Origin of the sequence: Parvibaculum sp. (genome assembly GCF_049651025.1) — a bacterium.
Lineage (GTDB): Bacteria > Pseudomonadota > Alphaproteobacteria > Parvibaculales > Parvibaculaceae > Parvibaculum.
This window is the reverse complement of the sequence record NZ_JBASBH010000111.1, coordinates 1-41,941: the sequence shown is the minus strand read 5'-3', so window position 1 is coordinate 41,941 and position 41,941 is coordinate 1. Positions and strand designations below refer to the sequence as shown.

General features: G+C 58.6%; 38 protein-coding genes. 21 read left to right on the top strand and 17 right to left on the bottom strand.

Annotation, left to right across the window (positions count from 1 at the left end; translation table 11 throughout):
- Positions 1-357 precede the first annotated feature (357 nt).
- Genes WA943_RS14950 through WA943_RS14940 form a run of 3 tightly spaced genes read left to right on the top strand, consistent with a single transcriptional unit; the run spans position 358 to position 3,372 of the window.
- On the top strand, positions 358-972 hold the full coding sequence (locus tag WA943_RS14950) for a shikimate kinase (protein WP_424470691.1): 615 nt from the start codon (positions 358-360) through the stop codon (positions 970-972).
- Complete coding sequence (gene aroB / locus WA943_RS14945; RefSeq protein ID WP_424470690.1) at positions 965-2,086, top strand: 3-dehydroquinate synthase; 1,122 nt, start codon at positions 965-967, stop codon at positions 2,084-2,086. The genes WA943_RS14950 and aroB overlap by 8 nt, the downstream gene beginning before the upstream one ends.
- Entirely contained in the window at positions 2,086-3,372 is a 1,287-nt protein-coding gene (locus tag WA943_RS14940) for an HlyC/CorC family transporter (protein ID WP_424470689.1), read from the top strand. The genes aroB and WA943_RS14940 overlap by 1 nt, the downstream gene beginning before the upstream one ends.
- A 62-nt stretch (positions 3,373-3,434) precedes the next feature.
- On the opposite strand, the gene WA943_RS14935 is transcribed toward WA943_RS14940, so the two are convergent.
- Positions 3,435-3,716: a BolA family protein gene (locus WA943_RS14935; RefSeq protein ID WP_424470688.1), complete on the bottom strand. Its 282-nt coding sequence runs from the start codon at positions 3,714-3,716 to the stop codon at positions 3,435-3,437.
- A 90-nt stretch (positions 3,717-3,806) separates the two neighbouring features.
- Here WA943_RS14935 and WA943_RS14930 point away from each other — a divergent pair, with 90 nt between their 5' ends.
- The 3 genes from WA943_RS14930 (at position 3,807) to cobT (ending at position 7,546) form a co-directional block, all read left to right on the top strand.
- Positions 3,807-4,481: a J domain-containing protein gene (locus tag WA943_RS14930; protein ID WP_424470687.1), complete on the top strand. Its 675-nt coding sequence runs from the start codon at positions 3,807-3,809 to the stop codon at positions 4,479-4,481.
- A 174-nt stretch (positions 4,482-4,655) separates the two neighbouring features.
- Complete coding sequence (gene cobS, locus WA943_RS14925) at positions 4,656-5,627, top strand: cobaltochelatase subunit CobS (RefSeq protein ID WP_424470693.1); 972 nt, start codon at positions 4,656-4,658, stop codon at positions 5,625-5,627.
- A gap of 11 nt (positions 5,628-5,638) precedes the next feature.
- Entirely contained in the window at positions 5,639-7,546 is a 1,908-nt protein-coding gene (gene cobT / locus WA943_RS14920; RefSeq protein WP_424470686.1) for a cobaltochelatase subunit CobT, read from the top strand.
- A gap of 88 nt (positions 7,547-7,634) precedes the next feature.
- Here cobT and WA943_RS14915 read toward each other — a convergent pair whose 3' ends face one another.
- The gene (locus WA943_RS14915) at positions 7,635-8,357 is read right to left on the bottom strand and encodes a dienelactone hydrolase family protein (RefSeq protein ID WP_424470685.1); all 723 of its coding nucleotides are present in this window, start codon (positions 8,355-8,357) and stop codon (positions 7,635-7,637) included.
- A gap of 229 nt (positions 8,358-8,586) precedes the next feature.
- Between WA943_RS14915 and WA943_RS14910 the strand changes: the two genes are divergently transcribed.
- Positions 8,587-9,684: an esterase-like activity of phytase family protein gene (locus tag WA943_RS14910; RefSeq protein ID WP_424470684.1), complete on the top strand. Its 1,098-nt coding sequence runs from the start codon at positions 8,587-8,589 to the stop codon at positions 9,682-9,684.
- Here WA943_RS14910 and WA943_RS14905 read toward each other — a convergent pair.
- From WA943_RS14905 to WA943_RS14895, 3 genes are all read right to left on the bottom strand, one after another.
- Complete coding sequence (locus WA943_RS14905) at positions 9,650-10,339, bottom strand: hypothetical protein (protein WP_424470683.1); 690 nt, start codon at positions 10,337-10,339, stop codon at positions 9,650-9,652. The genes WA943_RS14910 and WA943_RS14905 overlap by 35 nt on opposite strands.
- 112 nt (positions 10,340-10,451) lie before the next feature.
- Complete coding sequence (locus WA943_RS14900; protein ID WP_424470682.1) at positions 10,452-11,615, bottom strand: acetyl-CoA acetyltransferase; 1,164 nt, start codon at positions 11,613-11,615, stop codon at positions 10,452-10,454.
- A 30-nt stretch (positions 11,616-11,645) separates the two neighbouring features.
- The gene (locus tag WA943_RS14895; protein WP_424470681.1) at positions 11,646-12,044 is read right to left on the bottom strand and encodes a Zn-ribbon domain-containing OB-fold protein; all 399 of its coding nucleotides are present in this window, start codon (positions 12,042-12,044) and stop codon (positions 11,646-11,648) included.
- Positions 12,045-12,191: 147 nt separating this feature from the next.
- On the opposite strand from WA943_RS14895, the gene WA943_RS14890 reads away from it, so the two are divergent.
- From WA943_RS14890 to WA943_RS14875, 4 genes are all read left to right on the top strand, one after another.
- Positions 12,192-13,103, top strand: a complete 912-nt coding sequence (locus tag WA943_RS14890) for a thioesterase family protein (protein ID WP_424470680.1) — start codon at positions 12,192-12,194, stop codon at positions 13,101-13,103.
- Between the two features lie 30 nt (positions 13,104-13,133).
- On the top strand, positions 13,134-14,132 hold the full coding sequence (locus WA943_RS14885; protein WP_424470679.1) for a Gfo/Idh/MocA family protein: 999 nt from the start codon (positions 13,134-13,136) through the stop codon (positions 14,130-14,132).
- 398 nt (positions 14,133-14,530) lie between these two features.
- Complete coding sequence (locus tag WA943_RS14880; protein ID WP_424470678.1) at positions 14,531-16,120, top strand: AMP-binding protein; 1,590 nt, start codon at positions 14,531-14,533, stop codon at positions 16,118-16,120.
- A 60-nt stretch (positions 16,121-16,180) separates the two neighbouring features.
- Entirely contained in the window at positions 16,181-17,512 is a 1,332-nt protein-coding gene (locus WA943_RS14875) for a spinster family MFS transporter (RefSeq protein ID WP_424470677.1), read from the top strand.
- A 133-nt stretch (positions 17,513-17,645) separates the two neighbouring features.
- On the opposite strand, the gene WA943_RS14870 is transcribed toward WA943_RS14875, so the two are convergent.
- The 12 genes from WA943_RS14870 to WA943_RS14815 form a co-directional block, all read right to left on the bottom strand.
- Positions 17,646-18,860 carry an acyl-CoA dehydrogenase family protein gene (locus WA943_RS14870; RefSeq protein ID WP_424470676.1) on the bottom strand — a complete coding sequence of 405 codons (1,215 nt, stop codon included), beginning with the start codon at positions 18,858-18,860 and terminating at the stop codon, positions 17,646-17,648.
- 59 nt (positions 18,861-18,919) lie between these two features.
- A complete protein-coding gene (locus WA943_RS14865; protein WP_424470675.1) occupies positions 18,920-20,020 on the bottom strand; it encodes a phosphotransferase family protein in 1,101 nt (366 codons plus the stop codon).
- A gap of 44 nt (positions 20,021-20,064) precedes the next feature.
- Positions 20,065-22,332 carry a TonB-dependent receptor gene (locus WA943_RS14860; RefSeq protein WP_424470674.1) on the bottom strand — a complete coding sequence of 756 codons (2,268 nt, stop codon included), beginning with the start codon at positions 22,330-22,332 and terminating at the stop codon, positions 20,065-20,067.
- Between the two features lie 518 nt (positions 22,333-22,850).
- Entirely contained in the window at positions 22,851-23,840 is a 990-nt protein-coding gene (locus WA943_RS14855; protein ID WP_424470673.1) for an NAD(P)H-dependent flavin oxidoreductase, read from the bottom strand.
- Between the two features lie 20 nt (positions 23,841-23,860).
- Positions 23,861-24,775: an SDR family oxidoreductase gene (locus tag WA943_RS14850; protein WP_424470672.1), complete on the bottom strand. Its 915-nt coding sequence runs from the start codon at positions 24,773-24,775 to the stop codon at positions 23,861-23,863.
- Between the two features lie 51 nt (positions 24,776-24,826).
- Positions 24,827-26,401 carry an AMP-binding protein gene (locus WA943_RS14845; RefSeq protein WP_424470692.1) on the bottom strand — a complete coding sequence of 525 codons (1,575 nt, stop codon included), beginning with the start codon at positions 26,399-26,401 and terminating at the stop codon, positions 24,827-24,829.
- 96 nt (positions 26,402-26,497) lie between these two features.
- Positions 26,498-27,520, bottom strand: coding sequence for an aldo/keto reductase (locus tag WA943_RS14840; protein WP_424470671.1), 1,023 nt, complete (start codon positions 27,518-27,520; stop codon positions 26,498-26,500).
- Between the two features lie 288 nt (positions 27,521-27,808).
- A complete protein-coding gene (locus WA943_RS14835; protein ID WP_424470670.1) occupies positions 27,809-28,600 on the bottom strand; it encodes an IclR family transcriptional regulator in 792 nt (263 codons plus the stop codon).
- Between the two features lie 73 nt (positions 28,601-28,673).
- On the bottom strand, positions 28,674-29,456 hold the full coding sequence (locus tag WA943_RS14830; protein WP_424470669.1) for an enoyl-CoA hydratase/isomerase family protein: 783 nt from the start codon (positions 29,454-29,456) through the stop codon (positions 28,674-28,676).
- Between the two features lie 25 nt (positions 29,457-29,481).
- Positions 29,482-30,717 (bottom strand): acyl-CoA dehydrogenase family protein, encoded by a 1,236-nt coding sequence (locus WA943_RS14825; protein WP_424470668.1) that lies wholly within the window; start codon positions 30,715-30,717, stop codon positions 29,482-29,484.
- Positions 30,718-30,721: 4 nt separating this feature from the next.
- Positions 30,722-31,627 (bottom strand): NAD(P)-dependent oxidoreductase, encoded by a 906-nt coding sequence (locus tag WA943_RS14820; RefSeq protein WP_424470667.1) that lies wholly within the window; start codon positions 31,625-31,627, stop codon positions 30,722-30,724.
- A gap of 22 nt (positions 31,628-31,649) precedes the next feature.
- Entirely contained in the window at positions 31,650-32,066 is a 417-nt protein-coding gene (locus WA943_RS14815; RefSeq protein WP_424470666.1) for a carboxymuconolactone decarboxylase family protein, read from the bottom strand.
- Between the two features lie 117 nt (positions 32,067-32,183).
- Here WA943_RS14815 and WA943_RS14810 point away from each other — a divergent pair, with 117 nt between their 5' ends.
- From WA943_RS14810 to WA943_RS14765, 10 genes are all read left to right on the top strand, one after another.
- A complete protein-coding gene (locus WA943_RS14810) occupies positions 32,184-32,963 on the top strand; it encodes an SDR family NAD(P)-dependent oxidoreductase (RefSeq protein ID WP_424470665.1) in 780 nt (259 codons plus the stop codon).
- 34 nt (positions 32,964-32,997) lie between these two features.
- Positions 32,998-33,804: an SDR family oxidoreductase gene (locus WA943_RS14805; RefSeq protein WP_424470664.1), complete on the top strand. Its 807-nt coding sequence runs from the start codon at positions 32,998-33,000 to the stop codon at positions 33,802-33,804.
- Positions 33,791-34,543: an SDR family NAD(P)-dependent oxidoreductase gene (locus WA943_RS14800; RefSeq protein WP_424470663.1), complete on the top strand. Its 753-nt coding sequence runs from the start codon at positions 33,791-33,793 to the stop codon at positions 34,541-34,543. The genes WA943_RS14805 and WA943_RS14800 overlap by 14 nt, the downstream gene beginning before the upstream one ends.
- Positions 34,540-35,706 (top strand): acyl-CoA dehydrogenase family protein, encoded by a 1,167-nt coding sequence (locus WA943_RS14795; RefSeq protein ID WP_424470662.1) that lies wholly within the window; start codon positions 34,540-34,542, stop codon positions 35,704-35,706. The genes WA943_RS14800 and WA943_RS14795 overlap by 4 nt, the downstream gene beginning before the upstream one ends.
- Positions 35,707-35,724: 18 nt before the next feature.
- On the top strand, positions 35,725-37,290 hold the full coding sequence (locus tag WA943_RS14790) for a class I adenylate-forming enzyme family protein (protein WP_424470661.1): 1,566 nt from the start codon (positions 35,725-35,727) through the stop codon (positions 37,288-37,290).
- On the top strand, positions 37,220-38,086 hold the full coding sequence (locus tag WA943_RS14785) for an enoyl-CoA hydratase/isomerase family protein (RefSeq protein WP_424470660.1): 867 nt from the start codon (positions 37,220-37,222) through the stop codon (positions 38,084-38,086). Before WA943_RS14790 ends, WA943_RS14785 begins: the two co-directional genes overlap by 71 nt.
- Positions 38,087-38,105: 19 nt before the next feature.
- A complete protein-coding gene (locus WA943_RS14780) occupies positions 38,106-39,470 on the top strand; it encodes an acyclic terpene utilization AtuA family protein (RefSeq protein WP_424470659.1) in 1,365 nt (454 codons plus the stop codon).
- Positions 39,471-39,473: 3 nt separating this feature from the next.
- Positions 39,474-39,797, top strand: a complete 324-nt coding sequence (locus tag WA943_RS14775; RefSeq protein ID WP_424470658.1) for an AtuA-related protein — start codon at positions 39,474-39,476, stop codon at positions 39,795-39,797.
- Entirely contained in the window at positions 39,797-40,987 is a 1,191-nt protein-coding gene (locus WA943_RS14770) for an acyl-CoA dehydrogenase family protein (protein ID WP_424470657.1), read from the top strand. The genes WA943_RS14775 and WA943_RS14770 overlap by 1 nt, the downstream gene beginning before the upstream one ends.
- A gap of 105 nt (positions 40,988-41,092) precedes the next feature.
- Positions 41,093-41,941 (top strand): IclR family transcriptional regulator (locus tag WA943_RS14765; RefSeq protein ID WP_424470656.1); only part of this gene is annotated, 849 nt, incomplete at its 3' end.

Sequence of the window (41,941 nt, the reverse complement as noted above, 5' to 3'; positions counted from 1 at the left end):
CATTCTGAACCGATGGCTGGGTCGATTGACCGAGGTAGATGAGGCCGCCGACGGCGGCCACCGCCAGAATGACGACGACTGCGAGCAGGCGAAATGCGCTATTCATACTCTTGTTGGTCCCTTTGGCTTGCCCCAGCATCTGGCCGAGCGGACGGTTGAATTTCCACTTTATGCCTAGCTTGCGGCGAAATTTGGGCGCAAGCAAAGCTCCGGTGCTATAGGTGAGATGCCCCGTACTGCCCGCGCCCGATGGCTGGAATCGCAGTTTGCCACAGTCTGGCGCTGCTTGAACCAGCGTTCGGTTCGGACCGATAAATATTTGGGCTTGTCTGATTTGTAAAATAGATCGAAGGGACTATGTCGACCGAGACTCAACAAAAGGCGTCCGCCGCGCCGGAGGGCCCCGTGCCACGGCTCGATCCCGCGCCTCTGCCCGAGCGGTCGATCGTGCTTGTCGGCCTGATGGGCGCGGGCAAGACGACCGTTGGCCGCCGCCTCGCCCAAAAGCTCGGCCTGCCCTTCGTCGATGCCGACATCGAAATCGAACGCGCGGCCGGCAAGACCATCCCCGAAATATTCGAGCATCACGGCGAAGCGGCCTTCCGCGACGGCGAGCGCCGCGTCATCGCCCGCCTGCTTGAAGACGGCCAGCGCGTCCTCGCCACCGGCGGCGGCGCGTTCATGGACGAGACGACACGCGCGAATATAGCCGCGCGCGGTATATCGGTCTGGCTGCGCGCCGACCTCGACGTGCTGATGCGCCGCGTCGCCCGACGCGCCAACCGCCCGCTGCTGAAACAAGGCGATCCGCGCAGCGTGATGGAGCGACTGATCGGCGAGCGCTATCCTGTCTATGAAAGCGCGGACATCACTGTCGAAAGCCTTGAAGGCCCGCATGAAGTCGTCGTCGACGACGTGATTTCGAAACTGGAAGAGTTCCGCAAAAGCGCGGAGAAAACGTCGCATGAGTGAAGCACCCGTGAAAACCGTCCGCGTCGAACTGGCTGATCGCGGCTACGATATTCTGGTCGGACCGAAGCTGATCGCGCATGCGGGCGAGCATCTGAAGCCGCTGCTGCGCCGCGCCCGCGTCGCCATCGTCACCGATGAAACCGTGGCGAGCTTTCATCTGAAGACACTTGAAGCGAGCCTCGATACGGCGGGCATTCGCCACGAAGCCATCGTGATGCCGCCCGGCGAGGCGACGAAACGCTTTTCCGAGCTTCAGCGCCTGACCGAATGGCTGCTCGAAACGGGCGTCGAACGCGGCGATCTCGTCATCGCGCTTGGCGGCGGCGTCATAGGCGATCTGACCGGCTTTGCCGCTTCGATCACCCGGCGCGGCGTCGACTTCGCGCAAATTCCGACAACGCTTCTCTCGCAGGTCGACAGCTCGGTCGGCGGCAAGACGGGCATCAATACGCCGCAAGGCAAGAACCTCGTCGGCGCCTTCTATCAGCCGCGCCTCGTGCTCGCCGACACAAGCGCGCTTGAGACGCTGCCCATGCGCGAGCTGATGGCGGGCTATGCCGAAGTGGTCAAATACGGCCTCATCAACGACCGTCCCTTCTTCGACTGGCTCGAAGCAAACCTCGACGCGATCAAGGCGGGCGATGTTGCGGCACGCACCCATGCCATCGTCAAAAGCTGCGAGGCGAAAGCGCATATCGTCGCGATGGACGAGCGCGAGAGCAATGTCCGCGCACTGCTCAATCTCGGCCATACTTTCGGCCACGCGCTTGAAGCGGCGACAGGCTTTTCGGATCGTCTCGTCCATGGCGAAGGCGTCGCAGTCGGCATGGCGCTTGCCTTCGATCTCTCCGTGCGCCTCGGTCTTTGCCCCGGACAGGACGCGCTGCGCCTGCGCCGTCACCTTGAACGCGCCGGATTGCCCAACAAGCTTGCCGATGTACCCGGAACGCTTCCCGACGCAGACGGCCTGATTGCCCTGATGGGTCAGGACAAGAAAGTGGTCGACGGCAAACTCACCTTCATCCTCGCACGCGGCATCGGCGAAGCCTTCATCACCCGCGACGTCGACGCAGCCGAACTTCGTGCCCTGCTGAAGGAGCGAGAGACCGCCTGATGAGCACCCTCGGCCTGGAGCTGACGATCGCCGCGATCATCCTGCTGCTCGCCATGTCGGGATTTTTTTCCGGCTCGGAAACGGCTCTCACCGCCGCATCGCGCGCGCGCATGAACCGGCTCGCCGAAGAGAAAAACAAACGCGCCGCATTGGTGCTGAAACTCACCGACGACCTCGAACGCCTGATCGGCGCGCTGCTGCTCGGCAACAACCTCGTCAATATTCTCGCCTCGGCACTGGCGACCAGCGTCTTCATTGCGGTCTTCGGCGATGCGGGCGTCGTCTATGCGACGCTGCTGATGACAGCCCTCGTCGTGATCTTCGCCGAGGTGATGCCGAAAACCTACGCGATCACCAACACCGACCGCTTCGCGCTGGCCGTCGCGCCGCTGGTGCGCATCGTGCTGCTGCTCTTTGCGCCGGTCACGACCGCCGTACGCTTTATCGTGCGCGGTACGCTCGGCATCTTCGGCATCGACGTCAGCGAGACGGTCAATGTTCTGTCGCCGCATGACGAGCTGCGCGGCGCGATCAACCTGCATCTGCGCGAAGGCGGCGTCGTCAAGCGCGACCGCGACATGCTTGGCGGCATTCTCGACCTGAGCGATCTCGATGTCGGCGACGTCATGGTTCACCGCAAGAACATGACCATGATCGATGCGTCCGCCTCCAACGAGGAGATTGTTACAGAAGTGCTGGCCGCGCCGCATACGCGCATTCCGCTCTGGCTGGACGAGCCTGAAAACATCGTCGGCGTGTTGCATGTGAAGGATCTCCTGCGCGCCATGGCGGGCGCCAACTGGCAGCCCGACGCCATCAGGATTCTCGACGTCGCGGTCGAACCCTGGTTCGTTCCAGACACGACGCCGCTTCCCAAACAGCTCAACGCCTTCCTGCGACGCAAGACCCATTTCGCCCTCGTCGTCGACGAATATGGCGGCCTGATGGGGCTCGTTACGCTTGAAGATATTCTGGAGGAAATCGTCGGCGATATTTCCGACGAGCACGATATCGACCGCGCCCGCATTCGCATCCAGAGCGACGGCTCGGTGATTGTCGCAGGCGCGGTTCCCATCCGCGACCTGAACCGCGCCCTCGACTGGCACCTGCCCGACGAGGAAGCGACAACGGTTGCCGGTCTCGTCATTCACGAAGCCCGCGCCATTCCGCTGGTCGGACAGGCCTTCAACTTTCACGGCTTCAAATTCGAAGTCCTGCGCCGCCAGCGCAACCAGCTCGCGGTTCTCCGCGTGACGCCGCTGTGGGCGAAAGCCGCAGGCGAATAAGCCGGTTTGCATTTCCTGATCGTCATGCCCCCGCTCGACCGGGGCACAACGGAAATAGAAAACTAGTCCAGTTTTGCCATCTCGCCGGGCGTCAGCGTCTTCAGCGCCAGCGCGTGGATCGGATTTCCGATTTCCTCGGCCAGAACCGCCGTCACCATGCGATGGCGGGCAACGCGGGTTGCACCCTCGAAAGCGGCCGAGACAATCACCACATTGAAGTGTGTTTCCACGCCCGGGCGATGCCCCGCATGGCCGCGATGCTTGTGGGATTCGTCTTCGACAACAAGATGCGAAGGCGCAAATGATTTTTCGAGCTTTTCGCGGATGGTTTCAGCAACGGTCACGCAACACCTCTTTAGGTTTTAGTGCTATTGTCCTCGACCCTAAACGTTGCGTGCCCTATTTGCACATTCAGCTAACTTCATAGTCGGGTCGTGAACTTGTCTTCCAAATATTTCGACAGCATCCGCATCGCCCCCCGCAAGCAGCGGGGCCTTGAGGGAACGGCGGAAGCGCGCGAGGCGCAAAAGGCGAAAGCCAATCAGCGGCCCTGCGACTGGGACGGCTGCAAGGGCGTCGGCCAGCACCGGGCACCCGCGCCCGGCATTGCCGGGCAGGAACTCAATGGCCGCGAAAGCAATTATCGCTGGTTTTGTGCCGACCACATCCGCAAGTTCAACCAGAATTACGACTTCTTTCAGGGCATGTCGGACGCCGAAGTCGCGAAATTTCAGCGCGACGGCCTGACCGGACACCGCCCGACATGGGGCCTCGGCGTAAATGCCGCACCCGGCTACAGCCAGGGTTTCGGCCCCAAGGCGAAACGTGGCGGCGCAGCATTTCGCGACGCATTCGAACTTTTCGGCGATGCCGCTGCGTCAGGGCCGGATGCGCCCTCCCCGCGCCGCAAAACCAAGCCATTGCAGCGACAGGCTTTGCAAACTCTGGGGCTTGAGGACACCGCGTCCTTGAACGAAATTAAGTCCCGGTATAAGGAACTTGTGAAACGACACCATCCGGACGCAAATGGCGGCGACCGATCCGCCGAGGATCATTTGCGCAAGGTAATCCAAGCCTATGATTACCTCCGAAAGAGCGGCTTCTGCTAATCTGCTGCGGATTTGAAATCTACGGCGGACTTGGGTCAATCGGAGCACAACTCCGCTGCCCCAAGGCAACGCGACGCAAGCAGAGCCACCCGATCTCGAAACCTGGTCAGTCTTGAAAACAAGACGGCATGACTTTGGAAGCAGGGTACGATGAGCTTAGAAGTGACTGGCAGCATGTCCCAGAACTTGCCGGACAGACAGGTCAACGTCCGCGATGTCTTCAAGATCAATGTGGACATGCAGGTACCGGCGTTCTCGGAAGCGAACGAATATGTGCCGGATCTTGACCCGGACTATCTGTTCGACCGCGACACCACACTCGCCATTCTTGCGGGCTTTGCCTTCAACCGTCGCGTGATGGTTCAGGGCTATCACGGCACCGGCAAATCGACGCATATCGAGCAGGTCGCGGCGCGTCTCAACTGGCCTTGCATCCGCATCAACCTCGACAGCCATATCAGCCGTATCGACCTTGTCGGCAAGGACGCCATCGTGCTGCGCGAAGGCAAGCAGATCACGGAATTCCGTGAAGGCCTGCTCCCCTGGGCACTGCAGCACCCCGTCGCCCTCGTATTCGACGAATATGATGCGGGCCGCCCGGACGTGATGTTCGTGATCCAGCGCATTCTCGAAGTCTCGGGCAAACTGACGCTGCTCGATCAGAACCGCGTCATCCGCCCCCACGCCGCCTTCCGCCTCTTCTCGACGGCAAACACCGTCGGTCTTGGCGACACTTCGGGCCTCTATCACGGCACGCAGCAGATCAACCAGGGTCAGATGGACCGCTGGAACATCGTCACGACCTTGAACTATCTGCCGCATGACGCCGAAGTGAACATCATGCTGGCCAAGACCAAGTCCTATCAGACGGAAGAAGGCCGCAAGAAGATTTCGGCCATGGTCCGCGTCGCCGATCTGACGCGCTCCGCCTTCATCAATGGGGACATCTCGACCGTGATGAGCCCGCGTACTGTGCTCACATGGGCCGAGAACACGGAAATCTTCGGCGGCGATGTCGGCTTTGCCTTCCGTCTCACCTTCCTTAACAAGTGCGACGAGCTTGAGCGCGCGACGGTGGCCGAGTTCTATCAGCGCTGCTTCGGCGAAGACCTGCCGGATAGCGCCGCCCATATTCTGGTCGCCTGAGCAGCAGGACGATGAAGAGCAAAGAAGGCCCAGTCGAACCCTTCAAGCGTGCGCTGACGACAACCATGCGCACGATTGCGGAGAACGCTGAGCTGAATGTCACGTTCGGCACGGAACCTCCGGGCCTGCGCGGCCTTCGCGCCCGCTTGCCGCTGCCAAGCCGCACCCTGCCGCCTGAAGAGGTCGCGCAGGTGCGCGGCGTTTCGGACTCCTATGCGCTCCGCCTCGCCCATCACGACGAGAAGGTGAATGCCCGCCTCCAACCCGAAGGCGGCAATGCGCTTGCCGTGTTCGACGCGGTCGAGCAAGCCCGCTGCGAGGCCATTGGCGCGAACCAGATGAAGGGCATGGGGCAGAATCTCGCCGCCGCCCTTGAGCAGCGTGCGCAGGCGCGCGGCTATAACCGCATCAAGACACGCGACGAGGCACCGCTTGCCGAAGCCGTCGCGATGATCGTGCGCGAGGAATTGACCGGCGAAGCGCCGCCGCCCTCATCGAAGACGCTGGTCGATCTCTGGCGTCCATGGATCGAGGAAAAGGCAGGCAAGGACCTGAAGCGCCTGCACGGGCTTTCTGAAGACCAGACAGCTTTTGCGCGCGTGACGCGCGACATTCTCGTCGACCTCGACATGGGTGCCGAACTCGGCCAGTCGCAAGACGACAATTCGCAGGACAATGACGACGAGGACGGCGATGCCGATCAATCCTCGCAGGAAAGCCAGTCGGGCGAAGCCGAACAGCCAGAAGGCTCCTCCGCCGAAAAGGTCGAGTTTTCCGAAGGCGAAGGCGAGGAGGGCGACGAACAGACGGTCGAAGTCGAAAGCGACGACGTGCCGATGGACGGCGACACCGACGAGGCCAGCGAAGGCAACCAGCCCTGGCGCCCAAACGGTCCCGGCGACGATCGCAATCGCGAACCGATCTACAAGGTCTTCACGGCGCAATATGACGAAGTGATCGCGGCGGAAGACCTCTGCGATGTCGAGGAACTCGCGCGCCTGCGCCAATATCTCGACCAGCAGTTGCAGCAGATGCAGGGCGTCGTCTCGCGCCTCGCCAATCGCCTGCAGCGTCGCCTGCTCGCCAAGCAGAACCGCACCTGGGAATTCGACCTTGAAGAGGGCATTCTCGATGCCGGTCGCCTGACGCGCGTCGTCACCGATCCGATGCATCCCCTGTCGTTCAAGATCGAACACGACATGAATTTCCGCGACACGGTCGTGACGCTGCTGCTCGACAATTCAGGCTCGATGCGCGGCCGCCCGATCACGGTTGCGGCCATGTGCGCCGATATTCTGGCGCGCACGCTGGAACGCTGCGCGGTGAAGGTTGAAATCCTCGGCTTCACGACCCGCGCCTGGAAGGGCGGCCAGGCGCGCGAGCGGTGGCTCGCCGACGGCAAGCCCGCCATGCCCGGTCGCCTCAACGATCTGCGCCACATCATCTACAAGGCTGCCGACAGCCCGTGGCGTCGCGCGCGGCGCAATCTCGGCCTGATGATGCGCGAGGGACTGCTGAAGGAGAATATCGACGGCGAAGCGCTGATCTGGGCGCATAACCGCCTTCTCGCGCGCCCTGAGCAGCGCCGCATACTGATGGTGATTTCCGACGGCGCGCCTGTCGACGACTCGACGCTCTCCGTCAATGCGGGCAATTATCTTGAGCGCCATCTGCGTAGCGTCATCGAACAGATCGAAACGCGCTCGCCTGTGGAACTCATCGCCATCGGCATCGGGCACGACGTCACGCGCTACTATCGCCGCGCCGTCACGATTGTCGATGCCGAGCAGCTTGGCGGCGTGATGACCGAAAAACTCGCCGAGCTTTTCGACGATGAAAGCGGCCCGCGTCGTGGAGGCAGATCGGCCACACGCGTGAAAAAAGGCGTCTCGATGAAGGCCGCGCGCTCGGTGCGCTGAAATTCCTGCCGTCGGCTTCTTTGGTCCTACGCTCTCTATTCGTCATGCGCGGGCTTGATCCGACCATGACGGATAGACAGAGCCTCCCCTACCCCAAATTCTTCTTTAGGAAATCCAGCGTGCGGCTCCATGCGAGTTTCGCGTCGGCCTCGTCGTAACGAGCCGTTGTCGGATTGGCGAAGGCGTGATCGGCCTCGTACCAATAGAGCTGACAAGCCTTGCCCGCTTCCTTCATCGCCGCCTCGAAGCCCGCAACCATCTGGTGATTGATATTGGCATCCCGATTGGCGAAATGGCCGAGTACCGGACCTTTAAGATGCCGCAACTCGTCGGCCGTTCGATCGACCCGCCCATAATAGATGACCGTCGCCTCGACCGGACGCCGGATGCTCGCGGCAAGCGACCAGCCGCCGCCAAAGCACCAGCCAAGCGTAGCGACACCGCCTTCGACTGAAGGCGAAGCGCGCAGCCAGTCGATCCAGGTACTGAGCGTTTCGTCCGCATCTTTATCCTGAACCGAAGACATAAGAGACTTCGCGGTAGCAGCATCGCCATTTGCGGCGACCTTGCCTCCATAGAGGTCGATGGCCAAAGCGCCATAACCAAGCCGCGCACATTCGGCCGCCACCGCCTTGATCTGATCGTTGAGACCCCACCATTCGTGAATGAGCAGGAGAGCGGGTGCTTTCGCGGCGGCAGGTTCTGCCCAGGCTGCGGATATGTCGCGGCCTGACGGAGTTTTGATCCTAACTGTATGAAGCTGGCCTGCCGCATCCGCTGCCAGCGCCGGGTTGCGCAAAATTTTGGCCAAAGGCAATGCGGCGCCTGTCGCCAACAGGGCTCTGCGACTGATCCCGCGCCGCAACGGTGGTAATGCTGCGTTGTTTTTCGTCATCTTCCGCCTCCCACGAACCGGCTGACGCTTGTGAATGGCTTGAGCCCCGATATGATGCCTCGCGCATGCGCTTCGCGTCTATGCGCACGCGATAACGACTCTTTGAAAATCAGGCGTCCGAAATGGCGTCATATGAGGCAAGTTGATGGCGTGGCGTAATGGCAATCGGCATCTGGTGCGCGTGCTTGTCGCAGCCGCGCTTCTATCGGCAGGCAGCATTGCCCCGGTAGCGGCAAAAACTCCCGTCACCGCCGAAACCGTCAAGATCGAGCTTGCAAGCAAGCCCGTCCGCTGGAACCCGACGAACCGCAACGACATGGACGCGGGCGAGCTTGAATGGGCCGGCGGTATCGAGATTACCTCCACGCACAAGAAATTCGGGGGCTGGTCGGGCCTTGCCGTCAGTACTGACGGCTCCACGCTGCTTGCCGTGTCGGATGAAGCGCAATGGCTGACCGCACAAATCCTCTATGACGAAAAGGGCCGCCTGTCGGGCATCGGCGAAGGTCGGATGGCGCCGCTCCTCGGCCTCAATGGCAAGCCGATCGACAGCAAGGCCTATGGCGATGCGGAAGGGCTGACGGCGGCGCGTTCCGATCCGCTCAAAGGCGATGTCTATGTGAGCTTCGAGCGTCATCACCGCATCTGGCGCTATGCGCTCGGAGAGCATGGATTCCAGGCCCGGCCCGAACAGCTCATCACGCAGCGCGAACTCGGCAAACTGCCCGCCAATGAAGGCATCGAGGCGATAACGGCGCTTGCGCCCGCAATCGGCGGCAACAAGCAGCGCCTCCTTGCGATCAGCGAGAATGCGCGCGATCCGCGCGGCAATGTGCGCGCCTTCCTGATCGAAGGAAAATCCGTGAAGCGCCTTTCGGTGCGTCTCAACGATCCCTTCCGGCCAACTGATGTCTCGCCGCTGCCCAATGGCGATTTCCTATTGCTGGAGCGCAGCTTTTCGCTTCTCGCAGGCGTCGGCATGCAATTGCGCCGTGTCCCCGGCTCCGACGTAAAGCCCGGCGCAGTGCTTGATGGCCGCGTGCTGCTCGATGCAGACCGCAAGCGCTCCATCGACAATATGGAAGGCATGTCCATCCGCAAGGACGACAAGGGCGATATCTGGGTCTATCTGATCTCGGACGATAATTTCAATCCACTTCAGCGCACCCTTCTGATGATGTTCCGCCTGAAGCCCGATCCGCAGGTGCTCAGGCTCCCCCGTAGCCCGAAGCCGGGCGAATGACGCGACGGCACATCTGCGTCGGCAAAAGCTGCAACACCGCCCATATGAGCTGAAGCCCTGCAAGCGCGGCAAGGCGCGGCCATGCCTGCTCGCTCCAGTCGCCCCGCATCGCTGCATGAAAAACGACCGTGTAGACAAGCCCGCTCGATAGCGCTGCAATCAGCGGCGCTTCCCACCATGGAATCCCGCGCAGCCAATCGAACATGTAAATGCCGATGATTTGTCCCGCAAACATCGCGACGGCAAAAGCGGCCGCCAGCGCAACAGGTGCTACCTCGCGCTCAAACGAAGCGATGACGCCTTCCGATATCGCCCAATAAATACCGCCACCGACAATCGCCCAGGCCAGCAGGACCGAGTTGAAGGCAACGGAAGGACCATAGCGTCTGCTGGTGAGGTTCAGAACGAAGAAGGAGAGCGGCACGAGCAACACGCCCCAGGTGAGCCAGCCGTCGGCGGCGGGATCGAGCGACGCATCGAAACTCTTCAGAAAACGGAAATCGGTCGCCGGTTCGGCGCGCAGAAGCCAGATCACACCGAACGATGCCAAAAGCCCGAGCGTCGGCAGAACAAGCTCGGCCACCGCCGTCAGCGCCCGCGTAACAGGCCCCGCAGGCTTTGGCGGCCCGCGCCGGTCAACTCCCGTATCCAGCATGGCAACTCCCCCCACTCTACAAGGCCAAGTCTAGCCATGCTTGCCCGGAGCGGAAAGCAAAACGGGCCGTTACGATTAACAGCCTGGCCCACGGACCGACGTGTTAACCAACCTACAGAGCCGCCTCGGTTCCCCAAATTGTGGTGGATTCCGTGGACAAAATACCGCCATTGCCGTGACATAGCGCAACATCGACATCCTTGACCTGACGGGCGCCCGCCGCGCCGCGTAGCTGTTCCACCGCTTCAATCTGGAGGAACATGCCGTACATGCCGGGATGCAGGCACGAAAGTCCCCCGCCATTCGTATTGACGGCCAGCGAGCCCCCCGGCGCGATAGCCCCGGACTCAACAAAGGCACCGCCCTCGCCCTTTTTGCAAAAGCCGAGATCCTCGAGGAACAGGATCGTGTTGATCGTGAAGGCGTCGTAGAGCGCCAGCACGTCAATATCTTTCGGCGCAACCTTCGCCATCTCATAAGCGTCGCGCCCAGAGTTCAGGGCAGGTGTCACGGTCAGGTCCGCCATGCAGGCAATGTTCGAATGGCTGAGCGACGTACCACCGCCCAAAAAGTAAACCGGCTTCTGCGCCAGATTGCGCGCACGATCTGCACGCACCATGACAAGTGCGCCCGCTCCATCCGTCACCAGACAGCAATCGCGTACGGTCAACGGATCGGAGACCATCCGGGAGTTCAGCACATCTTCGATGCTCAATGGATCGCGCGCGAACGCCTGCGGATTGAGTTGCGCCCATTGACGCGCCGCAACAGCAACGGAGGCAAGCTGCCGCCGCGTGGTGCCGTATTCATGCATGTGACGCGCGGCCGCCAAGGCATAGGCGGTAACGGGCAAACGTGGTGAATAGGGATCGACATGCGGATCGGTGCCCGCGGCATTGATTGTCTTGCCGCGCTTGATCGCGCCTGTTCGCTGCGTCGAGGCGTAGCAGATCAGCGCCACATTGCAGAGACCAGCCCGCAGAGCCAGCGCTGCATGAATGCAGTGAGACTCAAAGGCTGAACCTCCGATCATCGTGCCGTCGACAAAGCGCGGCCGAATGCCGAGATATTCCGACAATGATACCGTGTAGAAGGGATTATGCGTCTGCGCACCGAAAATGCCATCCACGTCCTGAATCGTAAGACCGGCATCGGAAACCGCCTTGAACGCCACCTCGGCGCTCAATTCCAGTATCTCGCGATGTGGCTCCGCTTCACCGACCGCCGCAAGCCCCATACCGGCAATTGCGACTCTACCCCTCAATCCGTCAAGCACGTGCTTCTCTCCTGAAAACTTCGTTCGCGACTAGCTTGCCGACGGTGTGAAAACGACGACCGGCACTTCGTCTTGTCGGACAATTTTTGCGGTAACGGCCATGCCGATTTTGACCGCGTCGGGTGCGATATCCTCGACGCGGGTCATCATGCGCGGGCCTTCGGCAAGCGCCACAATGGCGACATTGTAAGGGCCCCCTTCACTGTCCTTGCGCCGCACCACGCTTGTTGAATAGACGGTCGCCTTGCCGCTCGCCTTGACCCAGGCAAGCGCATCGGCGCCGCAATAGGGGCAAATGACGCGCGGATAAAACACATGCGCCGTGCATCCGCCGCATTTCTGAATGTCAAAGCTCCCCCCCGCGAGACGCTCCCGGTATTGGAATTCATGCCCATTGCCCATGAAGCTCGGGCTCTCGGAAACGTTCATCGCAAATCTCCGCTTCATTCGCCTATGGAGGCCGTGACCCAAATAATTTCACTATGCAGATTACAATTTCATATATAAATTCTCGGCCAAGTCAACGTCCGATAGCCCCCGCATGTGGATTTGCTTCGGTTCAAGTGAGAAATGACGATGATTGAGTGCTACCGCGGCACGGCCAATAGCTGGGAATGCGACGAGAACGATCACCTCAATGTCCGCTTTTTCCTCGACAAGGCGGCGCAAGCAAGCGAGCACCTGCTCCATGCGACCGGCTTCGGCCGCGCCCGCCGCGCCGCTTCGGGCCTCGAGGCGCACACAAGCGACAGGCACATTCGCTACCATCAGGAGCAACGGCGCGGCGCAGGCGTCTACATCGTCAGCGGCATTCTTTTCGCAACGCCCGGAAGCCTTCGCATCCTGCACGAGATGAGAAGCATCCGCTCCGACAAGCTCGCGGCAACATTTGTTGAAACAGTGAACTGCGTGATCGCTGCCAACGCACAGCCTGCGGAGTGGCCCAGCGACCTCCTGGAGCGGGCGAGCCGATTTACAGTTGAGATGAGCGCAAACGCGGCCCCGAGAGGCGTCGAACTTGCCCCTCCGCGCGCAATGCCGACGCTTGATGAAGCCACGAGCCTCAATATGCCGCAGATTTACCGCGGGATCGTCGACGAATCCCAATGCGGGCGCAACGGGCTCGCGCCGGCCCGGCTCTATCTCGGCATTATCGCCGACGCGATTCCGCGCTTCGGGCCTGCTGCCGTCGCAAGCAGCGAAAAGCCGAAGGCCAGAATGGGCTCCGCCGTTCTGGAGCAGCGGCTGGTGCATCGCGGAATCTTGCAAGCAAACGATCTCGTCATTTGCCATGCGGGCGTCAAAGCCGTGACGGAAAAAACGATGCGCACAATCATCTGGCTCTTCAATGTCGAAACCGGTGACTGCCTGCTCAGCGTCGACAGTATTGCAATCAATCTCGACCTCGAGCGCAGACGGGCAGTGGCCATGCCCGAAGACAGACTTACCTTCATGAAGTCGATCGCATTGCCTTCACTCGCTGTTTAACCCGGACCGGACAATAAGGAACCGAGCAACATGACCAATCCGCTGCGCATAGGCATTCTGGGTTGCGCGAAGATCAATCAGGTAGCGATTATCGACGCGGCGCGGCAAGTTCCCGAGATTGCACTCGCCGGTATCGCCTCGCGCGATGCGGCGAAGGCAGAGGCCTATGCGCGAGAGCACGGGATCGCGCACGCCTATGAAAGCTATGAGGCCTTGATCGCCGACCCCACCATCGAGGCCATCTACAATCCCCTGCCTAACAGCATGCATCTGGAATGGACGAGCCGCGCCCTTGAGGCTGGCAAGCCCGTGCTTTGTGAAAAGCCGATCGCCGCCAATGCGCTCGAAGCGCTCGAAATGGCCGCCGCCGCAAAAAAAGCCGGATTGCCGCTCGTTGAGGCCTTTCACTATCGCTATCACCCTGTCGCGCAGCGCCTCACCGATATCGTCAGATCCGGTGTGCTCGGCAAGCTCGAGCATATTGAGGCAGGCTTCACTATCCCCGGAGATCGGCTGAAGTCGGACAATATCCGCTTCCAGCGGCGCCTCGGCGGCGGGGCGACGATGGATGTCGGCTCCTACTGCATTAACATCCTGCGCCTGGCCAGCGGAGAAGAGCCGCACGTTGTCAAGGCGAAGGCCGATCTTGTCGCCCCGGATGTAGACCGCGCGATGAACGTGGAATTCGTTTTCCCCGGCGGATATAGCGGCAACCTGCAATGCTCGCTCGCACATGATGAGTACAAAAGCTGGCTGACCGTCAGGGGACAAAAGGGAAAGCTCCACATTGACGGACCATTCATGCCGCAACGCGGCCACTCCCTCGCCTTGACGATCGGTGAGCGGACTTCGGCGGAGATCCTGGACATAACGCCAACCTACGTCTTTCAGGCGCGTGAATTCGTGAAAGTCGTGCGCGAAGGCTTGCCGATCCGCACCACGGTGGAAGATGGCGTCGCCAATATGAGAGTCATAGACGCTGTATATCGTGCCGCGGGCATGTCACCGCGCGGTTCCGAACGCAATTAACCAACCGTTCGACCACGCCGGTTCGTGGTTGAAATAGTCCGCGCTTCATTCGAACATTCTGATCACAGAGATTTGGGGTCGAATTGCCCCTCGCGCAATTCGCGCTTGCGCCACGGGCTCAGCCGGCCGGAAATTTTCGGCTATGAACGCTCGGATTAAAATAAATGGCCTTTTTATTTCTCTCTGCGGAACTATCTTTCATTTATCATTGACTGCAAAAGCGAAAGCGTTTCAGGTAACCGGGCAGATCGCGCGGCCTCTCTGCAATCCTGTTCGACAGGAAGACAGGCGCAATGCCTGAGCACTTCGACATGATTGCATTTCGGGCTCACCCCCCGATGGCCGCTCGCAAAACCGGGTTCAGAAACTCGCGCAAACAAAAATCGAAGAGCGACGTCATGACTACCAGCACATCGAACACCACAGCGCAGCCGACGCTGGACCGCCAAACAGCGGAATCGCAAGGCATGGCGCTTGCCTATTTCGCTCAGCTAGTCCCCGACGGCCCGGCCGTCATTTCGCCAACCGGCAATAGGTCGTTCAAAGAATTGAATGCCCGGGTAAACCAGCTCGCGCATCTTTTCCGGGCGTATGGACTGAAAGCGGGCGACGGCATCGCGATCATCTGTTCAAACCGCACCGAATTCGTCGAAGTCTATTACGCCTCCATGCGTTCAGGCTTGCGCTTCACGCCGATCAACTGGCATCTCACCGCCCATGAAGCTGGCTATATCCTCGACAATTGCGAAGCCAAGCTCGTTTTCGGCGATGTGATATGCGCCGATGTTTGCGCAGGCGCGATCAACGACGCGCCGCGGCTCATATGGAAACTGGCAATCGGCGGCGACATTCCCGGCTTCGAAAGCTACGAAGCGGCAATTGCCGGACAACCAGATCATGACGTAAGCGATCCGTCCCTGGGCAACGACATGCTCTACACATCGGGCACCACAGGAAAACCGAAAGGCGTTTTCCGCCGTAAGCGGCCCGGCCCGTCGAATACCTCAATCGCCTCGAATAAACTCGCGGCCTTTGTCCCCGGCAAGGATCTAATGCTGGTGCCGGGGCCCATCTATCATTCGGCAGGGCTTCATACCAATCTGCACAAGGCAATTATCAACGGCATCGGCGCCGTCATCATGCCGAAGTGGGATCCCGAAGAAGCGCTGAAGCTGATCGAGCGTCACAGGATTACGCATGCACACATGGTTCCAACCATGTTTCATCGTCTCTTGAACCTGCCCGATGAAGTTCGCACCAAATATGACGTTTCCAGCCTGCGATGGCTCATTCATGGCGCAGCGCCCTGCCCGGTCGATCTGAAAAAGAAAATGCTCGATTGGCTCGGTCCGATCATCGTCGAGTACTATGGATCAACCGAAGGCGTCGGCGTCTGCATTATGCCTGATCAGTGGCTGCGGAAGCCCGGCAGCGTTGGCTGCCTGCGCGAAGACAACAGCATCGAAATCCGCAACCCGGATGGCAAGGTCGCAGCTCCCGGCGAGACCGGCTACGTCTATTTCCATCTCCCCGAAGAGGTGCGGTTCGAGTATTTCAAGTCGCCAGAAAAAACCACCGCGACCTTCGATGGCGATTACTACACCGTCGGCGATATCGGTTATGTCGACGAAGACGGCTTTCTGTTTCTCGTTGGCCGCGACGCGGAAACGATCATTTCCAATGGCGTCAACATTTATCCGCAGGAAATCGACGACGTGCTGGCGCTGCATCCGGCGGTTCTCGAAGCCTGCACCGTCGGCATCCCCGACAGCATTGCCGGCGAGACAGTTCATTCCGCGATCAATCTCAAGCCAGGCGTTACCGGCAACGACGAGTTGGCGGAAGAACTGATCGCCTTCACCAGATCGCATCTGGCGGCATTCAAATGCCCTCGCAGCGTGGAATTCGTCAGAGAGGCGCTTCCCCGCCTTCAGGCCGGGAAAATCCTGCGCAACAACGTACGCGCCTGGTACTGGCCCAAGAAATAGCTCGCCGCCGCGCAATCGCGCAATTGCCGAACAACAAGACAAACAGGAGGAAGCTGGCGAATGGCTCAAGAGTCGACATCAACCACAGCCGATGTGGTCGCCAGTGCCGCGATTGCGGAGACAGGGCCCAACTATCGTCGATACGTCCTGTTCCTCCTTGTACTTGCCTACACTTCAAGTCACGTCGATCGTAATATTCTGGGCATTCTGATCCAGCCGATCAAAGCCGAACTTATGCTCACCGACACGCAGCTCGGCTTCCTGTCCGGAATTGCTTTTTCATTTTTCTACGCGACACTCGGCATCCCGATCGCGCTACTCGCAGACCGCTCCAACCGCCGCAACATTATCGCCGCCGCCATCGCCATCTGGAGCGGCATGACAGCCGTTTGCGGCCTCGCCCATAACTTCTGGCACCTTGCCCTTGCACGCATAGGCGTAGGCATCGGTGAGGCAGGATCAAGCCCGCCGTCGCTCTCGATCATCACTGATCTTTATCCTCGCGAGCAACGCTCAGCCGCCATGGCGATCTACTCACTCGGCACCTATTTCGGCGCGATGCTCGGCCTCGTGATCGGCGGCTGGGTCGCGCATTACTACGGCTGGCGCATGGTCTTCTTCATCGTCGGCTTGCCGGGGCTCATCATCGCGCTTCTCGTTCGCTATACAATCGCAGAGCCGAAACGCACGATGCCAATTCCGGCCGCGGGAGGCCTGCCCGGCAAGAGCCGGGTTCTTGATGGCTTCAAACATCTATGGCGGATGAAGACGACACGGCACCTGCTGGTAGGCGGATCGCTTTCCGCAATGTTCGGATATGGCAGCACGATCTGGGCGGCCGCATTTCTGTCGCGTAGCCACGGTTTCACCTCGGCAGAGATCGGCACAATCATCGGCCCGATCCTCGGCATTTGCGGCGGTCTCGGCTCGCTTTCAGGCGGCTACCTTGCAGACTATCTCGCAGCACGCGACATCCGCTGGAATGCCTGGATGGTCGGCATTGCCAAGGCCCTCGCAATCCCGTTCTTCCTTTGCTTCTACCTGGTCGGAAACTCGACGCTCGCGATCCTGTGCTTCATACCCGCGACCTTTTTCTCCGCGTTTTCGCAAGGTCCGGTATTCGCCATGATCCAGAGCCTCTCGCCCGGGAGCATGCGCGCGCTCAACGCGGCGATCATGCTTTTCATCTTCAATTTGATCGGCCTCGGCCTCGGGCCCCAGATGATCGGCATCGCAAGCGATCTTCTCTCGGGCTATGCCGGCGAACAGAGCTTGCGTTATGCCCTCGTCCTTGCATGCGGCGTAGGTATCTGGGCCTCCGCTCACTATTACATCGCGGGCGGCAAGCTGCCGGTCGACACGGCAACGGCGGCCAAGAACGGCTACGGATGATCGAAACGGCCGTGCTGCGGCCCCGCCTTAACAATCGGCCATAAAAAATCTTGCGGAAACTCCCTGAAAAGAGTTTCCGCAAGATTCATTTACGCACTCAACTACTTACTGCTACTCGCCAGCTGGTACTCAACTACAGGCGATGTTTTCTGAACTCCAAACGCGCAATGGTGCGGTTGTGGACCTCGTCAGGACCGTCCGCGATGCGCAGCGAACGCAACCCCTTGTAGCGCTTGGCAAGCCCCGCATCCGTCGTCACACCGGCGCCTCCAAAGGCCTGGATCGCGTCATCGATGATCTTGAGAGCCATGCGCGGCACGGCAACCTTGATCATCGAGATTTCCGCGCGCGCCACCTTATTGCCGACCGTGTCCATCATGTATGCGGCCTTGAGCGTCAACAGGCGCGCCATCTCGATATCGATGCGCGCATGAGCGATACGCTCCTCCCAGACAGACTGCTCGGAAAGCTTCTTCCCGAAGGCTTCGCGCGACAGCAGGCGCTTGCACATCTGCTCAAGCCCATATTCCGCGACGCCGATTGCGCGCATGCAATGGTGAATGCGACCCGGCCCAAGTCGTGCCTGCGAGATCTCAAAGCCACGCCCTTCGCCAAGCAGAAGATTACTTGCCGGCACTCGCACATTTTCGAGCCGCAATTCAGCATGCCCGTGAGGCGCATCGTCAAACCCGAACACAGGCAACATGCGCACGACCGTGAGCCCAGGCGAATCGGTCGGCACGAGGATCATCGACTGCTGACGATAAGGCTCGGCATCCGGGTCGGTCTTGCCCATAAGAATGCAGATCTTGGTGCGCGGATCACCCATGCCCGACGACCACCATTTGCGACCGTTGATGACATAATCGTCACCGTCGCGGACGATGCTCGTACGAATATTGGTGGCGTCGGAGGACGAAATATCCGGCTCTGTCATCAGGAAGGACGAACGGATTTCACCGTTGAGGAGCGGGGTCAGCCACTGCCTCTTGTGCTCCTCCGTGCCGAACCGGTCGATCACTTCCATGTTGCCCGTATCAGGCGCCGAGCAATTGAATATCTCGCTGGCAAAAGGAATGCGGCCCATGATCTCGGCAAGCGGCGCATACTCCAAATTGGTGAGGCCAGCGCCGTGATCGCTGTCGGGCAGGAACAGGTTCCAGAGGCCCGCCTCGCGCGCTTTGATTTTCAGTTGTTCGATGATGGGTGGGATTTTCTTCCAGCGATCGGCGCCGGCTTCTGCGACCTGCTGATCATAAAGATGAGCGTTTGGATACACATTCGCATCCATGAATGTTTTCAGCCGATCGATCAGCTCTTTTGTCTTGTCATTGTGCTCAAAATCCATCGACCTCTTCCCGCTTTCCGTTTTTGACTACAAATTTCTTTCAGCTCCACGATACAAGCCTATTTCCCTTCGATCAGGCGCCATGCATCTTCAGTCCGTGTCCGGCACATGGCGCCATAAGTGAGTGCAACTTCAGCGGCCGCATTGCCATCAAGCCCGCGCTTGTAAACGCCCTGCATGATGCAAGCGCCTTTGAACATCGCGTAGACAATGTAGAAGCGCCAATCGGCGATCCCGTCGCGCCCGGTGCGTCTGCAATAGGCCGAGATGTATTCTTGCTCACTCGGAATGCCGAGCGCCTGAATATCCATGCCGAAAAGGCTGCCGTCATGTGGATGTGCGGGCCGGTACATGCCGCAATTATGCGCAAGATCCGCCATTGGATGCCCAAGTGTACTGAGCTCCCAATCAAGCACACCAATCAGCTCCGGCTTGTCCTTGTGAAAGACAATATTCTGGATGCGATAATCGCCGTGAGCGATTGTCACCGTGCCGTCCTGCGGAATATTTTCAGGAAGCCACGCGATAAGGTTCTCCATCGCCTCGATCCTGTCCGTTTCCGAACCTCGATACTGCTTTGTCCAGCGGCGGATCTGACGCTCATAGAAGCCGGACGGCGGACCATAGTCGCCAAGACGGCAGGCTTCATAATCAACCTGATGCAATGCAGCGAGGCCCGCATTCATCGCATCGAAAAGCTTGCCACGCTCATCCACCGATACGCCCGGCACAGCCGGATCGGAGAAAATGCGGCCATCGAGAAACTCCATGATGAAGAACGGCGTCCCGATTACGGAGTCGTCCTCACATAGGGCATACATATGGGGCACAGGAACATCGGTTCCCTCCAATGCCTTCATCACACGATACTCACGTTCCACCTGATGAGCCGAGGGCAAAAGCTTGCCCGAGGGCTTCTTGCGCAGAACATAGCGACGATCGGCAGATTGGATGAGGAAAGTCGGGTTCGACTGCCCCCCGGAAAGGCGGCTAGCCTCGATGCCGCAGCCACTCAACTTCGGGCTGAAATCATCGACATTCGTCTGCATATAATCAGCGAGAAGACGCAGGTTCAATTCGTCCACCACAATGCCCTCTTCTCTCAAACCCACTTTTACAAACACGTGGAAAGCCAGATAGCGGACGACGGCGAAGGGCAAATCAGCCTCTTCGCCGTCGCTTGCGCTAACTGGATGCCTGCAGCTTAGAAGCTGATGCTGGTCCGCACACCGAGCGTACGCGGCTCGCCGTAGTAACCAATCCAGGTACCCGTCATGGACGGTGCGGCATAAGCAGACACACCGTAGGCCTTGTCGAGCAGGTTCTTGCCCCAAAGCTCAACCGTCCAGCCCTGCTCCTCATTGCGCAGGCCGATACGGCCGTTCACGAGACCATAAGCACCCTGCACCGAATTGGGCTCGAGGCTCTGCTCGAAGTAAACCATCGAGCGCCAGTTATATTCGCCACGTACAAAGACCGACAGCGGCGTGTCCTTGATCGGCATCGTGTATTGAGCCGATGCATCGAAGTTCCAGACCGGCGCATAGTGCAGGCGGCGTCCCGTCAGACTGCAAGGATTGGTCTTGCCGAAGGGGCAATTGCCATTCTCGAAGTCGTCATAACGCGTGTGGTTGTAGCCAAGGTTTGCCGTCAAATCGAAATTCTCGAACGGCGTTGCCTTGGATTCGATTTCCACGCCTTCGCTGGTGAACTGCTTGGCATTGGAGGTCACAAGCGAAGCCCCGTTGAAGGTCGACGCCTGGAAGTCGCTGAAGATGTTGCGGAAGAGTGCAACGTTGAGGTGAAGCCGGTTGTCGAACCATGCGGTTTTCGCACCGACTTCATAGTTGATCGATGTTTCTTCCTCGAATTCATAACGCGTGTCGAGCGCGGCAGCATTCGGGAAGCGGCCATTGTCGAAACCACCCGGCTTGAAGCCGCGCGATACCGACGCGTAGGTCATGATGTCGTCGTTCCACTGGTAGTTGGCGATGGCCGTCCAGGTGAGCTGCTTTTCCTTACGCTCGCGATACTGCATCGGAAAAGAGCCCCAGGCCGGAACAGTCGATATCTGGGCGATACCGCCAACCATCTTTTCACGCGTATAACGCAGACCACCCGTAAGGCCGAGCTGATCGGTCACATGATAGGTGAGCTGACCGAATACGGCATGAGACGTGTCCTCCATCGAGGCCAGGCGCGTCTGCGACTTGTTGGCGTTGGCTCCTACGACGTCGGCGCCATAGATATAGGGTCCAACTTCATTTGCCTGCCATTTGAAGAAGAACAGACCGCCCACATATTCAAACCGCTGACCGGTCGGCGAGGAAACACGCAATTCCTGACTGTACTGGTGGTGGGCCTGATCATAGGTGATATCGACGATAGCGAGGCTGGTGGAGTCCAGATCGCTCTGCGCCATCACCTTCCATGTGCGCATTCCCGACACCGAGGTCCATGTGTGGCCGGCCCAGTCAAGATTGGCTTCGATCGATAGACCGTTGCCCCACACCTTGTTGTAGTTCTCAGTATTGGCCGTGTTCACATGAGGCGGCGGCAGGACTTGGCCATAGGTGGTCGAGAAAGAAGTCCCCGGAACCGTCGCATAAGCATAGCCATTGCAGCATTTGGAATCTTCGCGGTTATGATCCGCGATAACGCTGATTTCGAGATTATCGGCCGGCTTCAGCAAGAGCTTGGCGCGCGCGCCCCACTTGTTCTGATTATCGATGTCGACATTGCGGAATGTGTTCTCACCGTAGCCATCACGCGTCGTACGAAACGCCGACAGACTGAAAGCAACCTTGTCTTCGACGATCGGACCCGTCACGCTCCCGCGGAAATCCATCAAACCGTAATTGCCGGTCGTGGCCTCTCCATACGTATGGTAGCCCTGCATATCCGGCTTCCGCGTGACGATGTTGATAAGGCCAGCGGCGGTATTCATTCCAAAGAGCGTACCTTGCGGACCACGCAGAACTTCAAGACGCTCAATGTCGAGAAGATCATTGGTGGCCATGCCGGTACGCGCCATGAAAATGCCGTCGACGAACATGCCGACGGACGACTGCTGGCCGATATTGTCCTGGCGCGAAGTGACGCCACGAATGGACACACGGGAAGTACGCGCGTCGCCGTTAGGAACGAAATAGACGTTCGGCGTGTATTGGCCGAGCGCGAAAAGATCCGTCACGCCGGCAGACTTGAGCATGTCGCCCGAAACGGCACTGACAGTAACCGGCACCTCTTGCAGGCTCTGTTCACGCCGCTGCGCGGACACGATGATTTCTTCGATTCCGCCCCTTGAGGCCTTCTTGGCGCCGCTGGCTGCGCCCCCCTCGGCAGGAGCTTCTCCCTCGGCCTCAAGCACTTTTTCTTCAGATTGCGGCGTGCCGTCTGCCGCGGGCTCAGCGGCCCGAAGCCCCGCGGTCGAGACGAAAGTCGACGCCAGAAAAACCGCACTCAACTTCATCAGTCGACAGAACTTACTGTTTCGATACTTCACCCTGCTTCTCCCCAATGCCAGGTACAAATTCCTCAGAACCGCAGCATTCGGACGACAAGGTCGTAACCCTAATGCAGCGCAAATCCGCTCCGTCCACAGGCATCGGTTTCCCGATCCTGCGCTTTGCAGACATTCAAAAATTGGATCGCGGCACCTTGGTGCCACCCCCACCCTTCCAGACGTCGGGGTGGGCCGTGCATGTCCCACCATCCGATGCCATGCATTCTATTTTCATTGAAAGCGGAATGTCAACAATATGAAATGATGTTCTGCATAGTGGAATTTACGACACAAAATATCTATTTCGAAAATATGCGGGGCACGCACGATATGGCCGTGCTCAAGCGTGACGCCAATCAAAAAAGAAAGGGGGATGACCAGTCATCCCCCTTCAAATCGTCAACTGCGATTACTGATATTGGCGCTCATATCGCCCCGTGAATTAAAGTCAGCAGACGACTGAAATGAGCCCATTACACAGTCGATCAGACTTTTTCTTTCACACGGGTGAGCTGTCCAAGGCGTTGGTGGATAAGGCCTTCAGCTTCCGACACGATGCGGTGCACCAGTTCCTGGACTGTCGGCACATCATGGATGAGGCCCTGCACCATGCCTGCTGTCCAGATACCGTGCTCGATATTCCCCTCTTGATAGACGACTCTTCCGCGCTGGCCTGAAACAAGGTGCTTCAGATCATGAATGGTCGCATTTCCTGCTTTTTCGATCGCAACCACTTCCTCACTGACGGAATTTTTCGCAACGCGATTCGTGTTCCTGAGAGTGCGGAAAATGAGCTGAGTCGCCTTCTCATCATTGGCAACGATCTGCTGCTTTATCTTCGGATGGATAGGCGCTTCGACCGTCGCCATAAAACGCGTGCCCATGTTGATTCCATCAGCGCCCAACGCCAGCGCTGCAACGAGGCCGCGCGCATCGCCAAATCCGCCCGATGCAATCATCGGAATCTTGATCACATCCGCCGTGGTCGGAATCAAAATTAGACCCGGGATATCTTCCTCTCCCGGATGCCCGGCGCATTCAAAGCCGTCGATCGAAATGGCGGCGGCACCAAGCGATTCCGCTTTTTTCGCATGCCGAATGGAGGTGCATTTGTGAATGACTTTGATGCCGTGTCTGTTGAACTCGGCAATGTGCCTGTCAGGATTGTTACCTGCCGTCTCAACGATCTTGACGCCGGACTCGATAATGGCCTGACGATATTCATCATAGGGCGGCGGAACAAGCGCCGGCAGGAAAGTCAGGTTCACGCCAAAAGGCTTGTCCGTCATCTCGCGGCAACGCGCAATTTCTGTCAACAACGCTTCGGGTGTCGGCTGAGTGAGGCCGGTCAAAAAGCCGAGCGCTCCCGCATTTGCAACCGCAGAAACAAGTTCGGCCCGGCCGATCCACTGCATGCCACCCTGAACGATCGGGTGCTCAATGCCGAAGGTTTCGGTAAAACGTGTACTAATCATTTGTGCTCTCCGACACTAGGTTATTCAACTGGCAGAAGCGATTCAGGCGCTGCGGCGCCTGCAATCAGATCGTCGACAACCGGCCGCAACGCTGCCGGGTCGAAGCGCGTGTCCTGCTTCACGCGCGGACCACGCCGCCAGTTTTCATAAAGACAGAGCTGGCCGCGGTTTGATTCAAAGACCCGGCCCGTCACATGCTGCGCCTCGGTGCTACCGAGCCAGACAACGATAGGCGCTACGTTATCTGGGTCGCGCGGATCGAAAGCCGCATCAGGCGGAGGGGCGGATGCCTGGGTGCTCGCGAGATTTTCGGTCATGCGCGTGCGAGCGCCTGGCGAAATGGCATTTACGGTAACGCCATAGCGCGCAAGCTCGTTTGCGGCATTGATGGTGAGAGATGCAATACCGGCTTTAGCCGCGGCGTAATTCGTCTGACCATTTGTTCCAAAAAGGCCGGATACGGATGTCGTGTTGATGATGGCAGCGTTGTTTGCATGGCCATCTTTCGAACGCGCGCGCCAGTAGGAGGCGGCGATGCGCGATGTGCAGAATGTACCGCGCAGGTGCACCTTGATAACGGCGTCCCACTCCTCCAGCGTCATATTGACCAGCATGCGGTCGCGCAAGATGCCGGCATTGTTGACGAGAACGTCGAGCCCGCCAAAAGTACCTATCGCTGCGTCTATAATACGTTTGGCGCCATCCCATTCGGATACGTCATCGCCATTGGCGATCGCTTGGCCGCCCAATGCCAAAATCTCATTGACGACGTCCTGAGCCGGACCGATGGAGTTACCCTCGCCATCCGACTGCGTGCCCAGATCGTTCACAACGACCTTCGCGCCTTGTCTGGCAAACTCGATCGCCTCGCCTCGTCCGATACCGCGCCCGGCTCCGGTCACAATCACGACGCGGCCTTCGCACAATTTTCTCACAACTGCTTCCCCTATCTTTCAAAACACGACAGCCCAAAACATAAAGCTTGATCAGATTTTTTTTGCCCGCCCCTCCCAGTAAGGTTCGCGAACCTGCCGCCGGAGAATCTTCCCCGTGGGCAAACGCGGCAAGGCGTCCGAGGCAAAATCAATGGAACGAGGACATTTGTAGGTGGGCAGATTGGCGCGGGCGAAGCCGAGAATTGCAGCCGCCGTCTCTTCGGTTGCGGCATATCCGCTGTTGAGGTTGACGACAGACTTGACCTCTTCGCCCCATTCTTCATTCGGAATGCCGATCGTGCAGACCTCGGCAACAGCCGGGTGCTGCAACAACACCGAATCCGTTTCCTGCGGATAGATATTTACGCCACCGGAAATGATCAGCTCGGCGCTGCGCCCCGTCAGAAAATAGTAGCCGTCCTCATCGACGTAACCCATGTCGCCCATAGTGAAGAAATCGCCGCGATAGCTTTCAGCGGTCTTCTCTTCGGCTTTGAAATAGGAAAAACGACCAGTCGCCGGGGCTTTGAAATAGATCGTCCCCGTTTCACCCTGAGGCACCTCATCGCCGTTTTCGTCAACGAGCCTGACGACCGTCCCTTCGGTTGCGCGACCGACACTTCCGGGCTTCTTCAGCCATTCTTCGGGATAGATAAATGTGCCGCCGCCTTCAGTGCCCGCGTAATACTCATAGAGGCACGGCCCCAACCATTCGATCATGGCCTGCTTGGCATGTGCGGGGCATGGCGCGGCACCATGCAGGATCCAGCGCAACGTCGACAGGTCGTAACTCTCTCTCACCGGCTCCGGCAGTTGGAGCAGCCGATGGAACATCGTCGGCACCATATGCGTATGGGTGATGCCGTGTCTTGCGACCAGACGCAGAGTTTCCTCGGCATCCCACTTTGTCATCAGCACAACGCCAACGCCCGAAAGCAGGGGGATCGTGAGATTAAGATTCATCGGCGCCGAATGATAAAGCGGGCCGGTGACGAGCACGAGATCGCTTTCGGGCTTGAACGCAGCAGAGCGCTTCGTCATCTCTTCGGTCATGGACGGCGGCGGCCGTTCCCGCCGATAGACGCCTTTCGGACGGCCGGTGGTACCAGACGTGTAAAGCATCACCTGACCGCGAGACGTATCTTCGAGCGGCGCGCCATCTTGTTCGACAATCACCGTTTCATAGTCCTCGTAGCCGTCGAGAACTCCGTCGATTGCGACATATGCCAGAATGTCTGGGCGATTCTTCAGCGCTTCCTTTGCGACATCGACGAACCTGGCTTCAATGAAGACGGCCCGCGCTTCGCAATCGTCGATGATGTAACAAGCCTCGTCCGGCGTCAGGTGCCAGTTGACCGGCGTGAACCTGAAGCCCGCCTGAAGGCTGGCATGCAAGACCTCGACGAACTCCGGGCGATTGGAGCAGAAGATCGCGACGCCATCGCCGGGTTTGATTCCACGCGCCCGCAATGCCCGCACTATCCGGTTGCAGTTTTCTGCCAGCTCGCCAAAGCTACGGCGACCATGCTCCGATTCAATAGCCAAACGTGCGGGAGCCAGAGAGGCTTGAAAGGCAAGCAAGCCCCCTCGCTCAGCGGCTTCCTTTTTTTGTTCGTCAATGGACATCGCCATCGTCTGGGTCATTTCCTGCCTCACTTGCTGCTCCCCGCTTGAGAACGCACCTTCGGCGCGCGAACCTGCCGAGATATTTTTGTTACGCGTTTAAAATTGTGGCTGACGCCCCATCACCGGATAGAGCGGATCGGTGTAGCCTGGCGTCGAGGGATGACCCGCTGCAACCAACCCGTCGATCAGCGCCTCGTCTTGCTCAGTCCACTGATGCTTCAGGCTATCAAGACAATCGATCCATTGTTCGGCATTGCGCGGACCCGAAACTACGGCCGAAACGGCCTTGTTCGCCAAGACCCAAAGATACGCATATTGCGAAGCTGTCATCCCGCGCGCCGCGGCATGCTCTTTCACCTTTTGGGCGATCTCCAGAGATTCGTCGCGCCATTCCGTCTGATAGAGACGCATCGCCTTGCCGGCTGCCGCATGACGCGCCGCCCGGCTGTCGGGATCGGGCGCAGCGCCTTTCACGTATTTCCCCGTCAGAACGCCGCGCGCAAGCGTGCTGTAAGCAGCTACGCCGACGCCATAAAACTGGCAGGCTGGAAGCACTTCGATTTCCGGCATGCGGTTGAGCGCATTGTAATAGGGCTGCGCGATAACCGGGCGCGCGACGCCGAGCCTGTCCGCCTCCCGAATAAGCTCTGCGATCCGCCAACCGCGAAAATTGCTGAGGCCGTAGCCCCGAATTTTTCCGGCTTCCAGAAGGCGCCCAAGCCCGGTGACTGTGTCCTCAAGCGGTGTATCGGGATCGTCTATGTGCAGGTAAAGAATATCGACATAGTCGGAGCGCAAGCGCCTCAGACTCTCCTCAAGCGCCTCCCTCAAGACGCGCTCGCTGGTACCTTCGGAACGGCCTGACGCGTCAACCCGCTGTCCCGCTTTCGTAGCGACAATCCAGCGTTCTCGCGCCGATCCGAGCAAATTGCCGATCATGCGCTCAGCCTCACCGTCGACGTAATTATTGCCGGTATCGAGCACGTTGACACCGGCCGCTTCGCCAATTTCGAGCAGATGCCGCGCCTCTGCTTCACCGGTTGCCGCACCCCAGAAGCTCGTGCCGAGAAAAATGCGCGAGAGCTGTGTCGTCCCCAATCCGAGCGATACGAATTGCATTTGCAAGATCACTCCCCCATGAGCAATTCGCCAATTGCTGACGAGGCAAATTGCTGCCTCTCCTTCTTCTCTACAGATCGAAATAAGCGTCGTCAAGTTTTTGAAATGAAATTCCGCTTAGCGAAATTATTGGGATGAAAACAAGACCACCCGACGGCAAAAGGCCGCTCAGAGTGCTTGTTGATGCGGAGCTTTGCAAAATGAAAAACGCGTCGATAACCGCGCACCGGTACGGTGCGTGGATCATCGCAGAAGAAGGGAAATGAAGTTTCTGGAACCGGCCCGGTATCAGTCGCCCTGAAATGTCTTTTTCCGGCGGCGAAGCTCGATCAATATTTCGTTCGAGGCTGCAACAAGGGCGGGACCGATGACATCCAACAGCACGCCCCGCGTCACACGCCTGGCCGGCACGCTGCAATTTAGCAAAAGGAGAGTGTCTTTCGGTGCGAGCTGCAATGGAACACTGACCGACACGACACCCGTGCGCCACTCATCCACAAAAACACTGAAACCGTCCTTACGCGCCTCATTAAGACCGTCACGGATACTTTTTACAATTTGTGCCCCGTCCGGCAGGCTTTGCTTCAGCTCCTGCAACTCGTTCTTCAGCTCATCGGGTTGCAGGAAGGCAAAATAGGTTCGTCCCATGGACGATGTGGCAAGCGGTACCTTGGATCCGATGGGCAACTGAATCTGAGCTGCACGCGGGCTGGCCACGCTCTCGATCAGCAGCGCAGAGTCGCGCTCTCGTACCGCCAAATCTATGGTCGCATCATGCGTATCAGCCAAACGTGCCATGATGGGGCGAGCGACCGCACAAACGTCAAGGCTGCTCAACAGCGCGCGCCCGATACCGAAAACCTTGTATCCAAGCTGATAGCGCTGTTCGCTCTCTGCGCGGATCAAATATTCCTCGCGCATTAAAGTATAGACCAGGCGGGAAACTGTGGCCTTGGGCAGTGCTGTCGCTTCGGCTATTTGCTGAATGCCGAGCGCTCCTTCCGCCTCGCCGAAAGCCCGCAGAATATGAAGGCCGCGGCTTAGAGAAACAACACCCTCCTGATCTCCGGTCTTGCTCATTCCGACTCCATTCGCCCGCGCAGAGTGCATTTGATAGGCTCATCCGCGATTTATCGCAAGGTACGGGTATATTTCACCTACCGCTCCATCGAGGCTTCCGCCCTTCCTTGAACGCAAGCATGCCTTCCTGTGCATCGTCGCTCTCATACACAGAGCGGTGAATGCTTGCAGCCTCAGCAACACCCGCATCGCATCCCAGACTGACAGCCGTCATCATGCTTTTCTTCGCGGCCATAACCGAAAGCGGCGCATTGTCGCGGATGGTTGTCGCGAGCTTTTCAGCTCTCGCTATGACTGCGTCCACATCCGCCTCGACATAATTGACAAAGCCGACCGCCTGAAGCCGGTCGATCTCAACGGTTTCACCCGTCAGCACCATCTCCATCAGCATGGGTTGCGGCATCATCCAGAGAAGCGGGACAGCCCAAGGCGATCCGCGCCCGACTTTCGCCTCGGTGATTCCGCCACGCGTATTCGCAAGGCCAATTCGAATATCCGAATTCAAACTCAGCATCATCCCGCCGGCAGAAAAGTGGCCGGTCATCGCGGCGATGATGGGTTTGGTGACGCTTCGCATGCGCTGATGAAAGGGATCACGAATCAGGGTCAACACATCGACACCCTGCGCCTGTTTGATATCGGCAGCCTCTTTAAGATCCATACCGGCACAAAACGTGCCGCAAGGCGCGGCCGTCAGTATGACGGTCTTCACACGCGGGTCGGTGTCCACCTCATCCCACAGCTCAAAAAGACGATTGCAGCCGGCAACCGACAGTGCGTTACGACGGGCGGGACGATTGAGCGTGATCTTCGCTACGCCGTCCATCACTTCATACTCAATTCCGGCTTCTTCCATTCTCATTTCTCCGGCTGGCGTCGTCTTATTTCTTGCCGTTCTTCAATTCGTTGAAGGGCGCGGTCTTGTCCACGCGAATATCTGCGGGCATACCCAACACCTGCTCTGCGATAATATTGCGGAGGATTTCATCCGTTCCGCCCGCGATGCGACTACCGGGTGCCCAGAAATAGGATTCGAGAAACCGCTCTTTGTCCGCAAGCATGGCGGGCTCGTCGAGGATGCCGCCCTGCTCCATGAGGTCCATGGCAAAGCTCGCAATATCCTGCGTACGCTTGGGTCGCGTTGCCGTGATGACCGACACTTCCGCGCCCAGTTTCTCGCCTGCGGACAGCTTCGACAGCATTCGATAGGCGAAATACTGCGTGCCTCGGCTTTCGCAATACCACTCAGCGAGCTTTGCCCGCACCGCGTTGTTCTTGATGGGCGCATCGTCATCTGTGCCAAGCGACGCAACAAAATTGAAAAGGTCATCGAAGTCGACGCCCCGCGCTTCGCCCGCTTCAAAGCGCTCGTTGGTCAACGTCGTCATCGCGACCGACCAGCCTTTGCCGACTTCGCCGAGCCGTTGAGCATCCGGTATGCGCACATCGGTGAGAAACACTTCATTGAAGTTCGATGTTCCGGACATCTGGCGGATGGGCCGAATTTCGATGCCGGGCGATCTCATATCGACGAAGAAAAAAGTAAGCCCCTTATGCTTGGGCACAGTCGGGTCGCTACGCGTGAGCAGAATCGCGTAATCGCTGTAATGCGCGCCCGACGTCCAAACCTTCTGCCCGTTGACGATCCAGTCGTCGCCATCGCGCACCGATCTCGTACGCAAGCCGGCGAGGTCCGAACCCGCTCCCGGCTCACTAAAAAGTTGGCACCAGATTTCGTCGCCATTGGCGATCTTCGGCAGAAAGCGACGTCTCTGCTCTTCGCTCATATGCTGCATCAGAACCGGCGCGCAGGTATTCTGCCCGATCGTAAAAATCGCGTCGGCATCGACGAACCTGGCTTCTTCCTGCGTCCATATTATGCGCTCGATAGGGGACGCGCCACGACCGCCATATTCGGGCGCCCAATGAAGGCACGCCCAGCCCGCCGATGCTTTTTTCGCCATCCACTCGCGGCCTTCACGCAGCGCCCTTTGAAGATCCTTGATCTTCGCTGCGTCGCTGCCGCCCATATCGCGGCGTGGCGGCGCATTTTTCTCCAACCAACTACGCGCTTCGGTGCGGAATGCGGCCTCTTGCGGCGAATCCTGAAAGTGCAATCTGTTACTCCTCGCCCGCCGACCGGCTTCCCAGACCGGCGAGCTCTTCCAGATAGAGAAAGAGACTTGTGAAATCTTGCGTGCCGCGACCCGCACGTTCCGCGTCGGCCCACAAAGCTTTGACGCTGGCCGCCACAGACATCGGCATGCCGATCTCGCGCGCCGCTTCCATGCCAAGCGCAACATCTTTCGCGACAATGCTCAGATGTGCACCGTAATCGAATGTGCGCGGTAGAATGGCCTTCGGAAACTTGTCTTCTGTAGCGCTGTTGCGGCCGGTGCTGGCATTGATCACGCTGATCATCATCGACGGATCGAGACCCGCCTTCATGCCCATAACGACCGCTTCGCATGCAATGGCGACGTTGGTTGCGCCGATCAAATTGTTGACGAGTTTCATGACCTGCGCCTGACCGACACTGCCGCCAACCCTGAAGAGTCGATCGACCATGATCGCGAGACAGCCGCTCGCGTGCGCCACAACATCGTCCTTGCCAGACAACATCCCCGATAGTTTGCCCAGCGCCGCACCCGCCGGACCGCCGCTCACCGGGCAATCCAACATGTCGATAGATTTTTGCGCCAGACCATCCGCGATCCTGCGTATCGACGCCATGCCGATGGTCGACGTCTCGACATATGTCTGGATTTTCGCGCCATGAACGATGCCGTCAGCGCCCAAAGCTACGGCTTCGCTTGCTGCTGAAGATGACAGGCTGGCGAAAACAACATCCGCATTCGAGGCAACTTCCGCGGGTGTTGCGCAGACATGGGCACCGCTACGCCGAAAGGGCTCGGTCAGTTCGGAACGCAGGTCGCACACATAAAGCGCATCAACTGCACCGAGAAAACGATGCGCCATCGGCGCGCCCATCGCACCAAGACCGATGAAGCCAACAGCGCGTAGCATTCGACCAGAAGGCAACATATCGCTACCGCCCATCTGAAACGCTCAGATTATCCGCCGTGATTCCAAGCTCCTTCAAACACTTCTTGGCAATGCGGAAGCACGCCGCGCCCGTCGGGGCACCGCAGTAAAATGTAAGGTGCATCAACAGTTCTCGTAGCTCAGTCGGGGTAACGCGCACACGCTCTACGGCATTGCGCAGATGCATCTCAAACTCTTCATCGCGCCCCTGCGCAGCAAGAACGGCAAGCGTCACAAGAATGAGTTGATGCTTCGACAGCGTTTCGCCCGACCAGGTTCCGCCCCACACAGTCCCGATCGTGAAATCGCGGAAGGGTTCATCGAAGGCGTCCTGCTCCACAGCGATCCGATCCAGATACGCAGGATCGAATACCTGTCGCCGAGCGGCTAACCCACGGCTGTGGCGATTGTCATTTGGCATTTGCTGCGTTCCGTCAGTTCTCGTTGAAAGCCATTTGACGACATGCCGCAAACTGTGTCAAACATTATGAAAGTGAATTCCGCATATTGAAATTATTGAAATGAGCGAGCAGAAGCTATGACCACCCTGAGCGGGAAAATTGCACTGATTACAGGCGGTGGAGCGGGCATCGGCGCTGCGACGGCAAGACGCTTCGTCGCCGAGGGCGCCCGTGTCGTCATTACTGATATCAATGACGAGGATGGCAATCGCGTCGCCAAGGAGATCGGTGAGAACTGCCGTTTCATTCATGCGGACCATCGCATTCGCGCTCACAACGACGACGCGGTTCGGCTCGCAGTTGAAACCTGGGGTGAACTGAACATTCTTTTCAACAATGCCGGCACGCCGTTGCGCGGCAAATTTGACGATATCGACGATCAGACAATCGAGCGCCTGCTCAGCATCAACATCGCCGGGCCTATTCGGATGACACAGGCGGCCCTGCCTGCACTTCGCGAAAGCGCAAAAAGGCGACAGGGCGCAATCCTCTTCACGGCCTCGATCCAGTCGCTGATGGTTCGCCCGCACTACACGCTCTATGGCGCAACAAAGCACGGTATTGCAGGGCTTTTGAGCAGCCTGGCGCTTGAGCTCGCAACCGAAAATATACGCGTGAACGGTGTCGGGCCCGGCCCGGTCAACACGCAGCTCCTGCGTACCAGCGTCGCCGTCGCAGCCAAGACACACAACATCAACATGGACGCCGCCTACGAAATGTTCAAAGGCAACGTCCCGATGCGCCAGCTCATCGAACCGGAAGATATCGCCAACGCGGCGAGTTTCCTTTGCTCGGACGCGGCACGCCTCATTACCGGCGTTGTGCTGCCCGTCGATGGCGGCATCTGCGCGCGCTGACTTTCAAGCCACGCCAATTGAAGAGAAGGCCTCCATGATCGGCGACGAATTCAAAGACAAAACAATCATTATCACTGGCGGAGGGACCGGCATCGGTCGCTCTTTTGCGGCGCATTTTGCAGCACGCGGAGCGACTGTCGTCCTCGCGGCACGCCAGCAGGATCGACTCGAAGCAACCGCCAAAAAAATTCGCGACAACGGCGGCAAGGCGATCCCGGTGGAGCTCGACATCCGCAAACCCGGCATGGTCGATGACGTCATGGACCGTGTTCTGGATGAGACGGGCCGCATAGACGTGATGATCAATAATGCTGCGGGCAATTTCATCGCGCGTGCCGAAGACCTGACACCTAACGGCTGGAACGCGGTCATCAATATCGTGCTCAACGGCTCGGCCTACTGCGCGCTTGCCGCCGGCAAACGCATGCTGAAGCAGGGCTCGGGCAAAATTATGAGCGTCGTTGCAAGCTATGCCTGGATGGGCGGCCCCGGAACAGTTCACTCGGCCGCCGCCAAAGCCGGCGTCATCGCAATGACCAAGACACTCGCCGTCGAATGGGGCCCCCGCAATATCCAGGTCAATTGCCTCTGCCCCGGATTTGTCGACACCGAACAATCGCGTTCTGTCCTCTGGCCCACCAAGGAAGCGCAAGACCATCTTCTTGCACGCATTCCCGCCGGGCGCTTCGGAACGATCGAGGAAACCGTCGGCGCCGGCGCATTTCTCTGCTCTCCCGCCGCCGACTACATCAACGGCGAGGTGCTCACCATCGATGGCGGTGAATGGCTCAACAAAGGAGCCTTCATTCTGCCGGAAGGGGACAGACATGCCGCTGGCTGACACCAGAGGAGCCTTGGTCACAGGCGCGAGCCGAAATATCGGCCGCGCCGTCGCTATTGCGCTCGCGCGCGAGGGCTATGGCGTCGCCTGCTTCGGCCGCGATCGGGCGGCGCTGGATGAAACCGTCGAAATCATCCGCAATGAGGGCGGCACCGCCAGCGTTCACGTCGGCGATATTGTCTGTGAAAAGACTTTGGCAACCTACGTCGACGAAGCGACCTCCATCCACGGCTCGATAGATGTTCTCATCAACAATGCCGGCATTATGCAGGAGACGTTGGTAGCAGACACGCCACCGGAAACGTTCCAGCACGTCCTTGATGTAAATGTCGTCTCTGCCTATGCGCTTTCTCGTCTCGCTTATCCCTGGCTGCGCAAGCGTGGCGGAACGATCGTCAACATGGGCTCGATGTTCGCATCAGTCGGCGTCGCCTCGACATCGGCTTACTCGGCGTCGAAGGCGGGCCTCGAAGGACTGACACGCGCACTCGCTGCCGAGTGGGCGCGAGATCGCATTCGTGTGCTGATCGTCGCCCCCGGCTACGTCCGCACAGAAATCTCGGCTGCAGTTCTTCAAGACCCGGCGATGGAGAAACGCCTTCTCTCTCGCATACCCCTTCGTCGGGTGGCCGAGCCCGAAGAGGTCGGCAAATTCGTCGCCTTTCTAGCGTCCGACCAGGCCTCCTTCGCGACAGGAGAAGTCTATCGCCTTGATGGCGGACAAAGGATGTCCATATGAACGATCTTCCGGATGAACCAAGGCAAGATTTCTGGCTGGAGCCGGAACATGTCGAGCTTCAACATCACTTCCGCCGTTTTGTCACCGACAAGCTTTCCGACATCGCGGCCAAGGCCGAAAAGGAAAAGCGTTTCGCGCGCGAAGCCTTCGGTATTTTGCGCGATGCTGGCTACCTTGCCATCAACTACCCCGAAGAAGTCGGCGGTGGCGGTGGCGACCTGCTGAGCGCATGCATCTACTACGAGGAATTGACGCGCGCATCCGCCGGCCTTTCTTCCGGGCTTTTTGCGCATCAGCATCTTGGCTGCGGACCCATCTTCAAATTCGGGACGGCTGAACAGAAGGAAGAATTCCTCCTGCCCGGCCTGCGCGGCGAGAAAATCGGTGCCTTCGGCCTCACTGAGCCCGACGCGGGCAGCGATATTCGCGGCATAAAGACTTGGGCCAAAGCCGACGGCGATGACTATGTGCTGAAAGGCAGCAAGCTCTATATCACCAATGGAGCAATTGCTGATTTTGTACTCGTCGCGGCGCGCACTGGTACAGGACGCAGTTCCGATAGCATTACGATGTTCGTCGTCAGGTCCAGCACGAAGGGCTTTGAAGCACGCGAACTCGACAAGCTCGGCAACTACTCTGTCTCAACCGCCTTCATCACCCTCGATGACGTCCGTGTGCACAAATCGAGCATTCTCGGCGAGTTCGGACGTGGCCTGGCACAGCTCAAGGCCACGCTGACCGACGGGCGTATTCTCGTCGCCAATCGCGGTCTCGGTCTCGCCCAGCTCGCCGTCGATCTTACAGTCCAGTATGCGCAGGATCGCAAGGCCTTCGGCCAACCGATAGGCAAGTTCCAGGGTGTTGCATTCCGTATCGCAGAACTTGCAACGCAGGTCGACGCGGCGCGCATGATGATTTACCGCGCCGCACGTTTGCGGATGGCAGGCAAAGACTGCGCACGCGAAGCCTCTATGGCCAAGCTCAGCTCCAGCAAGGCAGCCATGGACGCCTGTACGTCCGGCCTGCTTCTGCATGGAGGCGCCGGCTACATGAACGAAATGAAAATCGCAGAACTTTACCGCGACGCACCGGAAGCCTGGATTGGTGAGGGCACCAATGAAATCCAGAAGCTGGTGATCGCGCGCACAATGGGACTCGCCTGATACATGCCTCCAGCGCAATTGATTCACAACGCATTCGAAAAAACCGCGGAGAAATATCCGACGGGCATTCACCTCATTCTTGAAGACGGTGTTTTCGTCGAATATCGCGAGACGATCTCACGATCGTTGAAGCTCGCCAACTGGTTGCGTGATCGTGGCATCCGCACCGGCGATCGCGTCGTCGCCTTGCTTGGCAACGGACGCGAGCTCTACGAGCTTTATCTCGCCTGCTCCTATCTGAATGCCATCGCAGTGCCCGTCAATACGCAGCTCGCGCCGCGAGAATGCGCTGACCTCATTGCCGACTGCTCTCCCGCGGGCATCGTCGCAGAAGCACTCTTCTGCGAGAAAGTGCCTTCGGCCCAGATTGACAACTCCATCGCCGTAAAACTGGTGACACGAGGCAGCTTTCCGGGTTGGGAGCCGTTTGAAGAAGCGCTCGCAGAAGCATCCGAAGAGGCAATCGCGACGAACGCTTCAGGTACAAGCGCTGCGCTCATTCTCTACACGTCGGGAACGACAGGTCGGCCGAAGGGCATTGTACTCAGCCATCAGGCTCTCCTGCGCAACGCCACCAAATGCCGCGCAATTCTGCAGATTGGCCACGAAGATCGACTACTTGCAATGTTGCCCGGTTTTGCAAGCTTTGGTGTCAGCGTCGAGTTCCTGCAAACAGGCCTCGCCGGTGCAACAACTATAATATTGCGCAAGTTCGAAGCGCTGGAAGCGGCGCGCCTCATCGAACGCTACAAGGTGACATTCCTCGCCGGTGTGCCGACCATGTTCTCTCGCCTGTTCGAGCCGGATATCAGTGCACATCACAACATGAAGAGCCTCCGCCTTATCGACGTCGGCGGCGGCCCGGTCTCATTGCAGTTGAAGCATGATCTGCGTCACCTGCACGGCATCGAGACCGTCGAAAGCTACGGGCTTACCGAGATTTCGCCCACCGCAAGCATTCAGCGCCCGGGCGAACAGAACCCCGAAGGCTCGTGTGGAAAACCACTCGACGGATTCAAGGTTGAAGCACGCAATCCGAAAGGGAAACCGGTCGCTCCCGGAAAGCCCGGCGAGCTGTTTTTCAAGGCCAATACCTTGATGCTTGGCTATTGGCGCCAGATCGAAACGACCAAAGAAACGATCAACGGCGGCTGGTTGCGCACTGGCGACATCGGCAAGGTCGACAAGCGGGGCAACATCTACATTCTCGACCGCGCCAAAGACATGATCGTGACCAACGGTTTCAATGTCTATCCCAAGGAAATCGAGAATGTCATCGATGAACTCGATGACGTACTTCTGACCGCCGCCATTGGCGTTCCCGACGAGATCAGCGGCGAGAAAATATGCGCCTTCGTGCAAACGAACGGTCCGAGCGATCTCACTGAGGAAAGCGTCATCAAGCATTGCAAACAAAGGCTCGCGCCTTTCAAGGTGCCGCGCTGCATTTTCTTTGTGACGGATCTTCCACTCACTGCTTCGGGAAAAATCAGGCGCGTCGTGCTCCGCAACGATGCTGCCGCGCGCCTCAAGGCAGAGAAGACCGAATCCATCCGCCAGAAACTCAAACCAGTCGCAAGATAGACCCATGTCCGAGCCAAAGATCAAGCTGCATTATGAAGGCTCCCTTGCCTTCATTACCCTCAATCAACCCAAACGACGCAATCCGCTCGGGCTCGAATTCAGCGATGCGATGCTGGATATCCTGAACGAAATCAATCGCAACCGTTCTGTGGATTGTGTGATCCTGACAGGTGCAGGACGCGTGTTCTGCGGCGGCGGCGACCTCGCCGAAATCATGAGCACAGGCGAGACCGATCAGGAAAAGGAATTCACCCTGATCCGCGGGTATAACAAAGTAATCTCGGCTATTTATCACCTCGATCGCCCCGTCATCGCCGCCGTCAACGGCCCCGCCGTCGGCGGCGGCACATGCGTTGCGATGGCGTGCGATATCGCCATTGCAGCGCCCAGCGCGCGCTACGATTTTCTCTTTGGTCGCATCGGCCTTTCAAGCGCCGACATGGGAGCGACCTATCTGCTAAATCGGCTTGTTGGCCCGGTGCGCGCTTCGCATCTGATGCTGTCGGGCGCAAGCATTGACGCTGAACAAGGATTGAAGCTCGGCGTCTTCTCACAAATTTCCGCATCTGAAGACAAGCTTCTCGATGATGCGCGCGCCCTGGCCAATAAAATCTGTGAAGGCTCGCGCCGCGCCAGCACCATCACGAAGCTCTCTCTACGGCGAGCCCCGTCGATGGATTTCGACGCCTGCCTTGAATACGAGGCATATCTCCAAAGTTTTGCCTTCCGAACCGAAGGCCACAAGTCGCGGCTCTCCAAGATTCTCGAGCAACTCGCCGCCGCAAGACAACAATGACAGGCTACAGGAGGAGCGCATGACCAGAACGATCAGGCTCGGCTCGGGTTCGGGCTTTTGGGGAGATGCTCTCGATCCAGCCGAAGAATTGCTGGAGAAGGGCAAGCTCGACTATCTCTGCTTCGATTTTCTCGCCGAACTGACCATGGCGCTTTTGCAGCGTCAAAAGGTCAAGGATCCGACCAAGGGCTATGTTCCAGACGCTGTGGCCTATCTAGGCTCTCTGCTGAAGGTCGCGAAAGCTAACGGCACGCGCCTCATTACCAATGGCGGCGGCGCCAACCCTCGCGCGGCGGCACTGGCTCTCGCCTCTCTCGCAAAGGCGCAAGGATTGACGGGCCTCAAGATCGCGCTCGTTGAAGGCGACGATCTGATGCCAAAGCTCGATGCATTGATTGAAGCCGGCATTGACCTCGTCAATCTCGATACCGGCGAGACGAACCTCAAACCGATCCGCAATCGTATCGTCGCTGCAAATGCCTACACCGATTGCAGTGGCATCGTTGAAGCGCTGCAGAAGGGCGCAGACGTCGTCATTTGCGGGCGCGTTTCAGACAATGCGCTTTACGTTGGCCCTATCATGCATGAATTCGGATGGGAGCATGACGCCCGGCACGCTGACCTCGTAGCCGGCGCCATTACAGCCGGTCACGTCGTTGAATGCGCTGCCGCTTGCACCGGTGGAATGTCTTCGCGTTTTGCCGACATGCCGCATATGGGCCAGGCGGGCTTTCCCATTATCGAATATTGCGATGACGGTACTGCAACCATTACGAAGGTCTCCGGCAGCGGCGGACGCGTGGATGCGTTCACGGTCAAAGAACAGCTCGTATACGAAATCGCCGATCCCAAACGCTACATGATGCCGGACGGTATTGCCGACTTCACATCAGTGAAAATTGAAGATCAGGGCAATGATCGCGTGCGTTTGACCGGCATGCGCGGCCAGCCTCGCCCCGATACGTTCAAGACGATCATTGGCTATGACGACGGCTGGCTCGGCGAAGGCATTCTTTTCTTCCCGTGGCCTTATGCGCTAGAGCGCGCCCAGAAGGCGAAAGAGACAATGATCGAGCGTTTTTCACGCATGGGTCTCGTCGCTGAAGATATCCAGTTCGACTATGTCGGCATCAACATGCTGCACGGCCCCGCGGCGCCTGCCCCGAACCATGAGCTCAATGAAGTAGGGCTTCGCGTAGCGGTTAAAACGCAGACGCGGGACGATGCCGAAAAAGTACGCCGCGCATGTTCGCATCTCTGGATCATGGGTCCAGGCGGCACGTCATTCGGTACGCCACTAAAACCTCGTCCGCTGACCGCTTTGTGGCCGACCCTTGTACCACGTACCGAGATACGTCAATCGATCGAGATTATGGAGGTATGATCCATGACAAGATATCTGCGTGACATTGCCTATGTCCGTTCCGGCGACAAGGGAGACGTCTTCAACGTCGGGGTAATCGCAAAAACGCCTGCGGACTATCAGACGATACTGAAGACTGTAACACCCGCCGCCCTCAAAGAACTCTTCGGCGATTGGGCCAAGGGTACCATCACAGTCTATCCAATGGACAATATAGAAGCCGTATCCGTCGTCATGCGCGGCGGTCTGGGCGGCGGCGCGACGCGCACTCTTCGACTGGACCAGACAGGCAAGGCGCTCGGCAATGCCGTCCTGCGCCTTGTCATCACCGACGAGAATGCAGGCTGATGAACCTTTCCTACGGCAAAGACGACGAAGCATTTCGCGATGAAGTGAAAGACTTCCTCGCACGCGAATTGACTGCCGAAATGAAGGCCGCTACCGAGCGCCGCACAAGCGGCGACCCTGACCGTGACACGTCTCTGGCCTGGCTCCGCGCGCTCAATAGACAAGGCTGGGCTGCACCGCGCTGGCCGGTCGAATACGGCGGAACCGGCTGGACGACGACCCAGACCTACATCTTCGAAAGAGAGTCCGCGCTTGCAGGCGCGCCGCTCCTTTCGCCCTTTGGTATCCGCATGTGCGGGCCCGCCATCATGAAATTTGGCACGCCCGCGCAAAAGGATTTCTACCTGCCACGCATCCTCGACGGCACCGACTGGTGGTGTCAGGGCTACTCAGAGCCCAATTCCGGATCGGACCTCGCCTCGCTCCAGATGCGCGCAAAGAGCGAGAACGACCGATACATATTGAACGGCTCGAAAGTCTGGACGACGCATGCTCAATACGCAGATCGAATGTTCTGCCTTGTTCGCACCGCCCAGTCACAAAAGCCGCAGACTGGCATCACCTTTCTGCTCGTCGACATGCGGCAGAAGGGTGTTCAGGTAGAGCCCATCATAAAACTGTCGGGCGAACATATTCTCAACGCCGTCATATTCGATGACGTAACGGTACCGAAAACTGACCGACTGGGCAGTGAGAACGAAGGCTGGACGGTAGCCAAGTACCTTCTCGAATTCGAACGCGGCGGTTCTGCTCGCGCGCCCGCCCTTCGCTATGCACTCGACAAACTACGGCGCTTTGCAACGGACGCGCGAGACGCTGACGGCGCATCTCTTTTTCAAGACCGCATATTCCGCCAACGCTTCAATGCACTTGAGGCTGAACTCGACGCTGTGGAGATGACCGAATTCCGGATCATGGCGATGGTCGGAAGAGGCGAAGGTATTGGCCCCCGCGCCTCGCTGATGAAGACCACCAGTACCGAACTCACCCAGCGCATATCCGAACTCGCGATCGAGGCCGCAGCTTTCTGCATTACGGCTGCCGGCGAGTACAAGGACGGCTCAGTCGCCGTCACTAATGGTCGTCGTTTCATGGCGACGTATCTGAACGAACGCGCCGCATCGATTTATGGCGGGACCAACGAAATCCAGCGCAATATCATGGCGAAAATGATACTGGGCCTCAGCTAGCCCATCCGATAAACGCGTACTTTCTTTCCGCTTTTGCCCTCCCCGACTCATTTGACATCACATGCCCGTCGTTTCACTATGCGAAACAACGTTACGGTATGTCTTGTGATCGGCGAAAGCATGAAGACTAAAATGCCCTCCCGGAAAGAGCCCTCAGCGCCTCCCGCCGAGGCTTCAGCCGAACCGGCGAAGAAGAAAGTCAGCAGCGACCGTAATTTTGTGACTGCGCTTGCGCGCGGCCTTAACGTTCTCAGCTCCTACCGGAATGGCGACACGTGGCTTGGCAACTCCGAAATCGCCGAACGCACAGGCTTGCCTAAACCGACCGTGACCCGGCTGACCCAAACGCTCGCGACGCTTGGATATCTGCACACCTCGCCCCATCGTCGCCAATTCCGGCTCGGCACAGCGGTACTCACGCTCGGCTTTGCAGCCCTTTCTGAAGTCGACCTCATTCGCGTGGCACGCGCACACATGCAGACGCTTGCAAACGAATGCAATACCTACGTCTCCATGAGCACGCGCGAGAATCTGCATATGATCCACGTGGAGAGCGCGCGCACCAACCGTTCCATGGTTACGCTGCGCCTCGACATTGGTTCGCGGGTGCCCCTCGCAACCACATCATCGGGCAAGGCCTATCTGGCCTCAATTCCCAGCGGCGAGCGCCAGCAGATCATGGAACGTCTTGCCCAGAAATATGGCGACGACTGGAAACCCATTCGCGACAAAATACAAAAAGCGGCCGCCGAGATGAAAGAGCACGGATTTTGTGTCTCCACCGGCGGTTGGCAATCAGAGATAAACGCTGTTGCCACTACAGTCGTTATGCCAAGTGACGGACGCGTTTTCGCCGTCACCTGCGGCGGCCCTTCCAACCTGTTCACGGCCAAGCGCCTCGCGACCGAAGTCGGACCGAAGCTTCTGCTCGCCGCTCGCATGATCCAGGAAGAT

Excerpts from the sequence above, each read along its gene's own strand:
- WA943_RS14950 (WP_424470691.1), top strand. The coding sequence starts at position 358 with ATGTCGACCGAGACTCAACAAAAGGCGTCCGCCGCGCCGGAGGGCCCC.
- aroB (WP_424470690.1), top strand. The coding sequence starts at position 965 with ATGAGTGAAGCACCCGTGAAAACCGTCCGCGTCGAACTGGCTGATCGC.
- WA943_RS14940 (WP_424470689.1), top strand. The coding sequence starts at position 2,086 with ATGAGCACCCTCGGCCTGGAGCTGACGATCGCCGCGATCATCCTGCTG.
- cobS (WP_424470693.1), top strand. The coding sequence starts at position 4,656 with ATGTCCCAGAACTTGCCGGACAGACAGGTCAACGTCCGCGATGTCTTC.
- cobT (WP_424470686.1), top strand. The coding sequence starts at position 5,639 with ATGAAGAGCAAAGAAGGCCCAGTCGAACCCTTCAAGCGTGCGCTGACG.
- WA943_RS14910 (WP_424470684.1), top strand. The coding sequence starts at position 8,587 with ATGGCGTGGCGTAATGGCAATCGGCATCTGGTGCGCGTGCTTGTCGCA.
- WA943_RS14905 (WP_424470683.1), bottom strand. The coding sequence starts at position 10,339 with ATGCTGGATACGGGAGTTGACCGGCGCGGGCCGCCAAAGCCTGCGGGG.
- WA943_RS14895 (WP_424470681.1), bottom strand. The coding sequence starts at position 12,044 with ATGAACGTTTCCGAGAGCCCGAGCTTCATGGGCAATGGGCATGAATTC.
- WA943_RS14890 (WP_424470680.1), top strand. The coding sequence starts at position 12,192 with ATGATTGAGTGCTACCGCGGCACGGCCAATAGCTGGGAATGCGACGAG.
- WA943_RS14885 (WP_424470679.1), top strand. The coding sequence starts at position 13,134 with ATGACCAATCCGCTGCGCATAGGCATTCTGGGTTGCGCGAAGATCAAT.
- WA943_RS14880 (WP_424470678.1), top strand. The coding sequence starts at position 14,531 with ATGACTACCAGCACATCGAACACCACAGCGCAGCCGACGCTGGACCGC.
- WA943_RS14875 (WP_424470677.1), top strand. The coding sequence starts at position 16,181 with ATGGCTCAAGAGTCGACATCAACCACAGCCGATGTGGTCGCCAGTGCC.
- WA943_RS14870 (WP_424470676.1), bottom strand. The coding sequence starts at position 18,860 with ATGGATTTTGAGCACAATGACAAGACAAAAGAGCTGATCGATCGGCTG.
- WA943_RS14860 (WP_424470674.1), bottom strand. The coding sequence starts at position 22,332 with ATGAAGTTGAGTGCGGTTTTTCTGGCGTCGACTTTCGTCTCGACCGCG.
- WA943_RS14855 (WP_424470673.1), bottom strand. The coding sequence starts at position 23,840 with ATGATTAGTACACGTTTTACCGAAACCTTCGGCATTGAGCACCCGATC.
- WA943_RS14845 (WP_424470692.1), bottom strand. The coding sequence starts at position 26,401 with ATGTCCATTGACGAACAAAAAAAGGAAGCCGCTGAGCGAGGGGGCTTG.
- WA943_RS14840 (WP_424470671.1), bottom strand. The coding sequence starts at position 27,520 with ATGCAATTCGTATCGCTCGGATTGGGGACGACACAGCTCTCGCGCATT.
- WA943_RS14835 (WP_424470670.1), bottom strand. The coding sequence starts at position 28,600 with ATGAGCAAGACCGGAGATCAGGAGGGTGTTGTTTCTCTAAGCCGCGGC.
- WA943_RS14830 (WP_424470669.1), bottom strand. The coding sequence starts at position 29,456 with ATGGAAGAAGCCGGAATTGAGTATGAAGTGATGGACGGCGTAGCGAAG.
- WA943_RS14820 (WP_424470667.1), bottom strand. The coding sequence starts at position 31,627 with ATGCTACGCGCTGTTGGCTTCATCGGTCTTGGTGCGATGGGCGCGCCG.
- WA943_RS14815 (WP_424470666.1), bottom strand. The coding sequence starts at position 32,066 with ATGCCAAATGACAATCGCCACAGCCGTGGGTTAGCCGCTCGGCGACAG.
- WA943_RS14810 (WP_424470665.1), top strand. The coding sequence starts at position 32,184 with ATGACCACCCTGAGCGGGAAAATTGCACTGATTACAGGCGGTGGAGCG.
- WA943_RS14805 (WP_424470664.1), top strand. The coding sequence starts at position 32,998 with ATGATCGGCGACGAATTCAAAGACAAAACAATCATTATCACTGGCGGA.
- WA943_RS14800 (WP_424470663.1), top strand. The coding sequence starts at position 33,791 with ATGCCGCTGGCTGACACCAGAGGAGCCTTGGTCACAGGCGCGAGCCGA.
- WA943_RS14795 (WP_424470662.1), top strand. The coding sequence starts at position 34,540 with ATGAACGATCTTCCGGATGAACCAAGGCAAGATTTCTGGCTGGAGCCG.
- WA943_RS14785 (WP_424470660.1), top strand. The coding sequence starts at position 37,220 with ATGCTGCCGCGCGCCTCAAGGCAGAGAAGACCGAATCCATCCGCCAGA.
- WA943_RS14780 (WP_424470659.1), top strand. The coding sequence starts at position 38,106 with ATGACCAGAACGATCAGGCTCGGCTCGGGTTCGGGCTTTTGGGGAGAT.
- WA943_RS14775 (WP_424470658.1), top strand. The coding sequence starts at position 39,474 with ATGACAAGATATCTGCGTGACATTGCCTATGTCCGTTCCGGCGACAAG.
- WA943_RS14770 (WP_424470657.1), top strand. The coding sequence starts at position 39,797 with ATGAACCTTTCCTACGGCAAAGACGACGAAGCATTTCGCGATGAAGTG.